Genomic DNA, 55,176 nt, shown 5'->3' with positions numbered 1-55,176 from the left:
GACACGCTGCAGGGCATCGAGCATGTGATCGCGCCCGAGCACGGCATGATCCGGCCGGGCATGGTGGTGATCTGCGGCGACAGCCATACCACCACCTACGGTGCGCTCGGCGCGCTCGGCTTCGGCATCGGCACCTCCGAGGTCGAGCATGTGCTGGCCACCCAGACGCTGGTCTACCGGATGGCCAGGACCATGCGCATCCGCGTGGACGGCAAGCTGCCCGCCGGGACCACCGCCAAGGACCTGATCCTCAGGATCATCGGCGCGATCGGCGCGCAAGGTGCACGCGGCTATGTGGTGGAGTACTGCGGATCGGCGATCCGCGACCTGAGCATCGAGGCCCGCTTCACGCTGTGCAATATGACTGTGGAGGCCGCGGCGCGCGGCGCGCTGATCGCGCCGGACGCGGTCGCCACGGACTATGTGCTGCGCCGCGCCGTGGATATCGAAGGCCCGCAGCGCGACGCCGCGCTCAGCTACTGGGCGACTCTCCAAAGCGATGCGGACGCCGTGTTCGACATGGACTTCGTGTTCGACGCAAGCGAGATCGAGCCCTACGTCACCTGGGGCACCAGCCCGGACCAGGTACTGCCGGTTTCCGGCCAGATCCCGTTCCCGGAAGACCAGCTCGACGAGGCCGAGCAGCGCTCGGTCGAGCGCGCGCTGGCGTACACGCACCTGCAACCGGGCGCCGCGCTGGCAGGCACGCCGATCCAGCACGTCTTCATCGGCTCCTGCACCAACGGCCGCATCGAGGACCTGCGCGCGGTGGCCAGCGTGGTGCGCGGCCGCAAGGTGGCCGCGGGGGTCAGGGCCATGGTGGTGCCCGGGTCGGGCGCGGTCAAGGCCCAGGCCGAGCGCGAGGGCCTGGCCGAAGTCCTCACCGCCGCCGGCTTTGAATGGCGACAACCGGGCTGCTCGATGTGCCTGGCCATGAACGACGACGTGCTCGCCGACGGCGTGCGCTGCGCTTCCACCACCAACCGCAATTTCGAGGGCCGGCAGGGGCGCGGTGCCATCACCCACCTGATGAGCCCGGCCATGGCCGCTGCGGCCGCCGTCACCGGCGTCATCACCGACGTCCGCAAGCTGGAGATCACCCATGCCTGAACCCACCTGCATCGCCGGCAAAGGCGCCGCCATCCGCTTCGAGAACCTCGATACCGACCAGATCATCCCCAAGCAGTTCCTGCGCGGGATCGACAAGTCGGGGCTGGCCGAGGGCATTCTCTACGACCACCGCTTCGACGCCAGCGGCGCGCCGCGCCCTGGCTTCGTGCTGAACCGGCCCGAGTACGCCGGCGCCAGCATCCTGGTGAGCGGCGCCAACTTCGGCTGCGGCTCCAGCCGCGAGCACGCCGTCTGGGGCCTGCAGCAATTCGGCATCCGCGCCGTGATTGCGCCGAGCTTCGGCGAGATCTTCTATTCGAACGCGATGAACAACCGGCTGCTGCTGGTGATGCTGCCACGCGAGGTGATCGGGCCGTTGATGAACGACGTGGATGCGGACGCGGCCAACACCATCAGCATCGATGTCGAGGCGATGCGCGTGCGCACGCCCTCCGGCGACTACGCCTTCGAGCTGTCGGCACGGCACCGCCGCATGTTTATCGAAGGGCTGGACATGATCGGCCTGTCGCTGCGGCAGCGCGGCGAGATCGAGCAGTTCATCCAGCAATACCGGAGCGCGTTCCCGTGGACAACGAACGTGGCCAGGCGCACGCGCGACCGCCTGAGCGCGACCTGAAGCCTGCCCTGCAAGCGCGTCGCCTCCGCGGCGCGCTTGCCCCGCTGCAAACGACAAGGATCAACACCACCCCACACTTCGTTCCCGCACCGCCGCCACCGTTTGATGCCAGTCAATTCCATGTCGTCAGTGTGTCCGCATGATTTCCACACGACGACAGGTGCCCGCCACGCAGGCATGGGCACCGCGAAACAGCTTTCCTCACCGCTGATCCACGGCACCCATGAAAGCAAAAAACTGGCTGTACCCGGCAATCGCGGCATTGCCGCTCTCACTCTGGCTCGGGCTGCCACATGCAGCCACCAAGGCAGAACCGAAGGCGGAACCGAAAGCCGCCATCCCCACCCTCACTGCCGCTGAGTTCGACCACGCCCGGCAGATCTACTTCGAGCGCTGCGCCGGCTGTCACGGCGTGCTGCGCAAGGGCGCGACCGGCAAGGCGCTGACGCCGGACATCACCCGCGCACGCGGCACCGAGTACCTGAAGACCTTCATCAAGTACGGCAGCCCCGCCGGCATGCCGAACTGGGGCACCTCGGGCGATCTTACTGACCCGGAAGTCGACCTGATGGCGCGCTATATCCAGCTCGACCCGCCGACCCCGCCCGAATACTCGCTGGCCGATATCGAGAAAAGCCGCAAGGACATCCTGCCGGTGGCCCAGCGTCCGACAAAGAAGATGAACCAGTACAACCTGGACAACCTCTTCTCGGTGACGCTGCGCGATGCCGGCGAGGTCGCGCTGATCGACGGCGACAGCAAGCAGATCATCAATATCGTCAAGACCGGCTACGCGGTGCATATCTCGCGCATGTCGGCGTCCGGGCGCTACCTGTACGTGATCGGCCGCGACGCGCGGCTGGACCTGATCGACCTGTGGCTGCCCAAGCCCGATATCGTCGCGGAAGTGAAGGTCGGCATGGAGGCGCGCTCGGTCGAGACCTCCAAGTACAAGGGCTATGAAGACAAGTACGCCGTGGCCGGCTCCTACTGGCCGCCGCAGTACGTGATCATGGAAGGCGACACGCTCAAGCCGCTCAAGGTGGTCTCCACGCGCGGCATGACCGTGGACAACGAATACCACCCCGAGCCGCGCGTGGCGGCCATCGTCGCCAGCCATTTCCATCCGGAGTTCGTGATCAACGCCAAGGAGACCGGCAAGATCCTGATGGTCAACTACTCGGACTTGTCCAACCTGAAGACCACCACCATCGATTCGGCCAAGTTCCTGCATGACGGCGGCTTCGACGCCACCGGCCGCTACTTCCTGGTGGCCGCCAATGCGTCCGACAAGATTGCCGTGGTCGACACCAAGGAAGACAAGCTGGCCGCGCTGATCGACGTGGGCAAGACCCCGCATCCGGGGCGCGGCGCCAACTTCATGCATCCGAAGTTGGGCCCGGTCTGGGCCACCAGCCACCTTGGCGACGAGACCATCAGCCTGATCGGCACCGACCCGGCCGGACACCCGGCGCAGGCGTGGAAGGTGGTGCAGACCATCAAGGGCCAGGGCGGCGGCTCACTCTTCATCAAGACCCACCCGAAGTCGTCCAACCTGTGGGTCGACACGCCGCTGAACCCTGACGCCAAGCTCAACCAGTCGGTGGCGGTGTTCGACACGCGCAACCTGGAAGCCGGCTACAAGGTGCTGCCGATCGCCGACTGGGCCGGCCTGAAGGGCGCGGGCGCCAGGCGCGTGGTGCAGGCCGAGTACAACAAGGCCGGCGACGAGGTCTGGTTCTCGGTCTGGGGCACCAAGGACGGCGAGTCCGCGCTGGTGGTGGTCGACGACAAGACCCGCACGCTCAAGACCGTGATCAAGGACAAGCGCCTGATCACCCCGACCGGCAAGTTCAACGCCTATAACACGCAGCACGACGTGTACTGAGCCGGCGCCACCATGCGTAATCACATCGCCTGGCGGCGCGCTGCGCTGGCGGGGCTGGCAGCGGCCTTGCTGGGCGCAGCGCCCGGCGCGGCGGCCCAGCCCACCGCTGCCCGGCAGGCGCAGCTTGCGCACTGGCTGCGCGATGACTGCGGCGCCTGCCACGGCATGACGCTTGGCGGCGGGCTGGGCCCGCCGCTGACGCGCGAGGCACTGTCCGGCAAGCCGCCCGAGGGCCTGGTCGCCACCGTGCTGTACGGCCGCCCCGGCACCGCGATGCCGCCCTGGCAACCCTTCATGACGCAGGATGAAGCCCAATGGCTGATCGATCGACTGCAGGCCGGCAAGCCACCGGCCGCCTCGCCGCAAGGCAACTGATCCGCGGCCTGGCCGCGGCCTTGTGCGCCACCGTTGCCGCCGCGCTGGTGGCCGGTTGTGCCAGCGCCGCGCGCGGCACCGGCGACCTGGGCGTGGTGGTGGAGCGCGCCGCCGGACGGCTGCAGATCGTCGAGACCACCGGCATGACCCGGCTGGCAACCGTGGAAGGACTCGGTGATTTGTCCCATGCCAGCGTGGTGTTCTCGCGCAACACACGCTACGCCTATGTCTTCGGCCGCGACGGCGGCCTGACGCGCGTGGACCTGCTCAGCGCCCGCATCACCCACCGCGTGCTGCAGGCGGGCAACAGCATCGGCGGCGCGATCTCGCAGGACGGCCGCGTGGTGGCCACGCAGAACTACGCGCCCGGCGGCATCCGCCTGTTCGATGCCCAGACGCTTGAGCCGCTGGCTGACCTGCCGGCCATCGGCAATGACGGCCGCCGCTCCAAGGTGGTGGGCCTGGCCGACCTGCCCGGCCGCCGCTTTGCCGCCAGCCTGTTCGAATCCGGCGAAATCTGGATCATCGATGCCGGCGATCCGCGTCAGCCGCAGGTGACACGCCTGCCCGCCGGCCGCGAGCCGTACGACGGACTGGTCACGCCCGATGGCCGCTGGTACCTGGCCGGCCTGTTCGGTGAGGACGGCCTGGCGCTGGTCGACCTGTGGCAGGCGCCGCTGCAGTCGCGCCGCGTGCTGTCCGGCTACGGCCGCGGCAGCGCGCCGCTGCCGGTCTACAAGATGCCGCACCTGCGCGGCTGGGCCATGGCCCAGGGCTTGGCCTGGCTGCCGGCGATCGGCCGTCATGAGGTGCTGGTGGCCGATCCCGCCAACGGCTGGCAGCAGGCCGCGCGCGTGGCGCTGGCCGGCCAGCCGGTCTTTGTGATGGCACGCCCCGACGGGCGCCAGGTCTGGGTCAACTTCGCCTTCCCCCACAACGACACGGTGCAGGTGATCGACACCGCCACGCGCCAGGTGGTGCGCACGCTGCATCCCTGCCGCGGCGTGCTGCACATGGAGTTCACGCCCAAGGGCGAGTCCCTGTGGCTGTCCTGCCGCGACGACAACCGTGTCGAGATCTACGACACCGCCAGCCTGGCGCGAATTGCCACGCTGCCCGCCGACAGCCCCAGCGGCATCTTCTTCACCGTGCGCGCGCAACGGTTCGGCATGTAAAGGGACACCATGTACGATGAACTGAGCGTCTACGACACCCTGCAGCGCGATTTCCCGCTGCAGCCGCGGCCCTACCAGGCGCTGGCCGGCAAGCTCGGCCTGTGTGAGCACACGCTGCTGAGCCTGCTGGCGCGCGACCTGGGCAACGGGCGCATCAGCCGCGTCGGCGCGGTGTTCGCGCCCAACGTGATCGGCGTCAGCACGCTGGCGGCGCTGTCCGTGCCGCCGGCCCAGCTGGACCGCGTGGCGGCGCGCGTCAGTGCCTGCGCGGCGGTCAGCCACAACTATGCGCGCAGCGGCCATCCGTACAACCTGTGGTTCGTCGCGGGCGCGCGCGAGCGCCGCATGCTCGATGTCACGCTGGCGTCGATCGGGGAAATGACCGGCCTGGCGCCGCTGGACCTGCCCATGGCCCGCGAGTATCACATCGACCTCGGCTTCCCGCTCGCGCGCCCGGGCAGCGCACGCGCCCGCCGCGCTGCCAGCGCGGCCGCTCCCGCCGCGCCTGTCGCCCTGGACGATGACGACTGGCGCCTGGTGGCCGCACTGGAAGCCGGCCTGCCGCTGACGCCACGCCCGTTCCACGCACTGGCAGCGCAAGCGCGGATGGCGATGCCTCAGGTCCTGGAGCGGCTGACGCGCTGGTCCGCGCAGGGCGTGATCCGGCGCCTGGGCGTGGTGCTGCAGCATGGGCGCTTCGGCTTCGGCCACAACGCCATGTGCGTGTGGGATGTGCCCGACGCGCACGTGGACGCCATCGGCATGCGGCTGGCGCGGCAGGCGCGCGTGACCCTGTGCTACCGCCGCGCGCGCCGGCTGCCCGACTGGCCCTACAACCTGTTTGCGATGGTCCATGCGCGCAATGCGCAAGACTTGCTGCCCGCGCTGGCGCGCATCCATGCCACCGCCGGGCTGGAACATGCGCCCGGGACCGTGCTGGTCGGCACGCGCTGCTACAAGCAGCGCGGCACACGCTATGCCATGCAGGTGTCGGCATGACCCGTGCCATCGCCGCACTCGACCCGCTCGACCGCCGCATCATCAACGCGCTGCAGCGCGGCCTGCCCCTGGTGCCGCATCCGTATGCCGAAGCGGCGGCGGCGCTCGGCATCACCGAGGCCGAACTGCTGGAGCGGCTGCGCGCACTGCTTGCCGCAGGCGTGCTGACACGCTTCGGCCCGCTGTACCAGATCGAGCGCGCGGGCGGCAGCTTCGTGCTGTGCGCCTGCCATGCACCCGCCGAGCGGATGGACGCCGTGATCGCTGCCATCAACGCGCACCCCGAGGTCGCCCACCACTACGCGCGCACGCATCACCTGAATCTGTGGTTCGTGCTGGCGGTGGCGAGGCAGGAAGATGTCGCGCCGGTACTCGCGCGCATTGCGGCGGCGGCCGGCGTCGAGATCCTGCCGTTCCCGAAGGAACGCGAGTTCTTCGTCAACCTCTACCTGCCCGCCTGATGCCCGAGCCTGTCGATCCCGTCGACCTGGCGCTGATCCGCGCCACGCAAGCAGGACTGCCGCTGGTGCCGGCGCCCTACGCGGCAGTGGCCGGCGCACTCGGCCTGACCGAACAGGAAGTGATGGCGCGGCTCGCCGCGATGCATGCGCGCGGCGTGCTGCGCCGTATCGGCGCCGTTCCCAACCACTACCGGCTGGGCTGGCGCGCCAACGGCATGACCGTGTGGGACGTGGACGATGCGTTCATCGACATGCTCGGCGAGCGCATCGGCGCCCTGCCCTTCGTCAGCCATTGCTATCGCCGTCCGCGCCACTTGCCGCATTGGCCCTACAACCTGTTCGCGATGGTCCATGCGCGCTCCCGCCAGGACGCCGCGCCGCAGGTTGCCGCGATCGCGGCACTGCTTGGCGACGCCTGCCGCGCGCACGACGTGCTGTGGTCCACCCGCATCCTCAAGAAAACCGGGCTGCGCCTGCCGCCGCCCGGCCCAGACCAATAGGAAACCCCGCCCATGTTCCGCCTGTCCCGCTTCATGGAAGCCCTGCGCGATGCCGGCCCGGTGCCGCCGCCGCGCAAGCCCGCCGGCCCGGTGGTGATCTGGAACCTGATCCGCCGCTGCAACCTCAACTGCCGGCACTGCTATGCCACCTCCGCCGACACGGACTTCAAGGGCGAGCTGGATACCGCCGAGGCGCTGCGCGTGCTCGACCAGTTGCGCGATGCGCGCGTGCCCGCGCTGATCCTGTCCGGGGGCGAACCGCTGCTGCGGCCGGACCTCTACGAGATTGCCGCACGGGCGCGCGCACTCGGCTTCCACCTGTCGCTGTCGTCCAACGGCACGCTGCTCGATGCGGGGCATGCCGCGCGGCTAGCGGCAGCGGGCTTCGACTACGTCGGCGTCAGCCTGGACGGCCTGCCCGCCACGCACGACCGCTTCCGCCGCAGCGACGGCGCCTTTGCGCAGGCGCTGGCGGGCCTGCGCGCCGCGCGTGCGGCCGGCCTGCGCGTGGGCGTGCGCATGACGCTGACCGAAGCCAACGCGGCGCAACTGCCCGACCTGGTGGCGCTGACCGAGCATGAGGGCATCGACAAGTTCTACCTGTCGCACTTCAACTATGCTGGCCGTGCACGCAGCCATCGCGCCGAAGACGCGCACCATGCGCGCACCCGCGCCGCGCTCGACTGGCTGTTCGACCACGTCTGGCAGCGCACGCAGCAGGGCCATGCGGGCGACTTCGTCACCGGCAACAACGATGCGGATGGCGTGTACCTGCTGTACTGGATCGCCAGGCGCTTGCCGCATCGCCTGGTGGATATGCGCCAGCGACTGGAACACTGGGGCGGCAACGCCACCGGGGTCGGCGTGGCCAATATCGACAACCTCGGCAATGTCCATCCCGACACGATGTGGTGGCACGTGACCGTGGGCAATGTGCGCGAGCGGCCGTTCGGCGAGATCTGGGCCAGCCGCGCCGATCCGCTGATGGCGGGCCTGGCCAGCACGCCGCGTCCGCTGCAGGGGCGTTGCGCAGGCTGCGCATATCGCGCCATCTGCAACGGCAATACCCGGGTGCGCGCCTTTGCGCTGACAGGCAACGCCTGGGCGGAAGACCCGGGCTGCTACCTGAGCGATGCCGAGATCGCGCATGCGCCGGGCACGGAGGTGGCGGCATGAAGACCGTACTCCGATGGCTGGTCGGCCTGGCCTTTGCCTGCGCCACGCAAGCCGCCATGGCCGCCGACCCCGCGGCGCTCTACAGCCAGCACTGCGCCGCCTGCCATGGCGCGGACCGCCTCGGCGCCATGGCCCCCGCGCTGCTGCCGGAAAGCCTGGAACGCCTGCGCGCCAGCGAACTTGACCAGGTGCTGCACGCTGGCCGCGCCGCCACGCAGATGCCGGCATTCGCCGGCACGCTGGCCGAGCCCGACTTGCAGGCCCTGGCGCGCTGGCTGCGCACGGCACCCGCAGCCACGCCGCAATGGAACGCGCAGGCCATCCGCGCCAGCCATATCGTCCACCACGCCCCCGGCAGCCTGCCGGCGCGGCCGCTGTTCGGCGCCGATCCGCAGAACCTGTTCGTGGTGGTGGAGGCCGGCAGCCATCATATGACCGTGCTCGACGGGGACCGGCTGGCACCGGTCCATCGCTTTGCCACCCGTTTTGCGCTGCACGGCGGCCCCAAGTTCAGCCGCGACGGCCGCTATGTCTACCTGGCCAGCCGCGATGGCTGGGTCAGCAAGTACGACCTGTGGAACCTGGCCTATGTGGCGGAGATCCGGGTCGGCGTGAACACGCGCAACATCGCCGTCAGCGATGATGGCCGCTGGGTGCTGGCCGGCAATACGCTGCCGCGCACGCTGGTGCTGCTCAATGCCGAAGACCTGTCGCTGGCGCGGGTGATCGACGTGAAGGGGCGCAATGACGAGGCCTCGCGCGTCTCCGCCGTCTACGACGCCGCGCCGCGCCACAGCTTTATTGCCGCGCTGAAGGATATCGCCGAGGTCTGGGAGATTCCGTACGCCGATGCGGCCGGTGCGCCGCTGCCGGCGCTGGCACCTCGCGTGGTGGTGCTGGACGATGTGCTCGACGACTTCTTCTTCGACCAACCCTATCGCCATATCCTGGGCGCCTCGCGCAAGGGTGGCGGCCAGGTGATCGACCTGCAGCAGGGTCGAAAGGTCGCGGCGCTATCGCTTGGCGGCATGCCGCACCTGGGCAGCGGCATCACCTGGCAGCGCGACGGACGTGAAGTGATGGCCTCGCCCGACCTCGGCCAAGGGCGCATCACGGTGATCGACATGCAGGACTGGCACACGGTCTCCACCATACCGACCAACGGTCCGGGCTTCTTCCTGCGCAGCCATGAAAACACCCCCTACGCCTGGGCCGACGCCATGATGAGCCCGAGGCGCGACACGCTGCAGGTGATCGACAAGCAAAGCCTGCGGGTGGTCGGCAGCGTTACGCCGAGCGCGGAGCGCACCGCTGCCCACGTCGAATTCACGCGCGACGGGCGCTACGCGCTGGTCAGCCTGATGGAGCGCGACGGCGCCATCGTGGTGTACGACGCGGCCACCTTGCAGGAGGTCAGGCGCCTGCCGATGGACAAGCCCATCGGCAAGTACAACGTCTTCAACAAGACCACGCGCTCGGCCGGCACCAGCCACTGAGCCGGCGTGGTGATGCCCGATCGCAGGAGCCCGAGATGAATCCACCCCTGAAACCCGGCAAGGTCTGGCTGGTCGGCGTCGGCCCGGGCAGCCCGGACCTGGTCACGGTACGCGCCATGCGCGCGCTGGCCGCGGCCGAGGTCTGGCTGGTCGATGACCTGATCGCGCCGGAGATGTCCTGCTATGCCAGCCCCGGCACCCATGTTGAGTGGGTCGGCAAGCGCGGCGGGCGCTGCTCGGTCAGCCAGGAACGCATCCAGAAGTTGACGCTGCAGCACGCGCTGGCCGGCCGCAGCGTGGCGCGCGTCAAGGGTGGCGATCCGCTGCTGTTCGGGCGCGGCGGCGAAGAAGCCGCCTTCCTGCGCGGCCACGGCGTGGCCGTCGAGATCGTCAATGGCATCAGCAGCGGCATCGCCGCCGCGCAGGCACTGGGGATTGCGCTGACGCACCGCGCGCACTGCCACGGCGTGACCTTCGTAACCGGCCATACCAGCGCGCACGGCTCGCCCGACTGGCAGGCGCTGGTGCGTGGCGGCACCACGCTCGTGATCTATATGGGCATGAGCCGGCTCGCGGCGATCCGCGACGGCTTGCTGGCGGCGGGCATGCGCAGCGACATGCCGGCGGCGGTGGTGATGCATGCCGGCAGCGAGCAGGCACGCAGCTGGACCGGCACGCTCGGCACGCTCGCCGAAGCGCTCGCGGCGGGGCTGGCCAGCCCGGCCGTGATGCTGGTGGGTGGGGTGGTTGCAGACACGCTGCAAGCGGTGCACGCGATCGTGCCGGACGCTGGCTCGCTGGCCGCATAGCGTCGGCTGCCAGCAAGTTCTACCGAGTTCCGGCGACCCGATTGTGTGCTCCCTCTCCCGCTTGCGGGAGGGGGAGCAAACCCGCAGCATGCGGATGCCGTCAGCAATCGCGCAGTGCACTCACCTCAATACGGCAACCCCACATAATTCTCCGCCAGCACCCGCGACGCAGCCTCCGACCCCACCACATAATCCAGCTCCGCCCGCTGCATCCGCAACGAGAACGCATCCGCATCCGGGAACCGGTGCAACAGCGAAGTCATCCACCACGAGAAGCGCTCGGCCTTCCACACGCGCTGCAGGCAACGCGCGGAATAGCCATCGAGGCCGCTGGCATCGGCACGGCGGTAACGGGCTTCAAAGCCTTCGGACAACGCCAGCACATCACTGGCCGCCAGGTTCAACCCCTTGGCCCCGGTAGGCGGCACGATATGCGCCGCGTCGCCCGCCAGGAACAGCCGGCCAAAACGCATCGGCTCGGACACAAAGCTGCGCAGCGGCGCAATGCTCTTCTCGATGCTGGGCCCGGTCACCAGCGCGCTTGCCGTCTGCGGATCGAGCCGGCTGCGCAGCTCCTGCCAGAAGCGCTCGTCTGACCAGTCTTCCACGCGCTCGCTAGCCGCCACCTGCACGTAAAAGCGGCTGCGGTGGCGCGAACGCATGCTGCACAGCGCGAAGCCGCGCTCATGGCTGGCATAGACCAGCTCATCGGCAACGGGGGGCGTCTCCGACAACAGCCCCAGCCAGCCGAACGGATAGACCCGCTCGAACACCTGCCGCGCCGCGGCCGGCACGCTCTCGCGGCAGATGCCGTGAAAACCGTCGCAGCCGGCGATGTAGTCGCAGGCCACCTCGTGCATGGCCCCATCCTTGCGATAGCGCACGGACGGCGTGCTGCCGTCGAAACCGTGCACGCTCACCTCCTGCGCTTCATAGACGGTGGGGGTGTCATCGGCGCGGCGCGCATCCATCAGGTCGCGCGTGACCTCGGTCTGCCCGTACACCGTGACGCTGCGCCCGATCAGCGCATGCAGGTCGATATGGTGACGCTGCCCGCCGTACGACAGGGCGATGCCGTGGTGGACCAGGCCTTCCGCATGCAGCCGCCCGGCCACGCCGGCGCGTTCCAGCGCGTCGACGGTGACGCTCTCCAGGATGCCCGCGCGGATGCGGCCAAGCACGTATTCGGGACTGCGTTGTTCGATGATGATGTTGTCGATGCCGGCGCGTGTCAGCAACTGGCCGAGCAGCAGGCCGGCCGGGCCGGCGCCGATGATGGCAACCTGGGTGCGCATGTCTTGTCTCCTTGTGGTTATCGGTCTTCTGCCGCTAAAGATAGTCGGCGGAGACCCGCCAAGGAATGGACAGATCGAACCAATGACAAGACAATCGGAACATCGATGGTAAACACCTAAGCCACCGTGAAACCTGTCCCGACGTACTCGCTGTATGGCATCAATCCCTCGGAACTGCTGGAAAACCAGCTCCATTTCGAATCCATTGCCGCACGCAGCCGCCTGCACGGATGGGAGATCAAGCCCCATCGGCATGATCGCTTCCTGCAAATTCTGTACATTCACTCAGGCGCCGGCGAAGCCCTGCTGGAGGAGCGGCGCGAACGGCTGCGCAGCGGCTCGCTGGTGACGATGCCGCCACGGCACATCCACGGCTTTGTCTTCACGCCGGATACCGACGGCATGGTCGTGACCATGACCGACAGCCACCTGCGCACGCTGCTGGCGGGTGTGCCGGATGCGCTACCGCTGTTCGCCGATCCGCGCCACGACCGCGTACGCCGGGGCCACGCGCTGGCCGATACGCTGGCACTGGTTCGCGGCGAGATGGAAACCGTGTCCGCCTGGCGCGGGGCGTCGCTGTCGGCGTTGCTGACGCTGCTGCTGATCGGCATCGCGCGGCTGGCCAATGCCGCCGCGCCGGCCGCGGCGCGCAGCGACAGCCGGCCCGCGCGGCATTTCCGGCTGTTCCAGCAGTTGCTCGAATCCGACTATCGTGAGCACAAGGACATCACGCACTATGCAGGCGCCATCGGCATCACACCCACGCAGCTCAACCGCGTGTGCCGCCAGGCTTGCGGGCAGTCGGCCCTGCAGATGATCCACGCGCGCGTGCTGGCCGAGGCGCAGCGCGACCTGCTGTTCAGCGACCTGGAGGTCAAGCACATCGCCCTGTCGCTCGGGTTCGCTGACGCGGCCTACTTCTCGCGCTTCTTTGCACGGCTGGTAGGACAGGCGCCGACTGAGTTCCGGCAGTCGGGGCGTGCGCGGCTGCCGGCATTTGCGATGCCACCGCCCGCGGATGCGGCGGGCTGACCGCTCAGCCTGCCTGGTCGATTTCGGCGAACACCTCCTCGGCCAGATGAAATGCCGAGTTCGCCGCCGGCACGCCGCAATAGATCGCGGCCTGCAGCAAGACCTCCTTGATCTCGTCGCGCGTCACGCCGTTGTTGGCGGCGGCGCGCAGATGGAGCTTCAGCTCCTCGGCGCGGTTCAGCGCCACCATCATGGCGATCGTCAGCAGGCTGCGCGTATGCCGCGGCAGGCCTTCGCGCGTCCAGATCTCACCCCAGGCATAGCGCGTGATGAGGTGCTGGAATTCCTCGTTGAGCGGGGTCAGCCGCGCGAGCGAACGGTCCACGTGCGCGCTGCCCAGCACCTCGCGCCGCACGGCAAGGCCGGCGTCGTAGCGCGCATGGTCGTCGGTCACCGGCAGCCGGCCGCGCACGAAATCGAGCAGCGCCGCCGTGAAGCGGCCGGGCTGCTCGAAGCTGGAAATATGCGCGGCGGGCAGTTCGACAAAGCGGGCGCCGGGAATCGCGTCGGCCAGCGCGCGGCCTTCCTGCGCAGGGGTCGACGGGTCCTGGCTGCCGGCGATGACCAGCACCGGCACCTGGATCGATGCGACCGACTCGCGGAAATCGGCGTCGCGCACGGCCGCGCAACTGGCCGCATAGCCGCGCGGAGCGAGCCCGGCCAGCACATCGCGCAGGCCGTCCAGCGCGCGCTCGGCCGTGGCGGCAAACTCCGGCGTGAACCAGCGCTCGACCGAAGGCGCGACCATCACGGCCATGCCTTCGCGCCGTACGGTCTCGATGCGGGTATTCCAGCCGTCGGCATTGCCGATCTTCGCGGCGGTATTGGCCAGCACGATATGCGAGAACCGCTGCGGCGCGTGGATGCCCAGCCACATCCCGGTGAGCCCGCCCATCGACAGGCCACAGAACACCGCCTGCCCGATCCCCAGCGCATCCAGGATGGCGATGACGTCCTGCCCGAGCTGCGCCACGGTAAAGGCATCGCCCGGCGCGGTCGAGCGGCCGTGGCCGCGGGTGTCGTAGCGCACCACGCGATAGCGACCGGCCAGCGCGGCAGCCTGCGGCTCCCACATGGTGTGGTCGGTGCCGAGCGAGTTCGAGAAGAGGATGGCCGGCGCGGACTCGGGGCCGTCAACGGTGTAGAAGAGCCGGGCGCCGGCGTGGTCGAGGTAGGGCAATGCAGTCTCCTTGGGTGCGCGGCCGGCGGCGTGGCCGGCGCATCGCGGTAGTTCCGGGCTCAGGGCAGTCTCAGGACTGGCGCGCCGCCAGTGCGGATTGCCAGGCCTGCACGGCAGCGTCCGCAAAGGCCGCTGACTGGCCCGCGTAGTTGGCGGGGTCGGCAAGGCGATCCAGCGCGGCGTCATCGAGCAGGCGGGCATGCGCCGGATCGGATTGCAGCGTGCGGGCCAGCGCGTCGCGCAGGCTGGTGCCGTCGGCGACGGCACGCTGCGAGGCGCGTTCCACCAGATGGTGCGCCGGCAGCCTGCCGATCCTGCTGCCAAGTTCAAGCATCGCCGCCTCGCCGAGGATCAGGCCATGGGTCAGGCCGAGGTTGGCCCGCATGCGCGCCGCATCGACCTGCAGCCCCGCCACGACCTCGCCCATCTGGCGCAGCGCGCCGGCGGCCAGCGTCACGATCTGCGGCAGCGTGTCCCACTCTGCCTGCCAGCCGCCCAGGGCGCGTTCATGTTCCTGCACCATGCCCGCCAGCATCGTCGCCACCAGCGGGGGCACGCGCACCGCGGCCGTCAGCACCGCCGCGCAGCCGACCGGGTTGCGCTTGTGCGGCATGGTGCTGGAGCCGCCGCGGCCGGGGCCAGACGGCTCGGCCACTTCCGCCACCTCGGTCTGCATCATCAGCGAGATATCGCGCGCCATCTTGCCGAGCGTGCCGGTCAGCATGCCCAGCGTGGTGGCAACCTCGGCCATGCGGTCGCGATGCGCGTGCCACGGCAGCACGGGCGCGGCCAGGTCCAGTTCGCGGGCCAGCGCGGCGGTCACCGCGGGCGCGGCCTGGCCAAGGCTGGCGAGCGTGCCGGCGGCGCCGCCGAACTGCAGCGCGCGGGCCTGGGCGCGGGTAGCATCGAGACGGCCGAGATCGCGGCGCAGCGCATCGAGCCAGCCCGCGGCCTTGAGGCCGAAGCTGGTTGGCAGTGCATGCTGAAGCCAGGTGCGGGCGACCATCGGCGTGGCCCGATGCGCCGAAGCCAGCGCGGCGCAGGCTTCGCCCAGGCGCACCAGGTCGGCATCCAGCGCGCGCAGCGCGTCGCCGGCCTGGAGCACCAGTGCGGTGTCGATGATGTCCTGGCTGGTGGCGCCCCAGTGGACAAAGCGCGCCGCCTCGGCATCGCGCGCGGCCACGGCGGCGGTCAGTTGCCTGACGAAGGGAATCGCGAGATTGCCGGCAGCGACTGCGGCTTGCGCAAGCGCGTCGCGGTCAATGATGCCGGGATCGCGGCAGACGTCGGAGATCACGGCCGCGGCCGCGGCAGGGATCACGCCGCTGTCCGCTTCGGCGCGCGCGAGCGCGGCCTCCACGGCAAGCATGCGCTGCACCGTGCCGGCGTCGGAGAAAATGTCCAGCACGGCCGGGCTGCCGGACATGGGATCGGTAAGACGCGTAGCGGTTGGCATTGGGGGCGATGGGTAGCGTGAGTGGCCGTGACATCGACGGCCACCCGATTATGCGTCTGTTGCCGGCAGCGAGTGCCTCAGATATCGAAGAACACCGTCTCGCCCTGCCCCTGCAGCGCCACATCCCAGCGCAGCGTGCCGTTGCCGGCATCGCTGGCAATCAGCGTGCCGCGGCGCTCGGCGGGGACCAGCGCCAGCACGGCATCGGCGGCATTGGCGGCCGCTTCGTCCGGGAAGTACATGCGCGTGGCGACATGCTTGACCAGCCCGCGCATGAACACCGACACCATGATGTGCGGCGCCTGCGGCCGGCCGTCCGGGCCGGGCACGGTGCCGGGCTTGACGGTGACAAAGCGGAACGAGCCGTCGGCCTCGGTCGGCACGCGGCCGAAGCCGGTAAAGCCGGGCACCAGCGGCAGCTCGCGCGCATCGTCGGGGTGGCGGTAGCGGCCGGCGGGGTTGGCCTGCCAGATCTCGACCATGCCGTCCGGCACGGGCTCGCCGTCGGCGTCGGTCACGCGGCCTTCGATCACGATGCGCTGGCCAGCCAGTTCCGGCGCGCTGGCGGTCAGGTCGGCGCAATTCAGGCCGCTCAGGCCGATATGGAGATAAGGGCCGACGGTCTGGGATGCGGTGGCGTAGAGCATGGTCTTACTCCATCGGCGTGGCATCGCGGCCACGCAGCACGATATCGAAATGGTAGCCGAGCGCGTATTCGGGCTGGGTCGTCTCCCAGTCGAGGCTGGCCACAAGCCGGTCGCGCGCCTTTTCGTCCGGCACGCAGTTGAAAATCGGATCGAACGGCAACAGCGGATCGCCGGGGAAATACATCTGCGTCACCAGCCGCGTGGCGTAGGCGTTGCCGAACAGCGAGAAGTGGATATGCTGCGGCCGCCAGGCATTGTGGTGGTTGCGCCAGGGATAGGCGCCGGGCTTGATGGTCTTGAACTGGTAGCGCCCGCTGGCATCGGTGACGGTGCGGCCCTCGCCCGAGAAATGCGGGTCGAGCGGCGCATCATGCTGGTCGCGCTTGTGCACGTAGCGGCCGGCCGCATTGGCCTGCCACACCTCGATCAGCGCGTTCGGCACCGGCCTGCCATTCTCGTCCAGCACACGGCCGGTCACGAGGATGCGCTCGCCGATGGGCTCGCCGCCGTTGCCGACGGTGAGGTCGTTATCGCCTTCGCGGACGAACTCGGCGCCAAAGGTGGGACCGGTCACTTCAGACAGCGACTGCGGCAGCGCAATCAGCGGCTCGCCCGGCGAGCGCTTCTGCGTCGAGGCATAGGGATCGAAGCGGTATTCGGGCTGGGTGTCCCAGTAGGGACGGCGGTACTGGGCCAGACGGGTCATCGGGCAGTCTCCTCGTCGTTGGAATGGTTTGACTTTAAACAACACATAAAGTCATGTAAATTAAGATTACTGTTAAATACGATAACTTTTAGGCATGAAACCACAGGCCCCTCCCGCACTCGAAATCTTCCGCAATCGCGTGCGGCTGCGGCACCTCTATTGTTTCGTGGCGGTGTCGCAGACCCAGCACCTGGGCCGTGCGGCCGAACGCCTGGGCCTGACCCAGCCGGCCGTCTCCAAGACACTGAGCGAGCTCGAGGAACTGGCCGGCACCCGCCTGCTGGTGCGGCAGCGGGCCGGCACCGAACTGACCACCGCCGGCACGCGCTTCCTGCGCCACGCCCTGCGCATCCTCGCGGATATCGATGCCGCGGCGGACAGCATGGCCGGCGCGGATGCGCTGCCGCAGGAGCGCATCCGGCTGGGTGCGCTGCCGAGCGTGGTGCCGGCCGTGCTGACCGACGCCCTGCTGCGTTTCCGCGCCGCGCATCCCGAGGTCGGCCTTGCCGTGCAGACCGGCATGAACCGCAACCTCATCGACCAACTCAAGGCGGATGTGCTCGACCTGGTCATTGGCCGCATGGATGACCCGGTGGCCATGGAGAGCCTGTGGTTCGAGTCCCTGGGCCAGGACTCGCTGGCTCTGGCGGTTCGTCCCGGGCATCCCCTCGCCGCCGTATCGCGGCCAACGCTGGTGGACGCGCTGGCATGGCCGCTGGTGATTCCGGCCGCGGGCTCGATTCCCCGCCACAACACGGAAAGCCTGCTCGCCCGGCACGGCCTGCCCCTGCCGGGCGGATGCGTGGAAACCTCGGATGCCTATCTCGGACGCCTGCTGGCCCGGCAGAGTGACAGCGTGTGGGCAGCGCCGCTCTCCGCAACCAGGCGCGCGGTGTCCGAGGGAGATCTGGTACTCCTGCCAATCGATACGCAGGGCACCGAGGAACCGATCGGCCTGCTGCGGCACGGCGACCGCACGCTCACGCCGATGGCCGAGGCGTTGGCAAACTGCATTCGCGCCGCGGCCCAGCCTGCTTCCGCTCAGTGACTTGCGACGCTTGCGCCGCCATTGACTGAGTCGGCGGCACCCGCAGGCCAGCTGCTGAAATGCTTCACCAGCAGTGCACCGGCGGCAAGGAATGCCGGCACGGTAAGCAGCGTAAAAATCGTGTCGAAGCCCAGGTGCAGGCGCAGCAGTTCAGCACCGAGCAGCGCGCCGGTGATGCCGCCGAAGCGGCCGATGCCAAGCATCCAGGCAACGCCGGTAGCACGGCCCTGCGTCGGGTAAAAGGCCGCGGCCAGCGAAGGCATCGAAGACTGGGCGCCGTTCATGGCCGTACCGGCGAGGAAGATCAGTACGCCCAGCAGCACCTGGCTGCCGGTGCCGTGGCCCACTGCGTAGATCAGTACGCCGGTTGCAGCATAGGTGATGGCGATGACCTTGTTCGGATTGAAGCGGTCCATGAACCAGCCGGCCGCGATGGTGCCGATGCCGCCACCGAGCGGAAACAGCGCCGTCAGGAATGACGCGTGCTGGATCGAGAAACCGGCGTCCTTCATCAGCGTCGGCATCCAGCTCGTCAGCAGGTAGAAGATGACGAGGCCCATGAAGTAAGTGGACCATAGCATCGCCGAGCCCAGGCGATAGCCGGGCGCCAGCACGGTGCCGATGGCGGATCGGGTCGCAGGGGCCTGCTCGCCGATGATGAAGTTGTTGGCCCTGGACAGGTCTGCGCCAGTCACGCGTCGCAGCACGTTGCGGATCTGGGTGGCAGGATAGTTGCGCAGGACCATGTAGCGCACGGACTCCGGCAGCAGCGCCACCAGCAACAGCGCGAGCGCAAGCGGCACGATGCCGCCAAGCAGCAGCACGCTGTGCCAGCCGAAGTGCGGGATCATCGCGGCGGCGACAAAGCCGCCGGCCGCGGAACCAAGCGGAAAGCCGCAGAACATGGTGTTCACGAGCACGGCACGGCGGCGTTGCGGCGCGAACTCTGATGTCAGCGTCACGGCATTGGGCATGGCGGCGCCCAGGCCAAGGCCGGTCAGGAAGCGCCAGACCGTGAGCCAGCCCAGCGTGGGCGCAAACGCGGTGGCGAGACTGCAGGCGCCAAAGAAGAAGACGGACAGCACCAGCACCTTCTTGCGGCCGACCCGATCAGCCAGCGGACCGGCGAAGATCGCACCGAAAGCAAGACCGAACAGGGCCGCGCTCATGACGGGCCCGAGGGCGGCTTTCTCGATCCCCCAGTCCTGCACCAGCGCCGGCGCGATATATCCGATTGCGGCGGTATCGAAACCGTCAATGGCAACGATCAGGAAGCACAGCACAAGAATGAGCCACTGGTACCCAGTGAATCGCTGTCCGTCGATCAGGGCCTGGACGTCCGTGACGCCGCCCTTCGTTTGGGTGGGATGTTGCACTGCTGTCTCCGTTTTCCTGGAAATCGCACTAGCCATCCTGCAGGCCGGACATGCGATTTTGTTCTAATGGCGAACTGCTGTTCTCCAATTGAACGGAATCTTAGGCAACGGGCATTGCGACTCAGAATTAGCGTTAACCCGGCTGGAAATTGGCCGTTCAGCATGTGGATTTCACCGGAACGCGCCATTTTTTTGGAACCAGATTGAACATCTGGATCAGGGAACAGTGCTTTCTATCAGAAAACCAATTGTTCGTGAAATTTACTATCAGACTAGCCTTGCGGTATTTCGGCGGTATAACCAAATTTCATGCAAACAGCGCCAACTCTCAATTTACATTCCGAAACCCGCGACCTATAGTCCCTGGCCCCGGTGCGCCGAGCCGATGCAATCCTGCGGTGCCGTGCCTGTCCAATGTCTCAGGACACGCGGCGCCACAAGCCGCCGGCCCGAACAAATCCATCCGATCATGCAACGCCTGCTTCTCATCCTTGGCTGCCTGCTGATCGCAGCCGCCGCTGCCTGGCCCTGGCTGTCGAAGCTGCCACTTGGGCGGCTGCCCGGCGATATCCATATCGTCCGGGACGGGTTCAGCTTCTACTTTCCGATCACGACCTGCATCCTGGTGTCGGTGCTGGTGTCGGTCGTGATCTGGATCTTCCGGCGCTGAGGACTGGCAGGCGGACTAGGCTTGCGCCTCGGTCCGGAACACCGCCACCGCCCGCTGCATATGCAGCGCCTGCTCCTGCAGCGACTGCGCCGCCGCGGCGGCCTCCTCCACCAGCGCGGCGTTCTGCTGCGTGACCTGGTCCATCTGCGTCACCGCCTGGTTGACCTGGGCGATGCCGCTGCTCTGCTCGCGCGAGGCATGGCTGATCTCATCCATCATCGCCGTCACGCGGCCGATGGCGGCAACGGTGTTCTCCATGGTCGCGGCAACGTCCAGCGCCAGCGTGTTGCCCGACGCCACGCGCTGCGCCGATTGCGAGATCAGCGTGCGGATCTCCTTGGCCGAGCTGCCGGCGCGCTGCGCCAGCCCGCGCACTTCGGTCGCCACCACCGCAAAGCCGCGGCCGGCCTCGCCCGCGCGCGCGGCCTCCACCGCCGCATTCAGCGCCAGGATATTGGTCTGGAAGGCAATGCCGTCGATCACCGCGATGATGTCGACGATGCGCCGCGAATCGGCCTCGATCTCCTGCATGGTCTGCTGCATGCGCCCGACCGCGTCGCCGCCGGCGCGCGCCACGTCAGACGCCTCGCGCGCCAGCTCGCTGGCCTGGCCGGCATTGCTGGCGTTCTGCTGCACGGTGGCCGTCAGCTGCTCCATGCTGGCCGCGGTCTGCTCCAGCGACGAGGCCTGCTCCTCGGTGCGCTGCGACAGGTCGATATTGCCCTGCGCGATATCGCCCGCCGCCGCCAGCACGTTGTGTGCGCCGGCCTTGGTGTCGCCGATCAGCGCGCGCCAGCTGTCCACCAGCGACAGCAGGTGCCGCTTGATCTCGCTCAGTTCATCGCGCCCGCGCACCGCGATGCGCAGGGTCAGGTCGCCCGCGTTGATGCGTTCGACCATCTCCGCCACCTGCCGCACGTCGCCGCGCGTGCCGCGGCTGAAGCCGATGAACAGGTAGAACGCGGCGGCCACGGTCACCAGCGCAATGCCCGCCAGTAACACGAACTGCCTTTCCTGCTTCGCCACACGCTGTGCCAGCATGGCGCCCGCGACCTCGGCAAACGCCTTGTTGGCGGCCGCCACGCCTTCGATGGCGGCGGTGGCCTCGTCGAAGTAAGCCTTGGCATCGATGTCGATGCCGGTCGCGCCCAGCATCCGGACCTTGAGCGTGCGATGGAAATTGTCCATCGCGGCGAGTCGCGCCAGCGCGGCGCCGATGCGCGGCCGGTACGCCGGTGCCGCGTTCCCGACGCGCGCGATGTCGCGCCGCACCGTTTCCAGCCCCTCGTGGATCTGCTCGGCGAGCGCGCCCAGACCCGCCTGCTGCGCGGCATCGGCATAGCCGCCCTGCGCGATGATGCCAGCACCGCGGCCGCGCGCCAGCGCGCTCAGTTCGGCCAGGCGCGGCATCGGGCCCACCAGCAGGTTGATCAGGTAGTAGGAGCCCGCTTCGCTGTCCAGCGCCAGTTGCGAGCGCTCAGCCACGTCGCCGATAAACGCCTGCGTCTGCCGCACCAGTGCGCTGTGGCGCTCGAACAGCGGCCCGGCCATGGTGTCCAGGCCAAGCCCGCGCAGATGCTGCCAGTCCTGCTCCAGCTTGCGCGCCCCGGCCCCGAGTTCGAAAGCAGGATTCTCCGCGATGCTGCGCGTCAGCCCCGCCAGGCTGGCCGCGGCCTTGTTGTCGGCCCCATCGAAGGTGGCGCGAAAGGCCGCATTGCCCGACAACACCGCATTGGCGGCGCCGCGCCGGACCTGGGTCTCGCGCATGAAGTCGAGCGCATGCCCGACCACGGTGAGCCCCCGCACTTCATCGCCGGTGGTGCGGATCGATCGCGCCGCATCGCTCAGCACCACATACATCGCGCCGCATAGCGGCACCAGGAACAGCACGGCGATCAGCGCGAGCTTGCGGTTGATATTCAGGCGCGCCATCAGGCGCTCGGCGGGAAGGAAAATAGGAGTCATGGCGGTCGCGGAACTTGGCTTGGTTTTCCTCCTATCGGCCTTGATTTGCAGGCCTGAAGCACGAATTTCGAAGGTCTTGATGATGCGCAAATCCAGTGCAGAAAACGCGCTGAAGTGGGGCATAAAGCACGGGTTGCGGGCAGCGTCGGCACCGCTGCCTGCCCGCGTGCACCGAAGACGTGTGGGGCATCGGGCAAGGGGTGACGGCGGCCTGTCCGGCCTTGTGCCCTTGACGGCGTCGTCTTCGGCGCCTCCCTGAGCAAGCTCATGCGCGACGGGTCCGCTCGCCGCGCTCGCGCCGGCGCGGGCCCGGGCTCCCGACCATGCCCGGCGTGGGAATGGCTTGCCGCATGGCTTCGACAAACAACCTGAGCTTCGCCGGATAGAAGCGCGCATGGGGGTAGACCAGGTAGATCGGCAAGGGATCGGCCTGCCACTGCGGCAGCAGGTGCAGCAGCCTGCCGCTGGCAATGTCGTCAGCAAAGATCCAGGCCGAGCCGACGGCAACGCCCAGCCCCAGCCGGGTCGCCGAATGCAGCGCGTAGAGGCTGTCCGTGCTCATGCGCGGCTGGAATGCGATGCCTTGGCGCGCCTGCGTCTGCGCGTTCTGCAGCACGACCTCGTTGCGATAGAAGGTGCGCAGCGCCAGCCATGGCAGGCCCTCCAGGTCTTCCGGCCGGCGTGGCGGCGGCTTACCCTCAAACAGCGACGGTGCGGCAATGACCGCGCGCGGCACGTCGGCGAGCCGCACCGCCACCACGCCGGGTTCATGCACTTCGCCCACATGGATCGCGCAATCGATGGCCTCGGCGATGAAATCCGGGGTGCGGTCATGCAGCAGCCATTCCACCGAGACTTCGGGGTACTGCTGCAGGTAGCCGGCCAGCGGGCCGACCAGCAGCTCCTGCCCGAAAGCGTGCGGCACCACCACGCGCAACGTGCCGGCCGGCGCATGCCCGACCCCGCGCACGTCGGCCTCGAACATGGTCCAGTCGGCCACCAGTTCCTTGGCACGCTCATAGCAGCGCTCGCCGTCCTCGGTCAGCTTCATCGCATGCGTGGAGCGCTGCAGCAGGCGCACGCCGAGCAGCCGCTCCAGCGTCTGCAGGCGCCGGCTGACGGTGGGCTGGGTCGTCTGCAGCTGCGCTGCCGCCATCGAAAGGCTGCCGGCCTCGACGATGCGCACAAAGGTCTGCAACAGCTCGATGCGGTCGGCGCTGGTGGCGCCGCGGGCGGCTGCCCTGCCCTGCATGGTGGTGGTTCGCTGCGATGCTGGCTGGCGTTTCATACGCATCTCGTATAACCATTGTTCATCCCGCACGTCTACCAGAATCAGCCCGCGTGGACAACACTTCGAGCCATCCAAACCTGCCTGCGGATCTCGCAACCTCGATATGTCCTCTGTTCCCGCCACCCCATCCGCCGCCACCATTGCCAGCCCGCCCCTGCCGGGACGCCTGGTGCTGCTGCTTGCCGTCGGCGCGGGCCTGTCAGTCGCCTCGCTGTACTACAGCCAGCCCATGCTCGGGGTGATGGCACCCGACCTGCATGCCTCCGATTCGGCAACCGGCGCCATCCCGACCCTGACGCAGCTCGGCTATGCGCTGGGCATCCTGCTGCTGGCGCCGCTGGGCGACCGCTATGACCGCCGCCGCATCATCGTGGCCAAGGCAGTGGCGCTGGTCGGCGCCTTGCTGCTGGCGGGCCTGGCGCCCGGCATTGGCGCCTTGCTGGTATCCAGCCTGGTGGTGGGCCTGGCCGCCACCATGGCCCAGGACATCGTGCCCGCTGCAGCGGCGCTGGCGCCCGCGGTGCAGCGCGGCAAGGTGGTCGGGACAGTCATGACCGGATTGCTGCTGGGCATCCTGCTGTCGCGGGTGGTGAGCGGCTTCGTCGCCGCGCACTTCGGCTGGCGCGCCATGTTCATGATTGCGGCGGCCAGCATCGCGGCGGTCGCGCTGGTTGCCCGGCGCCAGTTGCCGCGCTTCACGCCCACCACGGTGCTGCCGTATGGTGCGCTGCTGGCCTCGCTGGCGGCCCTGTGGCGCGAGCATGGCGCCTTGCGCCGCGCGGCCCTGGCGCAGGGGCTGCTGTCGGTGGGCTTCAGCGCGTTCTGGTCCACGCTGGCAGTGATGCTGCATGGCGCACCATTCCATCTCGGCAGCGAGGCCGCGGGGGCGTTCGGCCTGGCCGGCGCCGCCGGCGCGCTGGGCGCGCCGCTTGCCGGGCGCCTTGCCGACCGCAGCGGGCCGGAGCGGGTGACCCGGCTGGGCGCGGCACTGGCGGCGCTGTCGTTTGCCGCCATGCTGCTGACCCCGCTGGTATCGCCGCATGCGCAGTTGTGGCTGATCGGCGCCAGCGCCATCGGGTTCGACCTCGGTGTCCAGATCGCCCTGGTCGCGCACCAGACCATCGTCTATGGCATCGATCCGGGCGCGCGCAGCCGCCTGAATGCCGTGCTGTTCGTCTGCATGTTCACCGGCATGGCCGTCGGCGCCGCGCTCGGCAGCCTGGCACTGGCGCGTTTCGGCTGGACCGGCGTGGCTGCGCTGGCGAGCGCCGCCGCGCTGGCTGCGCTGGCCGTGCGGCTGGCACCACGGCGTGGCGCGCGCTGAGGGCAGCCCCGGCCTGGCATGCTGAGCCTTCGCGCCGAGGCTGCCGGACCTCTACGCGACGGGCGCGAGCCCCTCCCCGTCCGTGCCGGCCTCCTCGCCGTCTCCCGGCGCCAGCGGAACCTCCACCGTCAGCGCCGTACTGCCCGGCGCCGACCGGATCTGCAAGCGCCCGCCGATGGCCGCCGCGCGCACCTGCATGTTGCGCAGCCCGCGCCCGCCGCGCGTGGCCCCGGTGTCGAAGCCGCGGCCGTTGTCGGCCAGCGTGATCCGGATCACCTGCGCGTCCATGTCCGCGTGGGCGGTCACGGTAAGGGCGGTTGCCCGCGCGTGCTGCAGCACGTTGGTGATGCCTTCGAGCAGCAGGTATTGCAGCTCCTGCACCTTGCGCGCGGTGAAATGCGCCAGCGCGGGCAGGCGCTCGACCTCCCAGTGGATGTCGAGCCCCCCATCGGCGATGCGCGGACCCAGGCGGTAGCGCAGGTTGCCCAGCACTGCCGCCAGGTCGCCGCCGGTGTCCTGCATGGCGTCGATGGAAAGCTTCAGCGAATCCAGGGCGTGCCGGACCTGCACGGCGATTTCCGGGGAGCTGGCCTTGCCGGATTCCAGCATCGAGATCGTGGTGACAAGCTGGCTGCCCAGGCCATCGTGCATGTCGCGCAGGATGCGGCCGCGCTCGCGCAGCGCGGTCTCCTCGGCGGCGATCTTCTGCGTGCGCGCGAAGGCCGCGCGCAGCTGCGCCTCGCGCTGCGCGACGCGCTCGGTCAGCACCTGGTTGGCGTCCTGCAGGCTCTGCACCGCGCTGGTGTAGCGCTCCACCAGCATCCACGCCATCACCACGCTGAACGGCACCGACACATAGCGGGTCATGGAATGGACCCAGTAGTAGTCACCGGTCAGCCAGACCTTGATCCAGTCCGCCAGGAACAGCAGCGCCGACACGCCCACGGTGGCGGCCAGCAGCGTCGCCTCGCGGCTGGGCCGGCGCAATGCGCCCCATACCATCGCGCCGGCCACGGTCAGGATGATGCCCACCTTGACCAGCCAGCTCAGCGGAAAGACCATCGGGTGGCTCGACATCGCGGCCAGCGGCGCGACCACCGGCAGCGCCAGCCACAGGTAGGCGTTGAGGGTGCGGTGCAGCCAGCGCCACGGCACGCGGATCACCAGCAGGCAGAAGCGGGCGATGGCGCCCAGGAATACCTCGCGCGCGGCGGCGACGATATAGCTGCGCAGCTCCGCGGGAATCGCCAGGTCATCGACAAAGTAGTCGAGCAGGCGCACGCTCCAGGCGACCTCGGCCAGCCCGTACAGGCCGAACAGCGGGTCGCGCTGGCGCCACCAGATCAGCAGCGCGAGGCCGCCCAGCACGACACTGAGCACCGCCGCAATCAGCGGGCCGACCACGCGCAGGCGGAAGGCCTGCTCGAACTGCGCGCGCACTTCAGCGGCCGGACCCACCGTCACCGGCAGCAGGCCCGAGCGCGCATAGGCGCGCGCCGCCACGGTGATGCGCAGCAGGTTGCCGTGCGCGCGCGCCAGCTCGGGCGGCACGGCCACGTAGTAGGGGCGCTTGGCCAGCGCCGACGAGGGTGCGTCCAGGCGCCCGCCGGCGGCGATCAGCACGCCATTGACGCGTACCTCGTAGCTGCCGCCGGCCCATGGCACGAACAGCCCCCCGGGGTCAGCCGCGGGCCAGTTGCGGTCAAAGCGCAGTTCGTAGGCCAGCGTGCCGGACTTGCCCGGCTGCTCCCGGTCCCAGTAGTCAGGCAGCGTCAGCGGGCGCGCCGGCAGCACCGTGCCGTCGGTCAGCGTGGCCGAGCGCGTGGCCGCGGCCAGTTCCATCGTGCCCGCGGCTGCCGCCACGCCGGACAGCATCAGGCAGGCCCATGCCAGCAGCACGACAAGCACGATCCGGAGGTGGCGCGGCCGATGCAGCATGGGGTGGGGTCACAAGGACTTGAGCAGGCCCAGCTTGGCCGCCTCGAACACGGCCTCGCCGCGCGAGCGCACTGCCAGCTTGCCGTAGATGTTCTTGATGTGCGATTGCACGGTATGCACGCTCAGCCCCAGATAGCGGGCAGTCTCGGCATAGGTATAGCCGCGCGAGATCAGGTCCAGGATCTCGTTCTCGCGCACCGACAGCACCACGGCGCCGGTGGCCGCGGCATCGCGCGCAACCGCCTCTGCCGGCGCGCCGCGCAGCCGGTTCACCACCTGCCGCGCGATCAGCGGGCTCATCGGCGAGCCGCCCGCGCGCAGTTCGCCGATGGAGGCGGCGATGCGGTCCGTGGTTTCGTCCTTGAGCAGGTAGCCGATGGCGCCCGCCTCGATGCTGGCCAGCACGTGCTGGTCGTCGCCGAACACCGTGACCACCATGCAGTCGCAGGCGGGATAACGTTCGCGCGCGGCGCGGATCACGTCGATGCCGCTGCCGTCCGGCAGGCCGAGGTCGCACAGCAGCACGTCGGGCTGGTGCTGCGCCAGCCAGGCCAGGGCCTCCGCCGCGCTGGCGGTGCAGCCTGCCACCACGGTGGCCGGCGCATGCATCTCGACGGCCTGCACCAGGCGGCTCAGCGCCGCCGGGTCATCCTCCACGATCAGGACACTAGTTGTGCTTGCCATGCCTGTCTCTTCCCGAGCCATGCCGTTGTGCCGCCCGTTGCGCCGGGCACGACGGCGGATTCTGACATATCCGTCCGCACCAGGGACGGCCGCGCGGCCTCCCTCAGGGTAAACGCCGCCGCCCCCACCCATCGCACAGTCTGCCGCGGTTTCCCATCCCATATTCTGGGGAGGCGCCTGAATCCACCTGCCCCTATGATCCGGCAAAACAGCCCAATCGGCCGCAGCCGGCAGTGCGGGCAACAAGACAGGCAAACAAGCGGGAATACGGGGAAGACCACCGTGACACATAAGACAGCCGGCACACCGGCCGCACGGGAAATCGGGCATGCAAGGGGGGAGCCCGCAGGCGCCATCCCGGCAACGGCCGCGGTGCGGCTGGCTGCCGGGATGGCCGCGTGCGGGCTGGCGGCGTTGCTGGCCGGTTGCCTGGCCACCGCACCGAACACGGCCGGCGTGGCCGCCATGGAGCTGGACGTCAGCCGCAAGGGCCCGGTGTCCGGCGTCGGCCTGGACGGTCACGACATCGTGGCCATGGCTGACCAGATGATGCGCGACATCCTGGCGGCGCAGCCGCGTTTTGCGCCGGGCAAGGATGGCAAGCGCCCGCGCATCGCCCTGGACAGCGCCAACTTCATCAACGACAGCTCACAGCCGCTGGACCGGCAACTGATCGTGGACCGGCTGCGGGTCAGCCTGAACCGCGCCGCGCAATCCCGCATCCAGTTCGTCAGCGCGCAGACTGCCCTGGTCGAACGCGAGCGCCAGGCCAAGCGCAGCGGCGCCACCGATGCCGGCACGCTGGGCCTGACCCGCGCGCGCATCGGTGCCGACTACAGCCTGTCCGGGCGCATCGGCTCGCTCGACAGCCGCAGCGCCGCCACCGGCATGGTGCAGCGCTACATGCAGATCTCCTTCGAGCTGGTCGAGGTCGAATCGGGCGAGCTGGTCTGGAGCAACATCTATGAATTCCAGCGCGCCGCGGCCGACGATGTGGTCTATCGGTAGGCGCGCCGGCGCGCTGGCGGCCTGCCTGCTGGCGCTGGCTGGCTGCTCCACCACGCCCCCCGCCCATCGCGGCTGCACGCCGTGGCGGCAGCAGCATGAGCGCCCCGCCCTGCCCGTCTCGTTCCTCTCGCCGGAGCTGGCCGACATGGTCGGCGTGCGCGAGCTTGGCATCGCACGCACCGCCAGCGGGCTCGGCTCCGTCAGTGCGGGCCTCTACAACTGCGCCGAATTCGACGTCGCGCTGCTGGTACGCACCCGCTTCCGCCCGCAGCAAGGCGGCACCGCCCCCGAGCCGCCCAGCGCCTGGCGCACGCTGGTGCTGCCGCCGCGCACGCAGCTCGACTACGCCGAGCACGCCGTCATGGCCGGCTCATTGCCGGGTGCGCTCGAAATCCTGGACGCGCAGCGGGCGCAGCAGCCCTACCGCCCGGGCCAGCTCTACCCCGCGCTGCCCGGGCCAGCACGCCCATGACGATGCGTTATGCCCGGTCCTGCCGGCACCCCTGACATCCATCCCGTTCTGCAGCCATGACCGGAGCTTGTTCCATGCCACGTCCTTCCTTGCTGGCGGCCACCCTCGCCGCCGTCCTCCTTGCCGGCTGCGCCGCCCCGCAGATGGCGCTGAAATCCACCCGCACCGGCGGCGACAGCTCGCCCCAGGTGCGCGCCGATATGGCCGGCAAGGCCGACCTGTCCAGCCTGAACGTGGGCGATACCGTGGCCGTGTCCCCCGGCAACAGCAAGGTCGTGGTGGCCTCGACCCCGCTGGTCTACACCCTGTATGAAGACGGCATGGTGACCCAGGCCGAAGTCAAGCGGCAGCTGGCGGTCAACCGCAAGGACGTGCCCAGGATCGAATTCATCAAGGGCGAACTGCACCGCGGCGACTTCATCCGCCGCGAGATCCTGCTGGACCTGCACAGCAAGGACCCCGACGAGTTCAACCGCACCATCCACTTCCTGGCCTTCAACCGCGGCGACAAGGCCTTCCGCGGCGACCTGACGGTCTATGACCTGCTGCCCGCCGAGCTGGAACTGGTCAAGCTGGGCAGCGCCAACAAGTACACCGACCAGACCATGGTCAAGGGCGTACTGAGCGGGCTGCCGTTCCTGTCGCTGGTGACGCTGGCGATGGACAACTATTCGAAATCCGATGAGCAGGTGGCGATGCGGCACGAGCGGCTGGACCAGGTGCAGAAGTTCACGTTCCAGCGGGTGGTGCTGGAGCCGGGCCAGGCGATCGGCTTCACCATGAAAGTGCGCTACCAACTGCCCGGCGAACAGGAGCTGGCCGATCTGCGTGAAACCGCCGCGCCGCTGGCACAGCACCGCTGAGGCCGGCAATGCGGATCCGCAAGACTGCCCGGGGGATGCGGCGCACCGCCGCCGCACTGGCCGCGCTGGCGCTGGCCGCGCTGGCGCTGGCCGCGCCCCTGCCGGGGGCGGCAGCCTGGTTCGACGGCGAAGAGAAGCGGCTGGCGGCCGAAGCCGACCGCTTCGTTGCCGACAAAGCCGCCGAACTCCAGCGCATCCTGCATACGCTGTACATGGAAGGCGAGTGGAATGCCGTGCTCAACTTGAACCTGCTGGGCCTGGCCGCGATCGAGGCCGGCCAGCCGCGCCTGGCCGGGCGCGCCTTCGACATGGCCGCGGCGCGCATCCTGCGCATCTATGCCGACGACCCCAACGCACAGCAAGCCAAGTCGCTGTGGTCCGCCGAAAGCGTCAAGGACTGGAAGGGCGAACCGTACGAACGGGCCATGACCTTCTACTACCGCGGCCTGCTCTATGCCAGCGCCGGCGACTACCAGAACGCCCGCGCAGCCTTCCTGCAGGCCGACATCCAGAACGCGTTCGGGCAATACGAGCGCTATGACGGTGATCAGGGCGGCTTTGCGCTGATGGCCTGGCTGGCGGCCTGGGCCTCGCAATGCGCCGGCGACAGCGCGCGCGCGGCTGAGCTGGCGGCGCGCGCGGCCAGGCACGCACCGGAGCCGTTCTACGCCCAGCCGCGCGGCACGCTGCCGCGGCACCTGAGCGTGTTCGAGCTTGGCATCGGCCCGGAGAAAGTCACGCTGGGCGACACCAGGAGCATCCTCGGCTTCCTGCCGCAAGGCGCGGCAGGAAGCACGCCGCGCATCGCCTATGCATCGGCGGTGAAGCCGATGGCCTCAGGCACTGCCGCCGACCTCGACCGCGTCGCGCTGACCCGGGGCGGGCGGCCAATCCAGGGCATCCTGGATGGCAAAGCCGTCTTCAAGGAAAACACCGCGACCATTGCCGATGCCGCGGGAGCGCTGTCCTCGGGCCTGGTGAATGCTGCGTTGTCGGGAGCCAACAGTGGCAATGCCGGCCTGGCGCAGGGACTGGGCGCAGCCGGGGCTGCCGGCTCGCTGATCAGCCTTGCCGCGGGGGCGATGTCCAGGGCGGCCAATGCCGAGGCCGATACCCGCTACTGGGCATCGCTGCCCAAGATCGTCTACCTGCAAGGCCTGGCTGCGCCGCTGGCATCGCCGGCCGTGCAGTTCACCCCTGGCGGCGGCGGCAAGCCGCGCTCTGCCCTGCTGCAAAGCCGCCATGGCGAATGCTCGCTGGCCTGGGGCCGTGAATATTCCGCCTTCGATGCCGAGCATGGCGGCGTGGCCAATCCCTCGCCCTGGCCGGCCGAGCCGGTCGAGTCCGGGCGCGAGCGCGCCAACGCGGTCCTGCGCACCGAACTGCTGGCCCTGCCGTTCGGCCAGTAGCACAGCCCCCGTTTGGGGGATATTTCCCACTTTTCCACGAAATTAGAGCGCTTTTGCCAGTTCTGTCGAATTTTGCAACCTGTACGCTACAATGCCTCGTCGTCAGCCGACGGGGCTGGCGGATCTGGAGAAAAACAGAATGAAGACGGGAAAACTGGTGGTAGGGCTGGCGCTGGCCGGGTTGCTGGCGGGCTGTGAATCGATGGACGGCGCAATGTCCTCCATCAGCGGCGTGCTCGACGGCACCGGCGACGTGCTGAGCGGCGACTTCCGCATGCTGGCGGATCCGAAGCCGGCTTCGCTGGGCGATATCTGGTCGGACTGGAAGAAGAACGAAATCACCGCGAAGAAGAAGTGGGATTCGCAGGCAATCCTGGTATCGGGTACGGTCTCCCGCATCACCAAGGTGGATGGCCTGGGCAAGTCGGACGACACCATCGCCGTCTACTTCAAGGACTCGGTCAATCCGCAGTGCACCGGCAAGGCGCTGATGCGCGACGCGCTGATGGTCAACCAGAAGAAGATCAGCAACCTGCAGACCGGGGACAAGGTCAACGTCACCGGCGTGCTGGCGACGCGCGATTCGGAAATGGCCAACAGCAGCAATACCGAATGCTATTTCGCGTTCAGCAAGTCGAAGATCGAATCAGCGGCCAATACCACGGCAGCTGCCGGCAGCGCGGCCGCTCCCGCCAAGGCAGCCACGACCACCAAGTCGACCAAATCGACAAAGTCGACCAAGACCAGCAGCACGAAGTAAACCAGCCAAAGGCGGCGACGGGCGGCAGTATGGCCGCCTCGCCCCAGGCTGCGCGTCTGGGCGTCCCTGCCTCGCACCATGTGGATCCTGCGGCACGGCACGCCCGTCCGGCCCTGCATCCCTTACAAGCTCTGAAACCGTTGCACGGTAGCGCACGCCAAAGTGCCGCAAATCCCCGTCCGCGGGGCACCCCCCTCCACACGGTACGAATCTTGCCCCTTCCTGATTACCCGCCAGCGGTTCGCGCACGGCATGTGCGCCCGCACATGGCGCCACACGCACACTGTCAGGAAAACAGCATGGGCTACTACTACGATGAGCGCAATGCGCGCAACGCGCGCCAACGCCGCCAGGCATGGCAGGACGATGACTGGCAACCTGAATCCGAACAGGAGCGCTGGCAAGCGCGGCGTCGGCGCCAGCAAATGGCCCCGGGCCAAACCAGCTACGGCGGCCCCGCCCGCCCGGACCGGGATTTCAACGAAGCGTACGGCGCCCGCAGGTACCCGGCACACCCGTCCGGCGAGCGTTACGGCAGCAACCTGCGCTACGGCCTGAACGGCGGCTATGGCTGGGAGCGTGCCAGCGAATGGCGCGACCCGCAGGCGTGGCAACGCGACGACGACAACGCCGAGCGCCAGTGGCGCCGCAGCGCCGAACGCGCACGGGATCCGCGTGAATCGCCGCGCACGCGCGGCCATGACACCCACTTCGGCGACCTGCGCAGTGACACCCGCTACTGGGTCGACCCGCACGAGGACTGGGAAGAGAAGCAGCGCTATGAAATCCGGCGCCACAGCCCGGGCTACCGGGAATATGCGCAGCGCCGCGGCTGGGAAACCGACAGCCCCGATGACGAGCGCGAAGGCTCGCATGGCGTGCTCTACAACCTGGGCCGCCGCATCGGCGAAGCCGTGGGCGACTGGTTCGGCAGCTCCGAACGCCGCACCGGCCCGCGCGGCTACCAGCGCAGCGACGAGCGCATCCGCGACCAGATCTGCGAGCAGCTCAGCTACGCGCGCGGCGTTGACGTCAGCGACGTCAGCGTCGACGTCAGCGAAGGCGTGGTGTCATTGACCGGCACCGTGCGCGACCGCGGCCAGAAGTTCTATATCGAAGACCTGGCCGACGGCACCTACGGCGTCAAGGAAGTCAACAACGACATCCGCGTGCGCCGCGAGGCCCCCGAAGCCCGCAGCACCAGCGATGTGACCGGCAGCACCTGGCGCGGATAACGCCAACGGTGGCGGGCGCTCCAGGCCGAGAGCGGCCTAGGCGCCCGCCACGCCAACCTCCGCCGCCAGCCGTTCGCGGATAAACCCCAGGAACGCACGCACACCCTCAGGCAATGTGCGGCCGGCCAGCGTCTGCAGTTCGACCGCGCGGCTGCGCATGCCGCGCTCCCGGATCGAGGCGGCGTGCAGTTCACCGCGGCGCAACCTGTCGCCCACGGTGACGGCGCCGGAGATCGACAGCCCGCCACCGTGCAGCACGAAGCTGGTCAGGGTCTCGAAGTGGTTGGTCACCAGCACCGGCTCGACCACCACCCCGCGTTCGCCGCAAGCGATGTCGAACAGCTGGCGCACGGTGTTGTCGCCCTCCGGCAGCGCCAGGGGATAAGGCTGCATCTGCGCCAGCGTGACGCTGCGAAAGCGCGCCAGCGGATGGTCCGGCCGCATGATGGCGATCACCGGCGCGGGCTGCCGGTGCTCCACGCGGATGCCCTGCTCCGCGGCGCGGCTGTAGGTGATGCCGATGTCCGCATCGCCATGCAGCACGATGCCGGTGACCTCGGCCGGCGACGCCACGCGCACATGGAACTGCAGGCCCGGATAGCGCTGGCGGAATTCGGCAATGATGCGCGGCAGGAACTCGATCGCAAACCCCGCCGAGCTGGCCACCCGCACCCGGCCCCGGCGCAGGCCCTGCAGCGCGGCAATCTCTGACACCACCCGATCGGCTTCCAGCGCGCCGCGCAGCGCATAAGCTGCCAGCAACTCCCCGGCGGCACTCGCCACCATACCACGCGGCCGGCGGTCGAACAGCGGCACGCCGAGCAACGCTTCGAGCGCGCCGACCTGGCGGCTCACGGCCGACACGGTGACATTCAGCCGCTGCGCCGCCTCGGTCAGCGAGCCGCTGCGTATCACCTCCAGGAAATAGCGCAGCGAGGTTTCCTGCAGGCGATGCGACAGCATGGGCGGCTCCGGGGGCTGGTTTGCGTTTTACGCAAGGATATTTGAAAAAATCATCGATTGCGGGAAACCGTGCGCCGCCCGTATGCTTTTTCCCGACACCACAGGAGACCCCCGAGCCATGGCGCCCACCCGGACCCCCGATCCCATCACCGAACTCGATGCCGTCGCCCTGTCGCGCGCCATCCATGCGCGCGAGGTCTCGTGCGTGGAAGTGCTCGATGCCTTCCTTGGCCAGATCGACCGCCACAACCCGCGCGTCAATGCCATCGTGGCTCCGGTGGAGCGCGACACCCTGCGCGCGCAGGCCGCCGGGCTCGACGCCGAACTGGCACGCGGCGCCAGCCGCGGCCCGCTGCACGGCTTCCCGCAGGCGCCCAAGGACATCAGCCCGGCCGCGGGCATGGTCACCACCAAGGGCTCGCCGATCTTCGCCGGGCAGGTCAGCGAGTACGACGCCGTGATCTTCGAGCGCATGCGCGCCGGCGGCGCGGTCTTCGTCGGGCGCACCAACTCGCCGGAGTTCGGCCTGGGCGGCCATACCTACAACCCGGTCTACGGCACCACCCGCAACGCCTTCGACCCGGCGCGTTCCGCCGGCGGCAGCAGCGGCGGCGCCGCGGTGGCCGTGGCGCTGCACATGCTGCCGGTGGCGGATGGCTCTGACATGATGGGGTCGCTGCGCACGCCCGCGGCGTTCAACCACGTGTATGGCCTGCGCACCTCGGTCGGCTGCGTGCCGCACGGCCCGGGCGACGAGGTCTTCTTCCAGCAATTCAGCGTGGCCGGCCCGATGGCGCGCAACGTGCCGGACCTGGCCCTGCTGCTGTCGGTGCAGGCCGGCTTCGACGCGCGTCTGCCGCTGACGCACCGCGCCGAAGCGCCCGGCACCTTCACGCTGCCGCCCGAACGCGACTGGGCCGGCGTGCGCATCGGCTGGCTGGGCAACCTGGGCGGCCACCTGCCGACCGAAGCCGGCGTGCTAGATACTTGCGAGCAGGCGCTCACGCACCTGCGCACGCTCGGCTGCACCGTGGACACCGCGCTGCCCGAGTTCGACCTGGAGCGGCTGTGGCACGCGTGGATCGACCTGCGCAGCTTCTCGGTGGCTGGCGCCAACGCGGCGTTGTACCACGACCCGGCCAGGCGCGCGCTGCTCAAGCCCGAGGCCGCATGGGAGATCGAGCGCGGCCTGGCCCTGCCGGGCACGCGCGTGTACGAAGCCCTGTGCGAGCGCAGCGCGTGGTACCAGGCACTGCGCTCGCTGTTCGAGCGCTTCGACTACCTGGTGCTGCCGGCCGCGCAGGTGTTTCCGTTCGATGCCGACTGGGACTGGCCGCACACCATCGACGGCCGCGACATGGACACCTACCACCGCTGGATGCAGGTCGTGGTGCCGGTCACCATGGCCGGGCTGCCCGCCCTGGCCGCACCCGCCGGCTTCGGCCGCCAGGGCCTGCCGGCCGGCATCCAGATCATCGGCCCCGCGCAGGCCGACGCCGCCGTGCTGCAGCTCGGCCATGCCTATGACCAGGCCGGCGGCTTCTCGCGCGTGCGCAGCCCCTGGCTCGATTGAGCCTTCGGCTGGTCCCGGCCCCGCTTCGTATTGCTTCCGATTGCCTTCTATTCCTACAACTGCCGGCAGGAGTGCCAACGATGACCGCAATGCCCCCGAAGCCGTTTCTCGCCTGCGCCGCCGCCCTGACCGCGGTGCTGTCCGCAACGCCCGCCGCCGCGCAGGCCCAATCCTGGCCGGACCGACCGATCCGGCTGGTGGTGCCCTTCGCCGCGGGCGGCGCCACTGACGTGCTGGGCCGCCTGCTGGCAGTCGGCCTCGGCGAAAAGCTCGGCCAGTCGGTAGTGGTCGAGAACAAGCCCGGCGCCAGCACCGTGATCGGCGCCACCCAGGCATCCAAGGCCGCGCCCGACGGCTACACGCTGCTGCTGGCGGCCAGCACCACGCTGACGCTGAACCCGGCCATCCGCCAACACCTGGGCTACGACCCCATCAAGAGCTTCACCCCGCTGGGCCTGGTCGCCGACATGAGCCTGGTGCTGGTAGCCAACCCGGACACGCAGATCACCACGCTCAAGGATCTGGTGACGCAGGCCAAGGCCCACCCCGACAAGTTCTCCTACGGCTCGTTCGGCGCCGGCTCCTCGGTGCATTTCGGCGCGGAGATGCTCAAGTCCGCCACCGGCATCCGCATGGTCCACGTGCCCTTCAACGGCAGCGCCCCCAGCCTGACCGCGCTGGCCGGCGGCCAGGTGCAGGTCGCCGTCGATACCGTCGTGGCCACCCTGCCGCTGATCAAGGGCGGCAAGATCCGGCCGGTGGCGGTGCTGTCGCCGCAGCGACTGCCGGCGTTGCCGCAAGTGCCGACTGTCGCGGAGAGCGGGTATCCCGGCTTCCAGATGGGCACGTGGTTCGCGCTGCTGGCACCCGCGGGCCTGCCCGCGCCAGTACAGCAGAAACTGGAGAAGGCCCTGGCAGACGTCGCCAACGCGCCGGCTACCAAGGCACGCATGGTCGAACTGGCGCTGACGCCGGCTTATGGCAATGGCGCGGCGGTGAAGGCGCGGGTGGAGAAGGAATTGCCCGAGATGCGGGCGGTGGCGGCGCGGGCGGATATTCGGGCGGAGTAAGTCCACCAGGGCGGCCGTCGGTTGCCGTCCCTATTCCACATGCGCCGCGAACCCCACCGTTCCCGGCGCAACCTCCTCGCGAAGCGTCAGCTGCGGAATCCGGTAGTCCCCCGCGTTCTGCCGCCGGAACGGAATCGGAGCGGTCGTCCCCAGCGCATCCAGCCGCTCGCCCAACTCCTCGCGAATCCGAGCAAAGCGCGCCTCATCAACCTTGCTGGTCCGATACACCAGGTACGGCGGCAGCACGTCAAACCCGGGGTAGTACAGGATGCCGTGGTGGATCGGGAACAAGATGTCGTCGATCGGGCCATTGATCCCGCGCGGGCTGTAGTGCGATTCCCAGCCGCCGGTGGTAACGACCAGCATGGCACGCTTGCCGGCGAGGCTGCCCTCGCCATAGCGGTCGCCCCAGCGTTCGTCAGAGTGCTCGCCGACGCCGTAGGCAAAACCATAGGCGTAGACGCGCTCGACCCAGCCTTTCAGGATGGCCGGCATCGAGAACCACCACAGCGGGAACTGCAGGATAACCGTGTCGGCCCAGCGCAGCTTTTCCTGCTCATGCGCAATGTCATCGCTCTGCAGCCCGTTCTCGAACGCGTACTTGGAATCCAGTGACGGGTGGAAGGGCGCATCGCCCGGCTGCGCCTTGGTATCGGCGCCGTCGAGCTGGGCCTTCCATTGCATCGCATACAGGTCCGAGACCTGGACCTGGTGCCCGGCATCGCGCAAGCGCTGCACGGCAAAGTCGCGGATCGCCCCGTTGAGCGACCTCGGTTCCGGGTGGGCATAGACAAGCAATACATTCATGACAGCAGCTTCCAATGATTGAGTGAAACCAGCATAGGCCGTCGTCCGCTATATTAGAAATGAATATCCAATATCCCAGGTATTGCCATGACTAATCTCAGGCGGCTCGACCTGAACCTGCTGGTGACGCTGGATGTGCTGCTGTCCGAGCACAACGTGACCCGCGCGGCCCAGCGGCTGCACCTGTCGCAGCCTTCCGTCAGCGTGCACCTGTCCAGGCTGCGCGATTACTTCGGCGACCCGTTGCTGTTGCCGGGCCCGCGCGGCATGCGTCCCACCGCCAAGGCCGAATCACTGCGCGAACCTTTGCGCGAGGCGCTGGGCGCACTGGAGCATGCGGTTTCGTCCGATAGTCCGTTCGATCCCGCTGCCTCGACCCACACCTGGCGCGTGGCTGCGACCGACTACGGCGAATCGACCATCGTGCTGCCGGCGCTGCAGGCGCTGCGCATGGCGGCGCCCGGCGCGCGCCTGGCCGTGGTCGAGATGGTGCCGCCGCGCATCGCCCGGCAGGCCGAGCGTGCCGAACTGGACCTGGCCTTCCATACCACCGATGGCTCGCCGCCGGGCCTGCACCGGCGTGCACTGTTTACCGAGCGCTATGTGCTGGTGGGCCGCGCCGGCCATCCGCGGCTGAAGCGGCGGCCCACGCTGGCGCAGTTCTGCGCGCTCGACCATGTGATTGTGTCGCCGGACGGTGGCGGCTTCTACGGCGTCACCGACGAGGCGCTGGTACTGGCCGGCATGCAGCGGCGTGTGGTGCTGTCAGTGCCCCACTTCCTGTTTGTCACGTCGGCCGTTGCCAGCACCGATCTGGTGGCGATGCTGCCCGAGCGGCTGGTGCGCGGCGTGCCGGGACTGAAGGTGGTGGAACCACCAGTCGAAGTGCCGGGCTATGAGATGTCGATGTTGTGGCCAGAGCGCGTGCATCGCGATCCGGCGCATAGTTGGCTGCGTGAACTCATCGCCACATCGGTCTGAGCGGCGCTGCCTCGCACGTTTGCATACAAAACTGGAATACAATCAGCTCTTTCAACGCTGCGGCATAGGATGGTACCCGGTGCCGCCCCAGTTTTGGAGGAGACCATGACGTATTCAGAAACGGGCCTGACTTCCCGCCACGTGGCCGCGCTCGCGCCGATCGAGGATTACCTGCAGGGCCATATCACCGGCAAGGCCGAGTTCATGTACAAGGCGTTTGCCGCCGACGCGCGCATCGTCTCGTTCCGTGATGGCAAGCTGCATTCGCTGACGGTCGAGGAATTCGCCTCGGCGCGCTGCCCCGGCCATCCCGCGGCGGACGAGGCGCAGCGCAAGCGTTTTATCACGCAGTTCGATGTGGTGGGCAATGCCGGTGTGGCCAAGGTGGTGCTGGAATACCCGGGCGTGACCTTCACCGACTACATGACGCTGCTGGAGATCGACGGCGTCTGGAAGATCGTCAACAAGACTTTCAGCGCCGCACCGCGCTGAAGATGGGACAGCCGCTGCGGCAAAGCGCCGCAGCGGTGCAGCCCGGGTCTACCTTGCGGCTGCAGGCAATCCTGGCTTTGACATCGGCCCGAAGAACATTGCCTTCACCCGCCCGCGCCCGACCACGCGCGCCACTTCGGCGATCACGCAGTCGTTGAGTTGCGTTCAGCCCGGCAGCACCGCCGTCGCTTCGATCTCGAACAGCATGTTGTCCAGCGCCAGCCGCGGCACCGGGATCAGCGTGCAGGCCGGCGTTGGCTTGTCGCCCCACATCTCGCGCAGCGCCGCACCGAAGGTGCGCAGGCGGTCGTGCGAGTGGTCGACCACCAGCACCGTGAGCTTGGCCACATCGCCCACGTCGGCGCCTGCCGCTTGCAGCGCGATGCGCAGGTTCTGCATGGCGCGTGCCACCTGGCGCGGGAAATCGAGCGGCAGGCAGCCGGCCGCGTCCTCACCGCCCTGCCCCGCGATATAGACGATGCGGGCCGGGCCTTCCACCATGGCCACATGCGAATAGCCGTTGGGCCGCGGGTCGTACAGGCCCTCGGGATTGATGAGGCTCAGCGAGGGATTGGGGCGGGCAACCGGCATGGTGGGCATTGAAGGCAGCGCGGGCATAGAAGGAGAACGCAAGGATGAGGGCGAGAACGGGAACATGGTCATCAGCTCTGTATTTGAGGCGTGGCGAACAATGGAGTCGCAAGTATCAAACCTCAACCTAAATTGAGGTCAAGCGCAGCCTTGGTGTTAGCATGGGCATTCCTCCGTTCCACTGGTGTCTTCCACTGCCGATGGCCTCCGCGAACAAGCCCCCCTCACCGCGCCGGCGCCGTGCCGCGCCTTCCGAAGAACTGCTCTCCGTCGGCGAAGTCGCCGCGCGCACGGGCATTGCCGTATCCGCCCTGCATTTCTATGAATCGCGTGGCCTGATCGCCAGCACCCGCAGCGGCGGCAACCAGCGCCGTTATGCGCGTGCCGTGCTGCGGCGCCTGGCCGTGATCCGCGTGGCGCAGCGCATGGGGTTGCCGCTGGCGGTGATCGCCGATGCCATGCAGAAGCTGCCGGACGGGCGTGCGCCCACCGCGGCCGACTGGCGCCGGCTGTCGGCGAGCTGGCGCGATGACCTGGATGAACGGATCCGGACGCTCACGCAATTGCGTGACCAGCTGGATGGGTGTATCGGGTGCGGGTGTCTGTCGTTGAAGGCGTGCCCGTTGCGGAACCCGCATGACGCGCTGGCCGGGGAAGGGCCGGGGCCGCATTTCCCGCCTACTGCAATGTCTGCAGGTAAGCCAGCAGATCGCTGATCTGCTTGTCGTCACTGAGCCCCCAGAAGCGCATCTTGGTGCCAGGCACGACCTTGCCGGGCGAATGGATGAAGGCACGCAGCGTGTCATGCGACCACACCACCTTTGAAGCGCGCATCGCCTCCGAATACTGGAAATCGCTGGTGCCGCCCGCGGCGCGGCCGAAGATGCCGTTCAGCTGCGGGCCAAAGCCTGCGCGCGCGTTGCGGCCGACGTGATGGCACGAGGCGCAGCGCGTGGCGAAGAGTGCCTTGCCGGCCTGGATATCGGCGGCAGTGGCTGCAGTGGGGATGGCGGTGAAGGCGGCCAGGGCCAGCAGGACAAAGGCGGTACGGCGCATGGAGCAGCTAGGGAAGGAAAGGGCTTCGGCAACGGGGTTGAATGATACAGGCGTAGCCAGGACGTCCCGGCCCTGCAGCGGGGTTACACCACGTCACACTTGCAACACTTCGCGCGTCCCATATTACAGGCCCGCCCCCTACAGTGAGCCCATGTCCAACGCCCCTTGGGAGGCAACCATGAAACGAATCATCGCAATGGCGGTAGCAGGTGGTGCAATGCTGGTGGCCAGCGCCGGGGCGTACGCCGGTGTGAATATCGATATCGGCATCGGCGTGCCGGGCGTGGTGGTGGCCCAGCCGGCGCCAGTCTATCGTCCAGCCCCGGTCTATGCCCCTGCGCCGGTGTATGCGCCGGCTCCGGTTGCCTATGCGCCCGGCCCGGTAGTGGTGGCACCGCGCCCCGTCGTGGTGGCACCGGTCCCGGTACGCTACGACTATGACCGCGGCTATCGCAGCGACTACCACCGGGGCTACTACCGGGAAGGCTACCGCGAAGGCTATCGAGACCACCGCCGCGACTGGCGCGAGCGCGAATGGGCACACCGTCATGGTCACAATGACGGCTACGGCCACGGGCGCCGCTGGGACTGACGGGTTCGTATGGGGCGGGCGCCACGGCCACGGCCGCGGCGCCCGCCTGCAAGGATTCGCCAGTCAGGCTACCCTGTCGGCAATTTCCAGATCCGGGCCGGGGCCATACCCCTGCCCATGCCAGGAGTAGCCATGCCCCAACCCATCAAGATCGACTTCGTCTCCGACATTGCCTGCCCCTGGTGCGCCATCGGCCTGTCTTCGCTGCAACTGGCGTTGCAGCGCCTTGGCGATGCGGTGGATGCCGAGATCGTCGTGCATCCGTTTGAACTCAACCCGGGGATGCGCCCGGAGGGCGAGGCGATCGTCGACTATCTCGGCAGGAAGTACGGGCGCACCCCGGCGCAGATCGCAGAGACCCAGGCCATGATCCGCGAGCGCGGCGCCGGCGTGGGCTTTCCGTTTGGCGAGCGCACCCATGTCTACAACACCTTCGACGCCCACCGGCTGCTGCATTGGGCGGGCCTGGAAGGCAAGCAGCTGCCGCTGAAGCTGGCGCTGCTGCGCGCTTACCATGCCGATGGCAAGGACCCGAGCAATCACGAGGTGCTGATCGAAGCCGCGCAGGCCGTTGGCCTGGATGCCGCGGCGGCGCGCAAGGTGCTGGACAGCGATGACTATGCCGATGCGGTGCGCGCGGAAATCCAGGAGTACCAGCGCATGGGCATCCAGTCGGTGCCATCGATCATCTTCAACAACCGCTACCTGGTCACCGGCGGGCAGCCGGTGGAGGCTTTCGAGCAGGCCATCCGGGAAGTCGTGGCCGAGGCGCAGCAGGCTGGGAACAGTTGAGCCGCCACGCATCGGCAGGATAAAAAAGCCCGCCCGGAACCCCGGGCGGGCAAACACTGCCTCTCGCTCCCTATCTTTCAACGTGCCGCCGGCTTCATCCCTGCCGGCACCGCATCCGCCGCCAGCGGCGTACGATTCGCCAGCCCCAGCACCACCTGCCAGGCAAACGACACCGCGCCGACGATAAACACCACGTCGCCGAAGGTGCGCACCCAGCGCAGGGTCTGCAGGATGGGCTGCTGCATGAAGGCCTCGCTGCGCGCATACCAGGTGCCATGCTCGACGCTGGCCAGGAACTGGATGATGCCGATCGGCAGCAGGCTGGTGCCGATCATCAGCACCAGGCCGAGGTTCAGCCCCCAGAAGGCGGTCTTCATCAGCGTTGGGCTGAGCCGGTAGGCCGGGCGCACGTAGCGCAGCACCAGCAGCGTGAAGCCCAGCGCCAGGAACCCGTACACCCCGAACAGCGCGGCATGGGCATGCACTGGCGTGGTGTTCTGTCCCTGGATGTAGTACAGCGCGATCGGCGGGTTGATCATGAAGCCGAACACCCCGGCGCCCAGCATGTTCCAGAACGCCACCGCGACAAAGCACATCAGCGGCCACTTCAGGTCTGCCATCCACGGCGCGCGCCGCTTCAGGCTCCAGTTCTCCCAGGCCTCATGGCCCAGCACGATCAGCGGCACCACTTCCAGCGCGCTGAAGGCGGCGCCCACTGCCATCACGGGCGTGGTGGTGCCGGCAAAGTACAGGTGGTGGAAGGTGCCGGGAATCCCGCCCAGCATGAACAGCGAGGCCGAGGCCAGGCTGGCGGCCGTTGCCATCGGGCGCGACACCAGGCCGAGCGTGGAGAAGATGAAGGCCAGCGCGGTGGTGGCAAAAACTTCGAAGAACCCTTCCACCCACAGGTGCACCACCCACCAACGCCAGTACTCCATCACCGTCAGGCTGGTGCGTTCGCCGTAGGCCAGGCCCGCGCCGTAGAACAGGCCGATTGCCACCACCGACGAGGTCAGCAGCGCCAGCAGGTTGCGGTCGGTGCCGCGCGCGCGCAGCGCCGGCAGGATGCCGCGCATCATCAGCACCAGCCAGATCAGGATGCCGGCGAACTTGCCGATCTGCCACAGCCGGCCCAGGTCGACATACTCATAGCCCTGGTGGCCCAGCCAGAAGTTCAGGTGAGCAGGCAGCTTCTGCGCGATCGCCAGGTAGTTGCCGGTGAACGATCCCACCACCACGACCACCAGTGCCCAGAACAGGACGTCGACGCCCAGGCGCTGGTACTTCGGGTCCTTGCCGCCGTTGATCAGCGGCGCGAGGAACAGGCCCGCGGCCAGGAAGCCGGTGGCGATCCAGAACAGCGCGCTCTGGATATGCCAGGTGCGCACCAGTGCGTAGGGGAACCACTGCGAGACGTCGATGCCGTAGAACTTCTGGCCTTCGACGGTGTAGTGCGCGGTAAAGCCGCCCAGGAACACCTGGAACACGAATAACGCCACCACCAGGAACAGGTACTTGCCGAGCGCGCGCTGCGACGGCGTCAGCGCCACGGCCAGCAGCGGATCGCGTGCCGGCGCCTGCGGCGGCGCGTCTTCCTTGCCGCGCAGGAAGGCCCATGCCCATACCAGGAAGCCGACCCCGGCCAGCAGCACCACCACGCTGATTACCGACCACACCACGTTCTCGCTGGTGGGCTGGTTGCCGATCAGCGGCTCGTGCGGCCAATTGTTGGTGTAGGTGGCTTCGTGCCCCGGGCGCGCGGTCGATGCGGCCCACGCGGTCCAGAAGAAGAAGTGCGTGAGTTGTTCGCGGCGCTCGGCGCTGGGCAGCGTGTTCTCCTTCATCGCGTAGTGCTCGCGCGTGGTGTGCAGCGCCGGCGCGTCGGAGAAGAGCTGGTCGTAGTAGGCGGCGGTGTCGGCAATGGCCTGCGCGCGGCGCTTCGACACGGTCAGCACGTTGGTGGCCGGATCGGTGGCATTGCCGCGGTACTCGGTGCGCAGCTGCTCGCGCAGCGCGGCCTGCGCCGGCGCGTCGAGTTGCGCATAGGGCCGGCCGTTGGCGTCCTGCGCGGCCAGCTCCAGCCACGCGCTCAGTTCGCGGTGCAGCCAGTCGGCGGTCCAGTCCGGCGCCTGGTAGGCGCCGTGGCCCCAGATGGAGCCCAGCTGCATGCCGCCCACGGATTGCCAGGCGGTCTGGCCGTCCAGGATCTCTTCACCGGTGAAGAGCGTGCGGCCCTCGGTCGTGACGACCTTGGCCGGCATTGGCGGGGCCTGCCGGTACACCTCGACGCCGTAGTAGCCGAGCAGGGAGAACGTGACCGCCAGCACGGCGATCAGCAGGAACCAGAGTCTGCGGTAGGAACCCATGATGCGAAGTCGTTGGTTATGGTGGCGGGAGGGCTCAGGCGTGCGTCGAGCAACCGCAGCCAGTGGCTTGCGCGGCGGCGGTGGCGACCTCGAACAGCACGTTGTTTTCCAGGTGGATGTGTTCCATCAGGTCTTCGCGCAGCGTGCGCAGGCCCAGGTAGAGCGCGCGCCAGGTATTGCAGGCCGCGCGCGGCAACGTGATGTCGTTGGTCAGCGCCGCCAGCCGCTGCAACGCCACGCCGTGGTCGTCATGCTCGGCGCGCATCACCGTGATCGGCCGGCCCGCGGCGGCATGCAGGCCGCGCGACAACATCGGGAACAGCACCTGCTCTTCCTTCTGCATATGCGTTTCCAGCTCGCCCAGCATCTCGCTCAGGTGGTCGGCCAAGCCAAGCGGGCAATCGGGCCGGTCACCGTGCACCTGCTCGACGCGCCGCGCCAGGCGGATCAGCTCGGGCAACTGCTCGCGGTGGCGCGCATGGAAGCGCGTGAGGATATGTTCGATCAGCTCGGCCGGCGCCGCCGTGTTCCAGTCCTGTGCCGACGGCCCTTCGTCCTGCAGCGCGCGCAGTTGGGCGTCGATGGTGCCGACGGCAGCCGCATCGAGACCCTTTTGCTGCGCGGCGTCGCGCAGGGTCTGCTTGCCTCCGCAGCAGAAGTCCAGCCCGTAGTCGTGGAAGATCCGGGTGGCACCAGGGATCAGGCGGGCCAGTTGGCCAAGCGAGTGGTCCTGCAAGGTCATGATGGTTGCTCCATGTGTAAGTTATGGCCTGCACGACTTACGCGAGGAGCGTGCCTAAAAAAAACCTATCCAGATCAATGGGTTGAAACACTGACGGTAATTAATACCCTATACTTCTCGCGGTACTTATCACCCTTACGGTATTTTTAACCATGCTACCGAGCGCGATGTATCCCGAGTTGCTGGCCGACCTTGTCACCGACCTGCCGCATGCGGTGCGCCTGCAGCGGCTGGTCAGCATGCTGCGCACGCATTTCCGCTGTGGCGCGGTGGCGCTGCTGCGGCTGGAAGAAGACCACCTGCGCCCCGTTGCGGTCGATGGCCTGGTGCGCGATGCGCTGGGCCGGCGCTTTGCGGTCGGCCTGCACCCGCGCCTGGCCGCGATCCTGGCGCGGCGCGGGGTGACCTGCTTCCATCACGACAGCATGCTGCCCGACCCATACGACGGCCTGATCGACGAGCACGTTGGCGAGCCGCTGCCGGTGCACGACTGCATGGGCACCAGCCTGGCCGTGGACGGCCAGCCCTGGGGCGCGCTGACGCTGGATGCGCTGGCGATCGGCACCTTCGATGCCGCGGCCCAGGCCGAGCTGCAGCGGCTGACGGTGATCGTGGAAGCGGCCATCCGCACCACCCGGCTGGAAGGCGAGATCCGCGCGCTGCAGCTGGCACGCGGCACGCCCGAGGCCGACGAAGGCACGGCCCAGCATGGCGACATCGGCGGCGAGATCATCGGCCAGAGCGAGGCCATCGCCAACCTGCTGCATGAGCTGGAGGTGGTGGCCGATACCGACCTGCCGGTACTGCTGCTGGGCGAGACCGGCGTGGGCAAGGAGCTGTTCGCGCACCGGCTGCACCGCCAGTCGCGCCGGCGCGCGCAGCCGCTGGTGCATGTCAACTGCGCGGCGCTGCCGGAGTCGCTGGCTGAAAGCGAGCTGTTCGGCCACGCGCGCGGCGCGTTCTCGGGCGCGACCGGCGAGCGCCCGGGACGCTTCGAGGCCGCCGACGGCGGCACCCTCTTCCTCGATGAAGTCGGCGAACTGCCGCTGGCGATCCAGGCCAAGCTGCTGCGCACCCTACAGAACGGCGAGATCCAGCGGCTGGGCTCGGACCGCCCGCGCCGCGTCAACGTGCGCGTGATTGCCGCGACCAACCGCAACCTGCGCGAGCATGTGCGCGACGGCTCGTTCCGCGCCGACCTGTACCACCGCCTGTCGGTCTACCCGATCCCGATCCCGCCGCTGCGCGAGCGCGGCAACGACGTGCTGCTGCTGGCCGGGCGCTTCCTGGAGCTGAACCGCGCGCGCCTGGGGCTGCGCAGCCTGCGGCTGTCAGGCGGTGCGCAGGATGCGCTGCGCAGCTACCGCTGGCCCGGCAACGTGCGCGAGCTGGAACACGTGATCAGCCGCGCGGCGCTGCGTGCCGTCAGCCGTGGCGCGGGCCGCAATGACATCGTGACGCTGGAGCCTGAACTGCTCGACCTCGACGGACTGGAAGTGCCCGCAGCACACCATGCCGGCGCCGGCATGGCCAGCGCGTTCGCCGCCCCGGCGCTTGCTGCAGGCATCACCCTGCGCGACGCGGTCGAGCAAACCCAGCGCGCCTGCATCGAACAGGCATTGAAGGACCAGGGTGGCAATTGGGCGCAGGCAGCGCGCCAGCTGGGTATCGATGCCAGCAACCTGCACAAGCTGGCCAGGCGGCTGGGGTGCAAGTGACTGACACACTCGGGTGCCAGGATGCAGACATGGCGATGCGCGCCATTACCGCATAAGCTAGTCCGGGTGTGCCGCCCGCATGTCGGCATCGCCGTGTGCAGCAACTGCCGCCCCGCTGCGCGCACGCCCACCACCGGAGATTCCCGTGATGATGACCGCAATGCAAACCTTCTGGCCGCTCGGCTTCCGGCCGTTTCCCACCTTCTTCTCCGGCGCGCAGCAGGTCGAGGCCATGCAGGCCGACCTGGCGGACAACTGGCGCCGCATGGCCGAACTCAACCTGGAGTTCGCCCGCACCATGTATGAGGAGTTGCAGTTCGATGCCATGGGCGCGATCCTCGCGCCGGAGCCAGAGGCCTTCTATGCGCGCGAGATTGCCTGCGAGCTGCCGCTGATCGGCGGCCCGCTGCACTATGCATCGGCCATGCTGGAGCTGTACGCCCGGGCCCAGCAGAAGTGGATCGATGGCTGGGGCCACCTGCTGACGCGGGGCCTGATGCCTGACTGGCAAGACATGCAAAAGGACGTCACCGACGTCCCCTTCTGGCTGGTCCGCGAAACCCCGCGGCCGGCATGACCCGGCCGCCCCCGCCTTGCGCCGTCGCGGCGATCATCCCGATCGGTTCGCCCGGCGCCAGGTAGTGGCGCGCGCGCACCCCTTGCCTGCCACCTGTTGCGTCGGCGCACCCACTGCCAAGCCAGCCGCGCAGCCCGGTATCATGCTGGCTGACGAGATCGCGGATCGCCGGAACCAACGCCCGGGTCTCGGGACGCGCTCCGCCTTCAATGCCCTCATATTCCCTGGTTCTCCTGCTTACCGTCGCCGTGGTCGCCTGCATCGGCATGGCCATCGCCACCTGGCCGCGGCGCGACGATCCGACCGTCCAGGCGTTCCTGGTGCTGGCATTCGGCGCGGCGACCTGGAGCGGCGGCCGCCTGCTCGAGATCAGCTCCACGGACCTGGAAGGGCGCATCCTGTGGGCCAAGATCCAGTACCTCGGGATCGTCGCCGTGCCGATCGGTTGGCTGGTGGCGATGGTGCACCTGAGCCGCCCGCGCTATGTGGTGCCCTGGTCCAGGCTGTGGCTGCCCGTGCTGGTGGCCGTGGTCACCGTGGTGATGGTCTTCACCAACGAGCGCCACCGGCTGATCTGGCCGCGCATCACGCTGATGCCTCCCGGCGTACTGCCCGGCGCGGTGTTCGACCATGGCATCGGCTATGCCGCGGTGGCGGCCTGGTCGTACCTGCTGCTGGGGGTGAGCCTGCATTTCCTGGTGACGGCCGAAGTGCCCAACGGGGCCTTGTCGCGGCGGGGCCGCGCCATCCTGGCGTCGGGCCTGGCCTTGCCCCTGGTTGCCAATGTCGCCTACCTCAACCGCTGGACCGGGCCGCTGGGCGGGGACCTGACGCCGGCGACGTTCTCGCTGATGGCGGCGCTGGTCTGGTTCTGCGCGCTGCGCACGCACCTTGACGATATCGGCCACTACGCCCGCCTGCAGGTGTTCGATGCCCTCAGCGAGGGCTGCGTGATCGTCGACAGCCATGGCGCCATCGTCGAATTCAACCCGGCCGCCGCGCAGCTTTGGCCGGCCCTGCGCCGCGGCGACCCACTGCCCTCCGGCTGGGAAGCCGCGCTGCAGCACTCGCCTGCCGACACTGCCAGCCTCGCGGCCACGCCTTTCGTGCCACCGGGCGCGCCCTTCGAGCTTACCGTGGAGCGTGTCGCCCGCCTGGACGGCAGGCAGATCGGCAGCCTGCTGTTTTTGCGCGACATCAGCCGCTTCCAGTCGCGCGAGCTGGCCCTGACCGCGCGGCTCGGCCAGACCGAAGAGCAGTTGTGGCAGGTGCAGGCCGACCTGGACATCGACGCCCTGACCGGCATCCGCAACCGACGCTACTTCCAGCGCGAGTCGATCGCGGCCGTGACCCGGGCGTGCGAGCGCAGCCAGGCGCTGGGCCTGCTGATCCTGGATGTGGACCAGTTCAAGCAATACAACGACCTGCATGGCCACGTGGCCGGCGACGACTGCCTGCGGCAGATTGCCGGCGCCCTGGCCCGCACGCTCTCCGGCGAGCAGTTCTGCGCCCGGCTGGGCGGCGAGGAATTCGCGGCGGTGCTGCCCGGCGCCACGCGTGAAGAGACCCGTGACGTGGCGCGCCGCATGGTGGCCGTTGTGCGCGATCTCGGCATCGCGCACAACGGCACGCCGGTGCAGCCGGTGGTCACCATCAGCGTGGGCGCGGTCTGGACCGTGCCGGAAGCGCCGCGGCTGGAGCCGCTGCTGCACCGCGCCGACAGCGCTATGTACCGGGCCAAGCGCGCGGGACGCAACCGCTTCATGCTGGACGGCGACGCCTGAGCGGCACGGCTACGACGCCGCACCTGCCCGCCCCACGGTGGCGCCATGCAAGGCCACCAGCCGCGCCGCCGCCTGGCTGACCCATGCAGGCCGCGGCGCGGCGTCGAGCCAGTACTTGACCTCCAGGCCCAGCGCGGTATCGCCGCTGATCACCAGCCGGCGCTGGAAGAACAGCGTGTCGGTATCGGCCTCGCCGCCCAGCAGGCGCAGGTAGTCGACCGCGCAGGCGCGCAGCGTCAGCTCAGGCTCGGCGTCCGCTGCCGCGGCACGAAAGCGCCCGCCTTCGCAGCGGAACGGCACGGCCAGCCCAAGGTCCTGCACCGTCAGCAGGAAGGCGTGTCCGTCCAGTGCGGCCGGTGGCTCCAGCCATCCCGCTCGGCGCGCCAGCTCCAGCGCCGCCACCAGCGGCAGCGCCCTGGCACGGGCGGGCATGCGCCGGTGCACGCCCGCGATCAGCTTGTGCAGCGCGCTCATGCCCGGGCCTCCCAGGCGATGCCCGCGCTGCCGTGCCAGTAGCCGTTGCAGGGCTGGGCGCCGGTCGGCGTGATGCCGCTGGCAGCGGGTGCCTGTTCACCAGCACGAATCGCCGCGAGCTGTTGCACCACCTGCAGCGTGCCGGACGAATGCGGGCTCACGCGCAGCATCCCCACCCCCATCCGCGCCATCGCCAACGCCTCTGCGCACAGGTCCAGGCAGGTGGCGCTCTGCGTCTGCACGCCGTTGAGCGTGAAGAACGCCTGCCCCTCGCCGGTGGCTGCCACCAGGCCGTCGGGATAGTCCATGCAGCGGAACTCGCAACTGTCCTTGCGCAGGCGATGGTGGCGCGCGGTAAAGCAGCGCGCCGAGAACGCCAGCGGCAGCCGGCCCCAGACAAGGGCTTCCAGGCGCATGCCGGTGGGGCGCGCCGCTGCCAGCGCGGCCAGTGTGGCGCCATCCATCTCCACCGGCGCGACGCAGCCGGCCGCGCCCAGCCCGGCCAGCCACGCCAGCGTATCGGCGTGGTAGACATTGAGGTGGGGGCCGCCGACAAAGGGCCGCCCTTGCATGCAGCGCACCGCGCCAAGGTCGTTGGCCTCGACCAGGTAGTCGTCCTGGGCGCAGGCGCGGCGCATCCAGGCGATGTCAGTGTCGGACTCCACCAGCACCGGCGTGGACAGCACCACCTCCTTGCCGGCATCGCGCAGCATTTGCGCAATCTCCAGCCATTGCGCATGGCGGACTTCATGGCGGCGCGTGCAGACGGTCTCGCCGAGATAGACGCGGTCGACCGGCGCATCGGCGACCGACGCATAGAACTGCATCACGGCCTCGCGCGGCCAGTAGTACAGCAGTGGGCCCAGGGCGATGCCGAAGTCGGGCATCGCTACGGTTTGCGGCATCGCGGCCGCGGCAATCTCTGGCATGGGAAGCTCCGTCATGGCCGGTTCAAGGCAGATCGATGTCATGGGTGTCACCGCCACGGCCGGTCATAGGCGCCTTGCGTGACCTGGTCGCCTTCGGCATGGCGCCCCAGCGTGCTCTGCCACTCTTGCCGCGGCACGAAGCGTGCCGGATCGGCGCAGGCCGCGTCGATGGCCGCGCGCAGCACACCGACCACATCGCCCACATAGCGCGGGCTGCGCTGCCGGCCTTCGATCTTGATGGCAGCGATGCCCATGTCGATCAGCGCCGGCAGCAGCGACAGCGCATTGAGGCTGGTGGGCTCTTCCAGCACGTAGCCGCGCTCGCCCTCCACCTCGAAGCGGCCCTTGCACAGCGTGGGATAGCCGGCCGGCTCGCCCGGCGCATAGCTGTCGATCAGGATGCCCGACAGCCGCGCCTGCATGGTGCCGTCCTGCTCGGTCCAGCGCACCGCGTGCGCGGGCGAGCAGACGCCCTTGTTGTTGGGCGAGTCGCCGGTGGCGTAGGACGACAGCAGGCAGCGCCCCTCGGCCATCACGCACAGGCTGCCGAAGCCGAACACCTCCAGCTCCACGCTGGTCTGGCGCGCCAGCTTGCCGATCTGCGCCAGCGACAGCACGCGCGGCAGCACCACGCGGCGGATATGGAAGCGCTCGCGCATCAGCTCGATGGCGTCGGCGTGCGTGGCCGAACCCTGCACCGACAGGTGCAGGCGCAAGCCCGGATGGCGCTCGCACGCATAGTCCATCAGGCCGGCGTCGGCCATGATGACCGCGTCGGCGCCAAGGTCCGCCGCCGCATCGACCGCGCGCTGCCATTGGGCCACCGCGCCCATCTGGGCAAAGGTGTTGATCGCGAACAGCACCTCGGCGCCGCGCGCGTGGGCTTCGGCCACGCCGGTGCGGATGTCGGCCTCGGTAAAGTTCAGGCCGCCGAAGTTGCGCGCGTTGGTGGCATCGCGCAGGCCCAGGTAGACCGCGTCGGCGCCGTGCTGCAGCGCCATGCGCAGGGCCGCCAGCGAACCGGCGGGCGCAACGAGCTGGGGCCGGCGCGGCACGTTCGCCGCGGTGGATGGAGCTGGGGAGGCAGGGGTCATCGGTGATGGCGCCGGCGGCGGCGCGAAGATGAAGACAGCCGCCGATGCTAGCCAAGCGCTTGCAGCAGGGGCTTGACCGCGCGCAAACCCACGCCAACCGCACACCGCCCGCGCCGGCCTATGCCGGTCGGCGTAGGCCGATGGCAGGCCACCACCGCGCGCTTGACCTGCGGCAAACGCCGGCACGTGCCGCTGTGCCACGCTTGCCCGGTCATCCACGCGGCTGGCCGCACGCCGGCCCCGCGCCCATCCTCTTCCGGAGATTTTATGAATCAACCCTGGCTCAAGCTGGCCGGCCGCCGCCTGCTGCCCATCGTGCAGGGCGGCATGGGCATCGGCATCTCGGCCCACCGGCTGGCCGGCGCCGTCGCGCGCGAGAACGGCGTCGGCACCATCGCCAGCATCGACCTGCGCCACCACCACCCCGACCTGATGGAACGCACCCGCGGCAGCCGTGACAAGCCCGCCATCGAAGCCGCCAACCTCGAAGCGCTGGATCGCGAGATCCGTGCCGCGCGCACGGCGTCCGAGGGCCGCGGGCTGATCGCCGTCAACGTGATGAAGGCGGTGGGCTCGCACGCCGCGCTGGTGCGGCAATCCTGTGAAAGCGGCGCCGATGCCATCGTCATGGGCGCTGGCCTGCCGCTGGACCTGCCCGAACTGACCGCCAGCCACCCCAGGGTGGCGCTGATCCCGATCCTGTCCGAGGCGCGCGGCATCGGCCTGGTGCTGCGCCGCTGGATGAAGAAGGGCCGCCTGCCCGATGCCATCGTGGTCGAGCATCCGGCCCATGCCGGCGGCCATCTGGGCGCGGCCAGCATCCAGGACCTGTCAGAGCCGCGCTTTTCGTTTTCGCGCGTGCTGGCCGAATGCCGCGAACTGTTTGCGCAGCTCGGGCTGGCCTGGGACAGCATTCCGCTGATCCTGGCCGGCGGCATCGACAGCCATGCCAAGGTGCGCCACTGGCTGGGCGAGGGCGCCGCCGCGGTGCAGCTGGGCACGGCCTTCGCCGTGACCGAGGAATGCGATGCCCACCCGGCCTTCAAGCAGGTGCTGGCCACGGCGCGGCCCGAGACCCTGCGCGAGTTCACCAGCGTGGCCGGGCTGCCCGCGCGCGCCGTGCTGACGCCGTGGCTGTCGCGCTACCTGTCGAGCGAGTCGCGGCTGCAGCGCCGCGCCAGGCCGCGTGAATGCCTGGAGGGCTTCGACTGCCTGCAGGCGTGCGGGCTGCGCGACGGCATTGCCCGCATCGGCCAGTTCTGCATCGACCTGAAGCTGGCGCAGGCCGTGCGCGGCGACGTGGAGCGCGGCCTGTTCTTCCGCGGCCGGGGTGCGCTGCCCTTCGGCGAGGCGATCCGGCCGGTGGCGGAGCTGATGCACTATCTGTTGACGGGGGAAAAGCCCGCCGGGCTGGCGCCAGCCTGACGGCAACAGCTTCAGCAATCTGAGCGAGCCAACCCGCAAGGCCGGCAAGTGCAACGGGCGCCGCACACCCGCAGCAGGAAAGACTTTGTCAGCAATCTGAGCGCGGCGGTAATCCGCCGCGCTTCTTCATCTCCCGCATGCATCGCAACGCTCCCAGCAGTTGCCACCCCAGCCACGCATTGGCGCCCGCCAGCAGCACGCCGCCAGCACGGGCCAGCGGCGCCGGCGCCAGCGGCACCGCCAGCAGCAGGACGTAGGCAGCCAGCAGCAGCCATGCCTGCCGCCGTTGCCGGCCCGGCACGATGATGGCCTGCATGGCCGGCACCCGCGCGCGCGGCGGCAGCAGCCGGCGCAGGTGCAGCCAGGCCAGGAACGGCACGATCTTGCCGAGCATGGCCGTGACCGGCAGCACGCCCACGCCGACCAGCGCCATGGTGCCGGCCCACCATGCCAGCGGCAGCCCGGTGGCGGGCAGCACCACGGCCGCCGCCCCCAACAGCGCCGCGCCTGCCATGCTGGCGCATGCCACCGGCCAGAGCAGCCACAGCGGATCATGGCGCCGCCGCGCGCGCAGCGTGCCGGCCAGCCCGCATGCGCCCACCACCGCCACGAACGCCAGCCACACGAGCAGCACGCCATACGCCAGCGCACGGTGATCCGGCCACAGCATTGCCGCGGCGCTGAACAGCGCCAGCGGCAACCAGTGCGCCATGGGCAGCCAGCGCCCGATCGCCGCCGGCAGGCGTGGCACCTGCCAGAACATCGGCAGCACGGTGGTGGCCACGCCGGTCACCAGTGCCGCCAGCCAGCCGCCCAGCGCCCACGCCATATGCAGGCCGAGCCAGCGCGCCACCGGCACGCGCCACCAGCCGCCGAAGGCGCCGGCCAGCACCATGCCGCACAGCACCGCGACCATCAGCGGCGCGCCGATGCCGGCAAGGGTGCGCGTGGTGGCATCCACTGCGGCCACGCGCCGGCCCGCAGCCAGCAGGATGGCCCCGGCCAGCAACAGGATCACGGCCACGGCCGCAGCCGCCTGCATCGCCACAGGCTCGCCGCCGAGCAGGCCAATGCCCAGGGCAGTGGCCACGCCCGCGCCGGCCGCGGCCATGAACGGCGCAAGCAGCCCCGCACCCGGCACGGCCACGCCGGCCACCACCGGCATCATCTGGAACAGCGCGCCCACCATGACCGGCAGCAGCATGCCCAGCGCCAGCACATGCACCGCCACCAGCGCCAGTGGCGCAAAGCGGTCCGGCAAGCCGCCGGGCGGACCGGCGGCAAGCAAGACTCCCGCCGCAGCACCAAGCCACGGCGCCGGCATCAGGCAGCCGAACACCACGGCCAGGCGCGGGGCGCGTTCATAGTCGAAACTGGCTGCCTTCACGCCTTGCTTCTCCCCATCAATGTTGGGACCCGATGCTAGGCCAGGGCAGGTCGTGGGGATTTGACCGCAGATAAAGTCCGACGATGTATCCCCGCGCCATGCGGTGGAGCGATATGTCACGACGTGACAGGCCTGGTGTGTGGGCGGTATTCCCCGCAAATGACAAGCCGATGCGCCGCCGGCCGCACATGCCAGACGCCGAAGCCGGGTTTTCTTGATCTGGCGCAGGAAGCCCCGCGTGCTGCGCAGGGAAAATTGCCCTCGATGCCAGCGCGCAGCCATGCACGCGCCGGCCGCCGGGCCACCACCCGGCTTCCCCCGACTGGTAGCCCCCGATACCGCCATGTTCCGAACCGATCCTCCAGCCGCCAGCGCCGCGGCGGACTTCCGCGCCGCCGGCCTGCCGGCGCTGCGCGACCGCCTCTCCACCCGCATCATCTCGCTCTCGCTGGCCGTGCTGCTGGTGGTGCTGGGCATGATTGCCGGCACGCTGTGGCTGTCATGGAAGCTGGAGGGCGCGGGTGCCGCCATCAATGACGCCGGCAGCCTGCGCATGCGCGCCAACCGCGTGGCGATCGAACTGACGCTGGCGCAGGCGCGCCAGGACAATGCACTGGCCGAGCAGGTGCAGGCGCTGGACGCCACGCTGGCCCTGCTCAGGAAAGGCGACGCGGCGCGCCCGCTGTTCCTGCCGGACGAACCCGCCATCCATGCCCAGATGACCCGTGTCACGCAGGGCTGGCAACAACGTCTGCGCCCGCTGGCGGTAGCCGGA

53 protein-coding genes (2 of these 53 only partly in view) are annotated in these 55,176 nt (G+C 69.0%); 33 read left to right on the top strand and 20 right to left on the bottom strand.

From position 1 onward, the window contains the following. The 11 genes from leuC to cobA all read left to right on the top strand — a co-directional run. Nucleotides 1-1,110, top strand: partial view of a 3-isopropylmalate dehydratase large subunit gene (gene leuC / locus AC1Q6V_RS10960; protein WP_010810861.1) — the 3' portion only. Its footprint begins 309 nt before the window's first position; 1,110 of the gene's 1,419 nt are visible here — the last part of the coding sequence; its start codon lies off the left edge, out of view; it ends in the stop codon at nt 1,108-1,110. Beyond that, nucleotides 1,103-1,747: a 3-isopropylmalate dehydratase small subunit gene (gene leuD, locus AC1Q6V_RS10955; RefSeq protein WP_010810860.1), complete on the top strand. Its 645-nt coding sequence runs from the start codon at nt 1,103-1,105 to the stop codon at nt 1,745-1,747. Before leuC ends, leuD begins: the two co-directional genes overlap by 8 nt. 223 nt (nt 1,748-1,970) lie before the next feature. Then, nucleotides 1,971-3,635 (top strand): cytochrome D1 domain-containing protein, encoded by a 1,665-nt coding sequence (locus AC1Q6V_RS10950; protein WP_439669393.1) that lies wholly within the window; start codon nt 1,971-1,973, stop codon nt 3,633-3,635. Nucleotides 3,636-3,647: 12 nt separating this feature from the next. Then, nucleotides 3,648-4,010 (top strand): c-type cytochrome, encoded by a 363-nt coding sequence (locus AC1Q6V_RS10945; protein WP_010810858.1) that lies wholly within the window; start codon nt 3,648-3,650, stop codon nt 4,008-4,010. Further along, the gene (locus AC1Q6V_RS10940) at nt 3,950-5,185 is read left to right on the top strand and encodes a cytochrome D1 domain-containing protein (RefSeq protein ID WP_010810857.1); all 1,236 of its coding nucleotides are present in this window, start codon (nt 3,950-3,952) and stop codon (nt 5,183-5,185) included. The genes AC1Q6V_RS10945 and AC1Q6V_RS10940 overlap by 61 nt, the downstream gene beginning before the upstream one ends. 9 nt (nt 5,186-5,194) lie before the next feature. Then, nucleotides 5,195-6,184 (top strand): siroheme decarboxylase subunit beta, encoded by a 990-nt coding sequence (ahbB, locus tag AC1Q6V_RS10935; protein WP_010810856.1) that lies wholly within the window; start codon nt 5,195-5,197, stop codon nt 6,182-6,184. Further along, nucleotides 6,181-6,645, top strand: a complete 465-nt coding sequence (locus AC1Q6V_RS10930; protein ID WP_010810855.1) for an Lrp/AsnC family transcriptional regulator — start codon at nt 6,181-6,183, stop codon at nt 6,643-6,645. The genes ahbB (AC1Q6V_RS10935) and AC1Q6V_RS10930 overlap by 4 nt, the downstream gene beginning before the upstream one ends. After that, nucleotides 6,645-7,145 carry a siroheme decarboxylase subunit beta gene (gene ahbB / locus AC1Q6V_RS10925; RefSeq protein ID WP_010810854.1) on the top strand — a complete coding sequence of 167 codons (501 nt, stop codon included), beginning with the start codon at nt 6,645-6,647 and terminating at the stop codon, nt 7,143-7,145. Before AC1Q6V_RS10930 ends, ahbB (AC1Q6V_RS10925) begins: the two co-directional genes overlap by 1 nt. A gap of 12 nt (nt 7,146-7,157) precedes the next feature. Further along, nucleotides 7,158-8,321 carry a heme d1 biosynthesis radical SAM protein NirJ gene (gene nirJ, locus AC1Q6V_RS10920; RefSeq protein ID WP_010810853.1) on the top strand — a complete coding sequence of 388 codons (1,164 nt, stop codon included), beginning with the start codon at nt 7,158-7,160 and terminating at the stop codon, nt 8,319-8,321. Further along, nucleotides 8,318-9,817, top strand: a complete 1,500-nt coding sequence (locus tag AC1Q6V_RS10915; RefSeq protein WP_454750278.1) for a cytochrome D1 domain-containing protein — start codon at nt 8,318-8,320, stop codon at nt 9,815-9,817. The genes nirJ and AC1Q6V_RS10915 overlap by 4 nt, the downstream gene beginning before the upstream one ends. Nucleotides 9,818-9,852: 35 nt before the next feature. Beyond that, nucleotides 9,853-10,626, top strand: a complete 774-nt coding sequence (gene cobA / locus AC1Q6V_RS10910; RefSeq protein ID WP_011617758.1) for a uroporphyrinogen-III C-methyltransferase — start codon at nt 9,853-9,855, stop codon at nt 10,624-10,626. 125 nt (nt 10,627-10,751) lie between these two features. On the opposite strand, the gene pobA is transcribed toward cobA, so the two are convergent. After that, complete coding sequence (gene pobA, locus AC1Q6V_RS10905) at nt 10,752-11,921, bottom strand: 4-hydroxybenzoate 3-monooxygenase (RefSeq protein ID WP_010810850.1); 1,170 nt, start codon at nt 11,919-11,921, stop codon at nt 10,752-10,754. A 126-nt stretch (nt 11,922-12,047) separates the two neighbouring features. On the opposite strand from pobA, the gene AC1Q6V_RS10900 reads away from it, so the two are divergent. Further along, the gene (locus AC1Q6V_RS10900) at nt 12,048-12,956 is read left to right on the top strand and encodes a helix-turn-helix domain-containing protein (RefSeq protein WP_010810849.1); all 909 of its coding nucleotides are present in this window, start codon (nt 12,048-12,050) and stop codon (nt 12,954-12,956) included. A gap of 4 nt (nt 12,957-12,960) precedes the next feature. On the opposite strand, the gene pcaDC is transcribed toward AC1Q6V_RS10900, so the two are convergent. The 4 genes from pcaDC to pcaH form a co-directional block, all read right to left on the bottom strand. Continuing rightward, on the bottom strand, nt 12,961-14,136 hold the full coding sequence (pcaDC, locus tag AC1Q6V_RS10895; RefSeq protein WP_011617761.1) for a bifunctional 3-oxoadipate enol-lactonase/4-carboxymuconolactone decarboxylase PcaDC: 1,176 nt from the start codon (nt 14,134-14,136) through the stop codon (nt 12,961-12,963). 70 nt (nt 14,137-14,206) lie between these two features. Then, a complete protein-coding gene (locus AC1Q6V_RS10890; protein WP_454750280.1) occupies nt 14,207-15,562 on the bottom strand; it encodes a 3-carboxy-cis,cis-muconate cycloisomerase in 1,356 nt (451 codons plus the stop codon). 107 nt (nt 15,563-15,669) lie between these two features. Then, entirely contained in the window at nt 15,670-16,239 is a 570-nt protein-coding gene (gene pcaG / locus AC1Q6V_RS10885; RefSeq protein ID WP_011617762.1) for a protocatechuate 3,4-dioxygenase subunit alpha, read from the bottom strand. A gap of 4 nt (nt 16,240-16,243) precedes the next feature. Next, on the bottom strand, nt 16,244-16,945 hold the full coding sequence (pcaH, locus tag AC1Q6V_RS10880; RefSeq protein ID WP_010810845.1) for a protocatechuate 3,4-dioxygenase subunit beta: 702 nt from the start codon (nt 16,943-16,945) through the stop codon (nt 16,244-16,246). Nucleotides 16,946-17,039: 94 nt separating this feature from the next. On the opposite strand from pcaH, the gene AC1Q6V_RS10875 reads away from it, so the two are divergent. Then, nucleotides 17,040-17,993, top strand: coding sequence for a LysR substrate-binding domain-containing protein (locus AC1Q6V_RS10875; RefSeq protein WP_011617764.1), 954 nt, complete (start codon nt 17,040-17,042; stop codon nt 17,991-17,993). On the opposite strand, the gene AC1Q6V_RS10870 is transcribed toward AC1Q6V_RS10875, so the two are convergent. Continuing rightward, entirely contained in the window at nt 17,987-19,369 is a 1,383-nt protein-coding gene (locus tag AC1Q6V_RS10870) for an MFS transporter (protein ID WP_454750277.1), read from the bottom strand. The genes AC1Q6V_RS10875 and AC1Q6V_RS10870 overlap by 7 nt on opposite strands. A 469-nt stretch (nt 19,370-19,838) precedes the next feature. On the opposite strand from AC1Q6V_RS10870, the gene AC1Q6V_RS10865 reads away from it, so the two are divergent. Continuing rightward, nucleotides 19,839-20,039 carry a DUF2905 domain-containing protein gene (locus tag AC1Q6V_RS10865; RefSeq protein WP_010810842.1) on the top strand — a complete coding sequence of 67 codons (201 nt, stop codon included), beginning with the start codon at nt 19,839-19,841 and terminating at the stop codon, nt 20,037-20,039. A 15-nt stretch (nt 20,040-20,054) separates the two neighbouring features. Here the strand turns inward: AC1Q6V_RS10865 and AC1Q6V_RS10860 are convergent, their stop codons facing one another. Beyond that, on the bottom strand, nt 20,055-22,004 hold the full coding sequence (locus AC1Q6V_RS10860) for a methyl-accepting chemotaxis protein (RefSeq protein WP_037024705.1): 1,950 nt from the start codon (nt 22,002-22,004) through the stop codon (nt 20,055-20,057). A gap of 265 nt (nt 22,005-22,269) precedes the next feature. Then, nucleotides 22,270-23,292 carry a LysR family transcriptional regulator gene (locus AC1Q6V_RS10855; RefSeq protein ID WP_454750276.1) on the bottom strand — a complete coding sequence of 341 codons (1,023 nt, stop codon included), beginning with the start codon at nt 23,290-23,292 and terminating at the stop codon, nt 22,270-22,272. A gap of 106 nt (nt 23,293-23,398) precedes the next feature. Between AC1Q6V_RS10855 and AC1Q6V_RS10850 the strand changes: the two genes are divergently transcribed. Further along, a complete protein-coding gene (locus AC1Q6V_RS10850; RefSeq protein ID WP_454750275.1) occupies nt 23,399-24,619 on the top strand; it encodes an MFS transporter in 1,221 nt (406 codons plus the stop codon). Between the two features lie 51 nt (nt 24,620-24,670). Here the strand turns inward: AC1Q6V_RS10850 and AC1Q6V_RS10845 are convergent, their stop codons facing one another. Together AC1Q6V_RS10845 and AC1Q6V_RS10840 are read right to left on the bottom strand one after the other, a co-directional pair. Then, nucleotides 24,671-26,557, bottom strand: coding sequence for a sensor histidine kinase (locus AC1Q6V_RS10845; protein ID WP_041688212.1), 1,887 nt, complete (start codon nt 26,555-26,557; stop codon nt 24,671-24,673). A gap of 9 nt (nt 26,558-26,566) precedes the next feature. Then, a complete protein-coding gene (locus AC1Q6V_RS10840) occupies nt 26,567-27,241 on the bottom strand; it encodes a response regulator (protein ID WP_010810837.1) in 675 nt (224 codons plus the stop codon). A gap of 282 nt (nt 27,242-27,523) precedes the next feature. Here AC1Q6V_RS10840 and AC1Q6V_RS10835 point away from each other — a divergent pair, with 282 nt between their 5' ends. From AC1Q6V_RS10835 to AC1Q6V_RS10810, 6 genes are all read left to right on the top strand, one after another. Further along, the gene (locus tag AC1Q6V_RS10835) at nt 27,524-28,249 is read left to right on the top strand and encodes a penicillin-binding protein activator LpoB (RefSeq protein WP_454750274.1); all 726 of its coding nucleotides are present in this window, start codon (nt 27,524-27,526) and stop codon (nt 28,247-28,249) included. After that, nucleotides 28,233-28,721 carry a putative periplasmic lipoprotein gene (locus tag AC1Q6V_RS10830; RefSeq protein WP_010810835.1) on the top strand — a complete coding sequence of 163 codons (489 nt, stop codon included), beginning with the start codon at nt 28,233-28,235 and terminating at the stop codon, nt 28,719-28,721. Before AC1Q6V_RS10835 ends, AC1Q6V_RS10830 begins: the two co-directional genes overlap by 17 nt. A gap of 74 nt (nt 28,722-28,795) precedes the next feature. Next, the gene (locus tag AC1Q6V_RS10825; RefSeq protein WP_454750273.1) at nt 28,796-29,584 is read left to right on the top strand and encodes a hypothetical protein; all 789 of its coding nucleotides are present in this window, start codon (nt 28,796-28,798) and stop codon (nt 29,582-29,584) included. Between the two features lie 8 nt (nt 29,585-29,592). Then, complete coding sequence (locus AC1Q6V_RS10820) at nt 29,593-30,993, top strand: hypothetical protein (RefSeq protein WP_454750272.1); 1,401 nt, start codon at nt 29,593-29,595, stop codon at nt 30,991-30,993. A 139-nt stretch (nt 30,994-31,132) separates the two neighbouring features. Further along, nucleotides 31,133-31,753, top strand: coding sequence for an OB-fold protein (locus AC1Q6V_RS10815; RefSeq protein ID WP_010810832.1), 621 nt, complete (start codon nt 31,133-31,135; stop codon nt 31,751-31,753). A 299-nt stretch (nt 31,754-32,052) separates the two neighbouring features. Beyond that, the gene (locus tag AC1Q6V_RS10810; protein WP_011617774.1) at nt 32,053-32,988 is read left to right on the top strand and encodes a BON domain-containing protein; all 936 of its coding nucleotides are present in this window, start codon (nt 32,053-32,055) and stop codon (nt 32,986-32,988) included. 36 nt (nt 32,989-33,024) lie between these two features. On the opposite strand, the gene AC1Q6V_RS10805 is transcribed toward AC1Q6V_RS10810, so the two are convergent. Then, the gene (locus AC1Q6V_RS10805; protein ID WP_058697340.1) at nt 33,025-33,951 is read right to left on the bottom strand and encodes a LysR substrate-binding domain-containing protein; all 927 of its coding nucleotides are present in this window, start codon (nt 33,949-33,951) and stop codon (nt 33,025-33,027) included. A gap of 118 nt (nt 33,952-34,069) precedes the next feature. On the opposite strand from AC1Q6V_RS10805, the gene AC1Q6V_RS10800 reads away from it, so the two are divergent. Beyond that, nucleotides 34,070-35,524, top strand: a complete 1,455-nt coding sequence (locus AC1Q6V_RS10800) for an amidase (RefSeq protein WP_454750271.1) — start codon at nt 34,070-34,072, stop codon at nt 35,522-35,524. Nucleotides 35,525-35,604: 80 nt separating this feature from the next. Beyond that, nucleotides 35,605-36,594 carry a Bug family tripartite tricarboxylate transporter substrate binding protein gene (locus tag AC1Q6V_RS10795; RefSeq protein ID WP_454750270.1) on the top strand — a complete coding sequence of 330 codons (990 nt, stop codon included), beginning with the start codon at nt 35,605-35,607 and terminating at the stop codon, nt 36,592-36,594. A 30-nt stretch (nt 36,595-36,624) separates the two neighbouring features. Here AC1Q6V_RS10795 and AC1Q6V_RS10790 read toward each other — a convergent pair whose 3' ends face one another. Then, entirely contained in the window at nt 36,625-37,401 is a 777-nt protein-coding gene (locus tag AC1Q6V_RS10790) for an NAD(P)H-dependent oxidoreductase (protein WP_058697343.1), read from the bottom strand. An 87-nt stretch (nt 37,402-37,488) separates the two neighbouring features. On the opposite strand from AC1Q6V_RS10790, the gene AC1Q6V_RS10785 reads away from it, so the two are divergent. Both AC1Q6V_RS10785 and AC1Q6V_RS10780 read left to right on the top strand, forming a co-directional pair. Next, nucleotides 37,489-38,382: a LysR family transcriptional regulator gene (locus AC1Q6V_RS10785; protein ID WP_454750269.1), complete on the top strand. Its 894-nt coding sequence runs from the start codon at nt 37,489-37,491 to the stop codon at nt 38,380-38,382. 105 nt (nt 38,383-38,487) lie between these two features. Then, nucleotides 38,488-38,874 carry a nuclear transport factor 2 family protein gene (locus tag AC1Q6V_RS10780; RefSeq protein ID WP_010810825.1) on the top strand — a complete coding sequence of 129 codons (387 nt, stop codon included), beginning with the start codon at nt 38,488-38,490 and terminating at the stop codon, nt 38,872-38,874. Nucleotides 38,875-39,039: 165 nt separating this feature from the next. Here the strand turns inward: AC1Q6V_RS10780 and AC1Q6V_RS10775 are convergent, their stop codons facing one another. Then, the gene (locus AC1Q6V_RS10775; protein ID WP_018315435.1) at nt 39,040-39,465 is read right to left on the bottom strand and encodes a RidA family protein; all 426 of its coding nucleotides are present in this window, start codon (nt 39,463-39,465) and stop codon (nt 39,040-39,042) included. Nucleotides 39,466-39,665: 200 nt separating this feature from the next. On the opposite strand from AC1Q6V_RS10775, the gene soxR reads away from it, so the two are divergent. Further along, nucleotides 39,666-40,181: a redox-sensitive transcriptional activator SoxR gene (soxR, locus tag AC1Q6V_RS10770; protein WP_010810823.1), complete on the top strand. Its 516-nt coding sequence runs from the start codon at nt 39,666-39,668 to the stop codon at nt 40,179-40,181. Here soxR and AC1Q6V_RS10765 read toward each other — a convergent pair. Next, nucleotides 40,144-40,521 (bottom strand): c-type cytochrome, encoded by a 378-nt coding sequence (locus tag AC1Q6V_RS10765; protein ID WP_010810822.1) that lies wholly within the window; start codon nt 40,519-40,521, stop codon nt 40,144-40,146. The two genes, soxR and AC1Q6V_RS10765, sit on opposite strands and share 38 nt — an antisense overlap. A gap of 178 nt (nt 40,522-40,699) precedes the next feature. Here AC1Q6V_RS10765 and AC1Q6V_RS10760 point away from each other — a divergent pair, with 178 nt between their 5' ends. Beyond that, complete coding sequence (locus AC1Q6V_RS10760; RefSeq protein ID WP_037024710.1) at nt 40,700-41,113, top strand: hypothetical protein; 414 nt, start codon at nt 40,700-40,702, stop codon at nt 41,111-41,113. Between the two features lie 132 nt (nt 41,114-41,245). Continuing rightward, nucleotides 41,246-41,905, top strand: coding sequence for a DsbA family oxidoreductase (locus AC1Q6V_RS10755; RefSeq protein WP_058697348.1), 660 nt, complete (start codon nt 41,246-41,248; stop codon nt 41,903-41,905). A gap of 77 nt (nt 41,906-41,982) precedes the next feature. Here AC1Q6V_RS10755 and AC1Q6V_RS10750 read toward each other — a convergent pair whose 3' ends face one another. Beyond that, nucleotides 41,983-44,271 (bottom strand): nitric-oxide reductase large subunit, encoded by a 2,289-nt coding sequence (locus tag AC1Q6V_RS10750; RefSeq protein ID WP_454750268.1) that lies wholly within the window; start codon nt 44,269-44,271, stop codon nt 41,983-41,985. Nucleotides 44,272-44,305: 34 nt separating this feature from the next. Beyond that, nucleotides 44,306-45,013 carry an iron-sulfur cluster repair protein YtfE gene (gene ytfE, locus AC1Q6V_RS10745; protein ID WP_454750267.1) on the bottom strand — a complete coding sequence of 236 codons (708 nt, stop codon included), beginning with the start codon at nt 45,011-45,013 and terminating at the stop codon, nt 44,306-44,308. 152 nt (nt 45,014-45,165) lie between these two features. Between ytfE and norR the strand changes: the two genes are divergently transcribed. The 3 genes from norR (at nt 45,166) to AC1Q6V_RS10730 (ending at nt 49,092) form a co-directional block, all read left to right on the top strand. Next, on the top strand, nt 45,166-46,731 hold the full coding sequence (gene norR / locus AC1Q6V_RS10740; RefSeq protein WP_011617790.1) for a nitric oxide reductase transcriptional regulator NorR: 1,566 nt from the start codon (nt 45,166-45,168) through the stop codon (nt 46,729-46,731). 148 nt (nt 46,732-46,879) lie between these two features. Further along, on the top strand, nt 46,880-47,308 hold the full coding sequence (locus tag AC1Q6V_RS10735; protein WP_010810644.1) for a polyhydroxyalkanoate granule-associated phasin: 429 nt from the start codon (nt 46,880-46,882) through the stop codon (nt 47,306-47,308). Between the two features lie 209 nt (nt 47,309-47,517). Then, the gene (locus AC1Q6V_RS10730; protein ID WP_439669408.1) at nt 47,518-49,092 is read left to right on the top strand and encodes a histidine kinase N-terminal 7TM domain-containing protein; all 1,575 of its coding nucleotides are present in this window, start codon (nt 47,518-47,520) and stop codon (nt 49,090-49,092) included. Between the two features lie 9 nt (nt 49,093-49,101). Here the strand turns inward: AC1Q6V_RS10730 and ubiT are convergent, their stop codons facing one another. The 3 genes from ubiT to ubiU are packed head-to-tail and all read right to left on the bottom strand — an operon-like array spanning nt 49,102 to nt 51,589. Beyond that, nucleotides 49,102-49,566 carry a ubiquinone anaerobic biosynthesis accessory factor UbiT gene (ubiT, locus tag AC1Q6V_RS10725; RefSeq protein WP_010810646.1) on the bottom strand — a complete coding sequence of 155 codons (465 nt, stop codon included), beginning with the start codon at nt 49,564-49,566 and terminating at the stop codon, nt 49,102-49,104. Beyond that, the gene (locus AC1Q6V_RS10720; protein WP_454750266.1) at nt 49,563-50,495 is read right to left on the bottom strand and encodes a U32 family peptidase; all 933 of its coding nucleotides are present in this window, start codon (nt 50,493-50,495) and stop codon (nt 49,563-49,565) included. Before AC1Q6V_RS10720 ends, ubiT begins: the two co-directional genes overlap by 4 nt. A gap of 47 nt (nt 50,496-50,542) precedes the next feature. Beyond that, nucleotides 50,543-51,589: a ubiquinone anaerobic biosynthesis protein UbiU gene (gene ubiU / locus AC1Q6V_RS10715; RefSeq protein WP_174549461.1), complete on the bottom strand. Its 1,047-nt coding sequence runs from the start codon at nt 51,587-51,589 to the stop codon at nt 50,543-50,545. 267 nt (nt 51,590-51,856) lie between these two features. Between ubiU and AC1Q6V_RS10710 the strand changes: the two genes are divergently transcribed. Beyond that, complete coding sequence (locus AC1Q6V_RS10710) at nt 51,857-53,014, top strand: NAD(P)H-dependent flavin oxidoreductase (protein ID WP_010810649.1); 1,158 nt, start codon at nt 51,857-51,859, stop codon at nt 53,012-53,014. An 88-nt stretch (nt 53,015-53,102) separates the two neighbouring features. On the opposite strand, the gene AC1Q6V_RS10705 is transcribed toward AC1Q6V_RS10710, so the two are convergent. Then, nucleotides 53,103-54,401 (bottom strand): hypothetical protein, encoded by a 1,299-nt coding sequence (locus tag AC1Q6V_RS10705; RefSeq protein ID WP_439669410.1) that lies wholly within the window; start codon nt 54,399-54,401, stop codon nt 53,103-53,105. Between the two features lie 343 nt (nt 54,402-54,744). On the opposite strand from AC1Q6V_RS10705, the gene AC1Q6V_RS10700 reads away from it, so the two are divergent. After that, nucleotides 54,745-55,176 carry the 5' end (the start) of a type IV pili methyl-accepting chemotaxis transducer N-terminal domain-containing protein gene (locus AC1Q6V_RS10700; protein ID WP_058697357.1) on the top strand. Its footprint extends 1,593 nt past the window's final position, so only the first 432 of its 2,025 coding nucleotides appear in the window; its start codon is at nt 54,745-54,747; the stop codon falls past the right edge of the window.

This window comes from Cupriavidus sp. GW823-FHT07B10 (assembly GCF_058794355.1).
Note: the sequence above shows the minus strand (reverse complement) of the source record. Positions and strands in the feature narration are given on the sequence as shown.

Coding starts and splice junctions, on each gene's coding strand:
- leuD (WP_010810860.1), top strand. CDS start 1,103: ATGCCTGAACCCACCTGCATCGCCGGCAAAGGCGCCGCCATCCGCTTC.
- AC1Q6V_RS10950 (WP_439669393.1), top strand. CDS start 1,971: ATGAAAGCAAAAAACTGGCTGTACCCGGCAATCGCGGCATTGCCGCTC.
- AC1Q6V_RS10945 (WP_010810858.1), top strand. CDS start 3,648: ATGCGTAATCACATCGCCTGGCGGCGCGCTGCGCTGGCGGGGCTGGCA.
- AC1Q6V_RS10940 (WP_010810857.1), top strand. CDS start 3,950: ATGGCTGATCGATCGACTGCAGGCCGGCAAGCCACCGGCCGCCTCGCC.
- ahbB (WP_010810856.1), top strand. CDS start 5,195: ATGTACGATGAACTGAGCGTCTACGACACCCTGCAGCGCGATTTCCCG.
- AC1Q6V_RS10930 (WP_010810855.1), top strand. CDS start 6,181: ATGACCCGTGCCATCGCCGCACTCGACCCGCTCGACCGCCGCATCATC.
- ahbB (WP_010810854.1), top strand. CDS start 6,645: ATGCCCGAGCCTGTCGATCCCGTCGACCTGGCGCTGATCCGCGCCACG.
- nirJ (WP_010810853.1), top strand. CDS start 7,158: ATGTTCCGCCTGTCCCGCTTCATGGAAGCCCTGCGCGATGCCGGCCCG.
- AC1Q6V_RS10915 (WP_454750278.1), top strand. CDS start 8,318: ATGAAGACCGTACTCCGATGGCTGGTCGGCCTGGCCTTTGCCTGCGCC.
- cobA (WP_011617758.1), top strand. CDS start 9,853: ATGAATCCACCCCTGAAACCCGGCAAGGTCTGGCTGGTCGGCGTCGGC.
- pobA (WP_010810850.1), bottom strand. CDS start 11,921: ATGCGCACCCAGGTTGCCATCATCGGCGCCGGCCCGGCCGGCCTGCTG.
- AC1Q6V_RS10890 (WP_454750280.1), bottom strand. CDS start 15,562: ATGTCCGGCAGCCCGGCCGTGCTGGACATTTTCTCCGACGCCGGCACG.
- pcaG (WP_011617762.1), bottom strand. CDS start 16,239: ATGCTCTACGCCACCGCATCCCAGACCGTCGGCCCTTATCTCCATATC.
- pcaH (WP_010810845.1), bottom strand. CDS start 16,945: ATGACCCGTCTGGCCCAGTACCGCCGTCCCTACTGGGACACCCAGCCC.
- AC1Q6V_RS10875 (WP_011617764.1), top strand. CDS start 17,040: ATGAAACCACAGGCCCCTCCCGCACTCGAAATCTTCCGCAATCGCGTG.
- AC1Q6V_RS10865 (WP_010810842.1), top strand. CDS start 19,839: ATGCAACGCCTGCTTCTCATCCTTGGCTGCCTGCTGATCGCAGCCGCC.
- AC1Q6V_RS10860 (WP_037024705.1), bottom strand. CDS start 22,004: ATGACTCCTATTTTCCTTCCCGCCGAGCGCCTGATGGCGCGCCTGAAT.
- AC1Q6V_RS10855 (WP_454750276.1), bottom strand. CDS start 23,292: ATGAAACGCCAGCCAGCATCGCAGCGAACCACCACCATGCAGGGCAGG.
- AC1Q6V_RS10850 (WP_454750275.1), top strand. CDS start 23,399: ATGTCCTCTGTTCCCGCCACCCCATCCGCCGCCACCATTGCCAGCCCG.
- AC1Q6V_RS10845 (WP_041688212.1), bottom strand. CDS start 26,557: ATGCTGCATCGGCCGCGCCACCTCCGGATCGTGCTTGTCGTGCTGCTG.
- AC1Q6V_RS10840 (WP_010810837.1), bottom strand. CDS start 27,241: ATGGCAAGCACAACTAGTGTCCTGATCGTGGAGGATGACCCGGCGGCG.
- AC1Q6V_RS10830 (WP_010810835.1), top strand. CDS start 28,233: ATGTGGTCTATCGGTAGGCGCGCCGGCGCGCTGGCGGCCTGCCTGCTG.
- AC1Q6V_RS10825 (WP_454750273.1), top strand. CDS start 28,796: ATGCCACGTCCTTCCTTGCTGGCGGCCACCCTCGCCGCCGTCCTCCTT.
- AC1Q6V_RS10820 (WP_454750272.1), top strand. CDS start 29,593: ATGCGGATCCGCAAGACTGCCCGGGGGATGCGGCGCACCGCCGCCGCA.
- AC1Q6V_RS10815 (WP_010810832.1), top strand. CDS start 31,133: ATGAAGACGGGAAAACTGGTGGTAGGGCTGGCGCTGGCCGGGTTGCTG.
- AC1Q6V_RS10810 (WP_011617774.1), top strand. CDS start 32,053: ATGGGCTACTACTACGATGAGCGCAATGCGCGCAACGCGCGCCAACGC.
- AC1Q6V_RS10805 (WP_058697340.1), bottom strand. CDS start 33,951: ATGCTGTCGCATCGCCTGCAGGAAACCTCGCTGCGCTATTTCCTGGAG.
- AC1Q6V_RS10800 (WP_454750271.1), top strand. CDS start 34,070: ATGGCGCCCACCCGGACCCCCGATCCCATCACCGAACTCGATGCCGTC.
- AC1Q6V_RS10795 (WP_454750270.1), top strand. CDS start 35,605: ATGACCGCAATGCCCCCGAAGCCGTTTCTCGCCTGCGCCGCCGCCCTG.
- AC1Q6V_RS10790 (WP_058697343.1), bottom strand. CDS start 37,401: ATGAATGTATTGCTTGTCTATGCCCACCCGGAACCGAGGTCGCTCAAC.
- AC1Q6V_RS10785 (WP_454750269.1), top strand. CDS start 37,489: ATGACTAATCTCAGGCGGCTCGACCTGAACCTGCTGGTGACGCTGGAT.
- AC1Q6V_RS10780 (WP_010810825.1), top strand. CDS start 38,488: ATGACGTATTCAGAAACGGGCCTGACTTCCCGCCACGTGGCCGCGCTC.
- AC1Q6V_RS10775 (WP_018315435.1), bottom strand. CDS start 39,465: ATGCCGGTTGCCCGCCCCAATCCCTCGCTGAGCCTCATCAATCCCGAG.
- soxR (WP_010810823.1), top strand. CDS start 39,666: ATGGCCTCCGCGAACAAGCCCCCCTCACCGCGCCGGCGCCGTGCCGCG.
- AC1Q6V_RS10765 (WP_010810822.1), bottom strand. CDS start 40,521: ATGCGCCGTACCGCCTTTGTCCTGCTGGCCCTGGCCGCCTTCACCGCC.
- AC1Q6V_RS10760 (WP_037024710.1), top strand. CDS start 40,700: ATGAAACGAATCATCGCAATGGCGGTAGCAGGTGGTGCAATGCTGGTG.
- AC1Q6V_RS10755 (WP_058697348.1), top strand. CDS start 41,246: ATGCCCCAACCCATCAAGATCGACTTCGTCTCCGACATTGCCTGCCCC.
- AC1Q6V_RS10750 (WP_454750268.1), bottom strand. CDS start 44,271: ATGGGTTCCTACCGCAGACTCTGGTTCCTGCTGATCGCCGTGCTGGCG.
- ytfE (WP_454750267.1), bottom strand. CDS start 45,013: ATGACCTTGCAGGACCACTCGCTTGGCCAACTGGCCCGCCTGATCCCT.
- norR (WP_011617790.1), top strand. CDS start 45,166: ATGCTACCGAGCGCGATGTATCCCGAGTTGCTGGCCGACCTTGTCACC.
- AC1Q6V_RS10735 (WP_010810644.1), top strand. CDS start 46,880: ATGATGACCGCAATGCAAACCTTCTGGCCGCTCGGCTTCCGGCCGTTT.
- AC1Q6V_RS10730 (WP_439669408.1), top strand. CDS start 47,518: ATGCCCTCATATTCCCTGGTTCTCCTGCTTACCGTCGCCGTGGTCGCC.
- ubiT (WP_010810646.1), bottom strand. CDS start 49,566: ATGAGCGCGCTGCACAAGCTGATCGCGGGCGTGCACCGGCGCATGCCC.
- AC1Q6V_RS10720 (WP_454750266.1), bottom strand. CDS start 50,495: ATGCCAGAGATTGCCGCGGCCGCGATGCCGCAAACCGTAGCGATGCCC.
- ubiU (WP_174549461.1), bottom strand. CDS start 51,589: ATGACCCCTGCCTCCCCAGCTCCATCCACCGCGGCGAACGTGCCGCGC.
- AC1Q6V_RS10710 (WP_010810649.1), top strand. CDS start 51,857: ATGAATCAACCCTGGCTCAAGCTGGCCGGCCGCCGCCTGCTGCCCATC.